Source organism: Achromobacter sp. ACM03 (assembly GCF_014851665.1).
GTDB lineage: Bacteria > Pseudomonadota > Gammaproteobacteria > Burkholderiales > Burkholderiaceae_B > Achromobacter > Achromobacter aegrifaciens.
On the sequence record NZ_JACVAD010000001.1, the window covers coordinates 1185856 to 1243276 of the forward strand.

The window sequence follows — 57421 nt, forward strand, 5'->3', positions numbered from 1 at the left end:
GCGGCCTGTTGGCGCGCGCGGAATCCCTGAAGTCCGAATCGGAAGCCGTGCGCCTGCGGATCCGCGACGGCGAACGTTCCCTGGTGGACGGCCCCTATGCCGAGGCCAAGGAAATGATAGGCGGCTTCTTCCTGCTGAACTGCGATACCCGGGAAGAGGCGCTGGCGCTGGCGGCCGAGTGTCCGGCCGCCCAGTGGGCCACGGTTGAGGTCCGCGAACTGGGTCCCTGCTTCATGTAGGCACGCGGCCCATGCTGGACCTGCGGCTGGCGCGCGCGCCAGCCGCAAGATTCAACAGTTTCCTTTCTTGGCCTGGCCCGGCGGACAGAAACCGCCACGGCCGCCGCCGTCATGAGGATCGACGATGACCGCGCCACTGGGGGTATAGACGGCACAGCCCGTCAGCAAGGAAGCCAGCAAGGCAAGACTGCACAGGATTTTCATATTGGTGTTCAAAGTTGTGGACGCTGCGAGTGTATGGAGGCGCGCTGCAACCAGGGCTGTGCCTTTGTAACGGTGTGCAGGATCAGGCCGGTCCGCCCGCTTTCCTGGTAGTTACCCTAGGTTCATCATTTTTCTGTCGATTCCGCGTCTTGCCGTTCGTCGTGCCAGTACAAGCCCCCCTCGGGCCTTGTAGTCAGAATCGAGGAGTCCCAGGAATGCGATACATGATCATCGTCCGCGCCACGCCGGACAGCGAAGCCGGCGTGATGCCCCAGGAAAGCCTGCTGGCCGCCATGGCGACCTATCACGAGGCGCTGGCCAAGGCCGGCGTGCTGCTGGACGCCAATGGCTTGCACCCCTCTTCCAAGGGCTGGCGGGTGCAGTACGACAAGGACCAGCGCACGGTGGTCGACGGCCCGTTCGCCGAGACCAAGGAGTTGATCGCCGGCTACACCATGATCCAGGTCCGCTCGCGCGAGGAGGCCATGCAATGGGCGCTGCGCTTTCCCCAGCCCTTCCCCGGCCAGTCCTGCGCCGTCGAAGTGCGGCAGGTCTTCGAACTGGACGAATTCGGCCCCAGCGAGGGAGTCGAACGCTACCGGCGGATATCCGGCAATGGCCAATGAGCGGCTGAACCACGCCCCCAAACCGGTGCATCTCTTTTGCAACATGGACAGCATGGTCGGGAAAGACTTCGAAGACGGGCTGGCCAACCTCAAGACCCTGGCAGAAAAGCGCCAGGACACACACTAAAAAGGAAGCGGGAACATCATGCACAACCAGATCTTCGTCAATCTCCCCATCGCTGACATGCAGAAATCGCAGGCTTTCTTCAAGAGCCTGGGCTTCAGCTTCAATCCGCAGTTCACCAACGACCAGGGCGCCTGCATGGTCGTGAGCGACAGCATCTACGTCATGCTGCTGGTGAAGGACTTTTTCCAGACCTTCACCGGCAAGCCGGTAGCCGATGCCACCAAGACCACCGAGGTGCTGATCGCGCTGTCCTGCGACAGCCGCGCCGAAGTGGACGAGCAGGTGAAGCGCGCCCTCGCCGCCGGCGGCACCGCTCCGCGCCAGCCCCAGGACCACGGTTTCATGTACGCGCATGGCTTCGAGGATCTGGACGGCCACGTCTGGGAGCTGGTGTACATGGCCCCCGGCGAAGTGCCCAGCGCATGACGCGGGAGACCGTGCATCGCGCCATCGAGGCGGTCTGGCGGATCGAAGCCGCCAGCGTCATCGCCGGCGTCGCGCGCCTGGTGCGCGACGTCGGACTGGCTGAAGAGCTGGCGCAGGATGCCTTGGTCGCCGCCCTGGAACGCTGGCCCGAAACCGGCGTGCCGGACAACCCGGGAGCGTGGCTGATGACTACCGCCAAGAATCGCGCGCGCGACCGCCTGCGGCTGGACGCGCTGCATACGCGCAAGCACGAGCAGATCGGACACGAGCTGGAAGCCCTGCAGGCCGACGTCGAGCCCGACTTCGTCGACGCGCTGGACGCCGCGCGCCAGGACGACATCGGCGACGACCTGCTGCGGCTGGTGTTCACCGCCTGCCATCCGCTGTTGTCCACCGAGGCGCGCGTGGCGCTCACCCTGCGCCTTTTGGGCGGGCTGACCACCGCCGAGATCGCGCGCGCTTTCCTGGCCTCGGAATCCACCATCGCGCAGCGCATCGTGCGCGCCAAGCGCAGCCTGTCCGCGGCCAACGTGCCGTTTGAAGTCCCCCGGGCCGAGGAGCGCGCGCCGCGCCTGGCGTCGGTACTGGAAGTGATCTACCTGATTTTCAATGAGGGCTATTCCGCGACGTCCGGTGATGACTGGATGCGTCCCGCGCTGTGCGACGAGGCGCTGCGCCTGGGCCGCATCCTGGCCCAGCTGGCGCCGGGCGAAAGCGAGGTCCACGGACTGGCGGCGCTGATGGAATTGCAAGCGTCGCGCCTGCATGCCCGCACCGACGCGCAGGGCCGTCCCGTCCTGCTGATGGAGCAGGACCGCAACCGCTGGGACCCCCTGCTGATCCGCCGCGGATTGGCGGCGCTGGCGCTGTCGGACAGTCTGGGAGCCCCGCGCGGCCCTTACGCCTTGCAGGCCGAACTGGCCGCCTGCCACGCCCGGGCGCGCACGCCCGAGGAAACCGACTGGCCGCGCATCGTGGCGCTGTACGACGCGTTGGCCCAGGCCGCGCCCTCGCCAGTCGTGGAGCTGAACCGCGCCGTCGCCGTCGGCATGGCATTCGGCGCCCAGGCCGGGCTGGACCTGGCCGACCATTTGGCACAGGAACCGGCGCTGGCCAACTACCACTGGCTACCCAGCGTGCGCGCGGACCTGCTGGCCAAGCTGGGGCGCAAGTCTGAGGCCCGCGCCGAGTTCGAACGCGCGGCCGGCATGACGCGCAATGCGCGCGAACGCGAACTGCTGCTGGCGCGGGCGCGCGACATGTCCGGTTCCTGAGCGCGCGGCCCAGGGGCGCTGCGGCGCGTGCCGGCATGTTTAAATCCAATCATGCGCCCCGCCAACCATGCCCTCTCCGACCTTGCCGCGCCCGTCATGCCGGGCGTGCCGCAGGCGTTCGAGCATCCCGGCGACCGCGCCGAGTTCCGGCAGGCGGCGCACCTGCCCGGCGTGGAGCTGTACCGCGCGCACATCGTCCGCTACGCCTTCGAGCCACATACCCACGAAGCCTACGGGCTGGGCGCGATCGAGTCCGGTGTCGAGCGCTTCCGCTACCGGGGGGCGGAGCATCTGGCGCCCTCGGGCTCGGTGGTGCTGATGAACCCCGACGAATTACATACCGGCCGCGCCGAAACCGAGGGCGGCTGGCGCTACCGCATGGTCTACCTGGACCCGGACGTGGTGGCCCGCGTCACCGGCGAAAGCGGCTGGTGGTTCGATACGGCGGTCGGCCATGACGCGGCCGGCGCGCAGCGCGTCACCGCGCTGCTGGACACCTTATGGCAGGCGCGCGAACCGCTGGCGTTCGACAGCGCCTTGTACGCGCTGCTGGGCGAGTTTCGCCGCCACGCGCGTGTGCCGCGCACGGCCACGGACACCGGCGCCCCGCGCTTTGCGCCCGTCATCGATTACCTGCGCGCCAACCTGGCGCGCCGCCTGACGCTGGACGAGCTCGCGGCCGTGGCCGGCCTCAGCCCTTTTCATTTCCTGCGCAGCTTCCAGGCGCAATACCACGCCACGCCGCAGCAGATGCTGATGGCGCTGCGGCTGTTCGAAGCCAAGCGCCGGCTGGCCGCGGGCGAATCGCCTGCCCAGGTGGCGCTGGCCTCGGGACTGACCGACCAGGCGCATCTGACCCGCGCCTTCTCGCGCCGCTACGGCGTCACGCCCGCGCGCTACCAAAAGCAAGTCCGCGCCTGAGTTCCGCACCGCAATCTGGTACAAGACGCGCCGCCCGCCCGCTGGCTAGACTGCCGCCATTCGTGACCTGGAGCGACGTCGTATGTGGGCTGGAACCCTTTATGCCCTGGCCGCCGGCCTGATGTGGGGGCTGGTGTTCGTGGGTCCCCTGCTGCTGCCGGAATACCCTGCCGCGCTGCAATCCGTGGCGCGCTACCTGGCGTTCGGCCTGATCGCCCTGCCGCTGGCCTGGCTGGATCGCCGCGGCCTGCGCCAGTTGCGGCGCGCCGACTGGATCGAGGCGCTGAAGCTCGCCGCCATCGGCAACCTGCTCTACTACCTGTGCCTGGCCAGCGCCATCCAGCGCGCGGGCGGGCCGCTGCCCACCATGATTATCGGTACGCTCCCCGTGGTCATCGCCATCAGCGCCAACCTGCGCAACGCTCGGCGCGACGGCCGGCTGCCCTGGAAGCGACTGGCGCCCGCGCTGGCGCTGATCGCGCTGGGCATCGCCTGCGTCAATCAGGTGGAATTGCAGGCCTTGCGCCAGGATGCCGACGCCGACATGTCGCGCTACGCCATCGGCGCGCTGCTGGCGCTGGGCGCAGTGGCGTGCTGGACCTGGTATCCGCTGCGTAACGCGGACTGGCTCCGCGCCCATCCCGACCGCAGCCCGCGCACCTGGGCCACGGCCCAGGGCGTGGCGACATTGCCGCTGGCGCTGGCGGGCTATCTTGTGCTGTGGGCCGGCATGGCCGCCACCGGCAGCGACTTTCCCATGCCGGCTGGTCCCAGGCCCGAGGTCTTCCTGGCCTTGATGGCCATCATCGGCCTGTTCGCGTCCTGGCTGGGCACCTTGTGCTGGAACGAAGCCAGCCAGCGCCTGCCCACCGCGCTGGCGGGGCAGTTGATCGTGTTCGAAACGCTGGCAGCGCTGGCCTATGCCTACATCCTGCGCGGGCAGATGCCCCAGCCGCTGACGCTGATCGGCATCGCCTGCCTGATGGTGGGCGTGCTGCGCGCGGTGCGGGTCAAGCCGGAGCCCTTGCCTGCCGCGGCATAGGCGCGCGCGCGTCCTAGTCCAGCAGCAACTCCGGCAAGCGCCGCAAATCGTCGATGACGTCCGATGCGCCCTCGTCCAGCAAGCGCTGGCGCTGGTCCGGCCCGTTATGCGAAGCGCCCACGTAGCCGATGGCGCGCATGCGCGCGGCGCGAGCGGCGCGCACGCCGGGCACGCTGTCTTCCACCACCACGCAATCCAGGATTGCGGCGCGCATCTGCCGGGCGGCAAAGAGAAACACGTCCGGCGCCGGCTTGCCGTGCGCCACCTGCGCGGTGCTGAACACATTGGGCGCGAACTGATCCCACAGGCCAACCAGCTTCAAGGCCGCCTCCAGCTTGGGCGGCGTGCTGCTGGAGGCCACGCAGACCTGCAGGCCGCGCTCGCGCAGCATGCGAACCGTCTCCAGCGCGCCCGGCAACGCGCGCAACTCCTGGCGGAAGATGGCTTCGAGCCCGTCCGCGTATTCGCGCGCAAATCCTTCGGGCAGGCTGCGGGCGTTTTCCTGTTGCAGGGTCTGCCACATGTCCGCATCGGGGATGCCTGCGAAGCGGCGCGCGGCGTCCTCGGGCGTGATGGCAATGCCATGCGCGGCCAGCGCCCGCGATTGGGCGCGCGCCGCGATGATTTCGCTATCGATCAGGACGCCGTCGCAGTCAAAGATGACCAGGCTGGGGGGAGGCGTGTGCATGGTGGCTCCATTTCAGGACAAGTTCCCATGATATGCCTGGCTCGTGACACCACCGCGCGATCCGCGCCCTCTATAACCCCGGACCTTTGAGGCGCCGCAAGCGCCACGCCAGAAACACCCCGCCCAGCCCGGCGGCCGCGACGATCAGCGATGCCACCGACCAGCCGTAGCGGTCGATCGCGCCGCCCACCGCCACCGGGCCGATCACCTGGCCCAGGCCGCTCCCCTGCATCACCAGCCCCACCGAAGCCGGTGTCAACGCCGGCCGCGGCGCCAGCAGCGGCGCCGTGCCCAGCAGCGTGGCCGGTATCAGTCCGCCCACCGCCGAGAACAGCACACACAGCAGGAAGGTGGGCATGGCCGGCAGCACCGAGCGAAAGATCAACAGCGCCACCGCGCCCATGATCAGGCTGGCGCAGGCGATCAGGGTGGAACGCCCCCAGCCGCGCGCCAGCAACACGCCCGCGCCCAGGTTGCCGACCACGTTGGCGGCGCTGGCGATGGCGCTGTACAGGCCGGCGGTCGCCAGCGGCAGGCCCAGTTGCTCGGTCAGCAGCACGGGCAGGAAGGTGAACAACGCGAAGAACATCAGACTGTAGAGCGTGAACGACAGCGCCAGCAGGCGCGGACCGGGCGCGCCCATGGTATCGACCGTGTCCTGCCGCAAGCCCCGCCACGACAGGCTGGCCCCGCCCGGGTTGGCCGGCGCCAGCGCCGCCACGCATACCATGGCCACCAGCACCGCTGCGCCGGCGCACCACCAATAGGCCTGCCAGCCGCTGAAGGCCTGCGAGGCCAGCATCGCAATCGCCATGCCCGCCGGCATGTAGCAACTCCACAGCGCGAAGGCGTAGTCGCGGGTGGACGCCGACACCATGCGTTGCAGGGCCGCGGGTCCAGCCACGGTAATCATCAGAAAGCCCAGCCCCTCCACCACCCGCGAGACCAGCAGGACGCTGTAGGCGGACGCCATCGCGCCCATCACGGAGCCCACCGCCGTCGCCGCCAGGCCCGCCAGCAGCATGCGCCGCGCGCCATAGCGGTTGATGACGCCGCCCGCGGCAATGCCGCCGACCAGGCCCAGGATCGAAAACACCGCGGCCAGCGCGCCGATGGAGGCCAGATCCAGCCCCATGTCCTTGCGCAGCAAGGGCGCTGCAATGATGACCTTGCCCACTTGCAGCGCCGCAACCACCCCTGCCCCCACGATGGCCAACACCGCCGACCAGCGCGTTCCTTCCTTGCCCATCCTTGTCTCCCTTGTTTTACGACCCAGCCAGGATGCCAGCGCAAACCGATCCCGGTAAGTGATAATCTTTTGATGGAATTGATCGATTGGATAGATCAGCCGGCAGAATGATAGACGCCCTGACCCTGGACCAGTTGCGCGTATTCGCCGCCGTGGCCGACGCCGGCAGTTTCCGCGCGGCCGCGCGCCGCCTGTCGCGCGTGCAATCGGCCGTCAGCCACGCCATTGCCAACATGGAAGCGCAGCTGGGCGTGACCCTGTTCGACCGCAGCGGCCACCGGCCCGTGATGACGCCGCAAGGCGCGGCCCTGCTGGCCAACGCCCGCGACATCCTGCTCCGCGTGGACGCCATGCGCGCCCGCGCCCAGGGCCTGGGCGAAGGCGTCGAGCTGGAACTGTCGCTGGCGGTGGACACGCTGTTTCCGATCGCCGACGTAGGCGCCGCCCTGAACGCGCTGCGCGCCGTCTATCCGTCCGTCGCCGTGCGCGTATCCGTGCTGCCCCTGGGCGGCCCGGTGGAAGCCCTGCTGACGCGCAGCCATACGCTGGCCATCGTCGCCGGCGACCATTTCCGCAATCCGCGGATCGTGATGCAGGCGCTGTCGTCCGTGCAGATGGTGGCGGTGGTGGGCGCGGGCCACGCCTTGGCGCAGCGCGTCGCAGCCGACATGCCACTGGGTCCGGCCGAACTCGCCGACCACGTGCAGATCGTGCAGACGGATCCCTCCACGCTGACCCAGGGCCGGGACTTCGCAGTGCTGTCGCCGCAGACCTGCCGCGTCAGCGGCCAGGACACCAAGCACGCCCTGATCCTGGCGGGCGTGGGCTGGGGCCGGCTGCCCTACTGGCAGGTGGAGCGCGACCTGGCCGAAGGCCGCCTGCTGCGCCTGCCGACCGACAGCCTGGGGCGCGGCAGCCAGGTGGTCAGCGAAACCTATCTGGCGCACCGCATCGACCAGCCGCTGGGACCGGCCGCCCGCGTGCTGGCGGGCGCCTTGCGCGCAGCCGTCCATCAGGGCTTGGACGACGCTGGCGCACGCGCATAGCTCACGCCCATGCCGGCGCGCACGTCGTTCTGGATGCCGTAGGGCGGAATCGGGTAGCGCAGGCCGTTGGCCGACAGCGCCTTCATGCCCTCGATTGCGATGGGCAGGTAGCGCGGCGGCAAGGCCATCAGCATTTCCTCGTCGGGCACGCCGCCGTAGCGGCGCTCGGCGTAACAGGGCAAGGACAGGCTGGGCTCGCCGGTGGCGAGCGCGCGGCCCCAGGAGTCGGCACAGGCCGTTTCGCCCACCACGCTCCAGTCAAAGCGCCGGTAGTTCTTCCATTGCAAGCCATTGATGAGGATGATCATCTGGCCCGGTGTGGCGTAGATCAGGCAGACGTCCGGCGGGTCCAGCCGGCCCGAGGCCAGCGGCGACACCACCAGCCCGCGGTACTTGCCCGCCGGCACACAGGACAGCGCCTCCTGGCGCGCCTGGGCATCTTCCTGGGTGGCGTGCCAGACGCCCACGTAATCCTCGCCGCGCTTCCAGGCCTCATCCTGCGGCCCCAGGCCGACCACGGCGCGGCATTGCGCGCCGACCAGGTCGTCGCCCGTGATTCCTACCGTCCAACCGAGCCGAGCGGCCATGCCCACGATCTGGTCGGTGGTGTGCGTGGCCTGCGGACGCCGCAGGCCCTTGACCGCGGCCATGTCGTCTTCGCGCTCGTAGAGCTTCATGCCGATGACCGTGGTCTTCAGGCGCAGCAATTTGTTCAGATCATCGACCAGCGATGCCCAGTTCAGTGTCGTCTCTTCCATGCCCGTCCCTTGGACTGTTTTGTGCGCGGACTTCGCCGCATTGCCGCAGATTGATCGCGGTCAGCAATGACTATAACGAATCGCCCGCCGGGGCCCTGATTGATCTATCGTGGATAGCGGCAAACCCGCCCGCCGCAAACGCGCAGGACACCCCCCGGCTTCCAAGGAGCCCACCATGAACCGTTTCGAACAGAAGACCGTCCTGATCACCGGCGGCACCAGCGGCATCGGCCTGGCCGCCGCCCAGGCTTTCGCCGCCGAGGGTGCCCGCGTCGTCGTCACCGGGCGCGACGCCGCGGTGCTCAAGCAGGTGCGCGCCAGCCTGGGTTCGCATGCGCTGGCGCTGCGCAACGACGCCGGCGCCCCCGGCGCCCCCGCTGCGCTGGCGGCCGAACTGCGCCAGGCCGGCATCCGTCTGGACGCCGTCTTCATCAACGCCGGCGTGGCCCGCTTTGCGCCGCTGGCCGAAGCCACCGAGGCCCTCTGGGACCAAACCTTCTCGACCAACGTCAAAGGCGCCTTTTTCCAGTTGCAGGCGCTGGACCCGCTGCTCAACCCGGGCGCGTCCATCGTGCTAAATGGTTCGATCAACGCCCGCATCGGCATGCCTGCCTCATCGATCTACGCGGCCAGCAAGGCCGCGCTGATTTCGCTGGCCAAGACCTTGTCGGCCGAGCTGCTGCCGCGTGGCATACGCGTCAACGTCATCAGTCCCGGGCCGGTCGCCACGCCGATCTATGACAAGCTGGGCCTGGATGCCGCGGCGCTGGAAAAGACCGCCGCCAGCATCCGCGCCCAGGTGCCGCTGGGGCGTTTCGGCACGCCGCAGGAAATCGCCTCCACGGTGCTGCACCTGGCCTCGCCCGAATCCGCCTTCATCGTGGGCACGGAAATCATCGCGGATGGGGGCATGAGCCAGTTGTAATCGCTGGCCAGCCGGATGGGCGCAAGCGTATCTGCCCAAACCCGCGGCTAGGCGCCGATGGAACGCAGCGCGCGCTGGCAGATGCGTTGCGTCGCCGCGGCCGGCTTGCCCCGCGACCAGCGCGCGCAGACTTCGCGCACCCAGTCCGGCTGGTCCTTGCTGGCGTCATTCAGCCAGTTCGCCACCGAGTCCTGCACGTAGATGGCCGGATCGGCCCGCAGCGGTTCCAGCAGCGGCAACGCGCGGCCGGGATCAGCCTTCAGGGCCGCAATGTGCGCGCACCATACCCCGCGTGGGCGCAGCGACTCGCTGGCAAAACGACGTACGCGTTCGGACGCGTCCGCGGTCCAGGGCCGCAGCAGTTCCACTGCGGCGTCCAGTTCCGCCGCCAATTGTGGACGCACCGCCAGCCAGGCCCATTCCCGCACGCCGAAATGCCCGTCATCGGCCAGCGGCCGGATCAGCGCCACCCGCTGCTGCAAGCTCAGGTCCGGCATTGCGCCGACCATGAAACAGGCCCAGCCCCGGACGGTATCCGAGCGGTGATCACGCAGTTGCTTGAAGGCGTCCGCGCCCAGGCCGTCCAGCAGCGTCCGCGCCGCCACGGCCATGCGCTTGGAGATGCCTGTCGCAGCCTGCGCGCGCAGAACTGCGATGGCTTCGGCGCCGACCTGGGGCGCGGCTGCCTGCATCAATTCGGCAAAGTCCACGGCCAGGCATTCGGTCAGATTGCGTGCCGGCTCGCCCGCGCTCAGCTGCGCCAGGCGTTCCGCGCCGATGTCCTTCACGCCCCTGCCCGTCGGCGCGGCGGCAGCTTTCTTGTTCATTGCGTGCTCTCCTGTCCCGCGGTCCGGCCCGCGTCGGTTCCCTGCCAGATCTTGCCCAGCAGCGTGCGCAGGCGCGCCCGGTCCGCCGGGCCCAAGCCCGCAAACAGGGAATCTATCCAGTCCGTATGCGTCTTGAACAGCTGCGCGGCCTCGGCCCGCCCCTTGGCGCTCAGCTTCACGATGATCTTGCGCCGGTCTTCCTTGCCCGCGCGGCGCGAGACGAAACCATCGCGCTCCAGGCCGTCCAGCAGGCCCGTGACCGTGGCCCGCGTGACGCCCGCGCCATCGGCCAGCTCGTGCGGCGACATGCCGTCGGCCTGCTCATGCAGCAGGAACAGCAGCACGAACTTTCCCTCCGACAACTTGCGCGGCGCCAGCCGGGCAGCGCAATCGCGGTCGATGGCGCTGGCCAGCGACAGCAGCTGAAAGCAAAGGGCTATGCCGTCGGCCGACGGCAGGCCACGCTTGGCGGCGACGTCGAGCAGCGCGCGGTGTTTGGGTTCAAGCATGTGTTGTGGGTCTTGCATGAGTAATCCAGCCCAGTGATTCTCGATGCCGAAATAATAAGGCGCCTAACCATATTTCCGCAAGACGGGCTGGTGGCTATGAAAGGCTATCATCCTGGCTACCCAAGCAGCCAGTGAATGAATCCATGCCCTTGCCTCCCCGCGTGACCCTGCGCCGCATGCAGGAAGATGACATCCCCATGCTGCTGGCCATGGAATCCGATCCCGAGGTCATGCGCTACAGCACCGGCATCAAACCGGCAGACGAGGCACGGCGGCAGGAGCTGCTGGCATGGCTGCGGGAACCGCCGACCCAACTGGGCCACTGGGCGATCACAGTAGGCGGCGTCGCAATGGGCTGGGTAAGCCTGGTCCCATTGGCTGGCACGGACAGCATCCAGCTTGCCTATCGGCTGCAGCGCGCGGCTTGGGGAAAGGGATATGCAAGCCAGGCCGCGCAGCAATTGTGCGAGTATGCCTGGCGCGAAACGGAAGTTTCCGAACTCGTCGCGGTTGTCTGGCCCGACAACCAAGCCTCCGTACGCGTCCTGGAAAAACTCGGGTTTACGTTCCGGGCGCGCGAACGCCACTACGACCGCGAGACCATCGTCTATGCACTGCCGCGTCCTGCCGCTGGATCCGACCGGTTCCCGCGGCATTGATCCCCGCCCTCCTGCGCATCCTGCAAATCTCCGCCATGAACTACCCCGTCCTTCCCGCCGCCGAATTCTCCGCCGCCCGCGTCGTGCCCGAACTGCTGGTGTCCGACATCCGCAAGAGCCTGCATTTCTGGTGCGGGCTTTGCGGGTTCTCGATAGCCTACGACCGCCCGGAAGACCGTTTCGCCTATCTGGACAAGCACGGATCCCAGGTCATGCTGGAGGAATACGGCCACGGCAGGAACTGGATCACCGGCCCGCTGGAAGCGCCCTTGGGGCGCGGGATCAATCTGCAGATCGAGGTGCCCGCGATCACGCCTATCGTCGATGCCCTGCGCGGCGCCGGCTGGCCGCTGTACATGGAGCCCGAGGAGAAGTGGTATCGCGCCGGGACCACGGAGGTGGGCGTGCAGCAGTTCCTGGTGCAGGATCCGGACGGCTATCTCATTCGCTATTCGGCGGGCCTGGGCCGGCGCGACATTCAGGCAGAGGCCTGAGGCAAGGCGGAACGGGAGGCGGCGCGACCGCCGCCCCCGCCTCTTACCGGTACAGTACCGTCGGCAGCCACATGCCAATGCCCGGGAACACGTACAGCAGGAAGATCGCCACCACCTGGATGCCCATGAACGGCATCATGCCCAGGAAGATCTGGTTCAGCGTCACGTGCGGCGGCGACACGCCCTTCAGGTAGAACGCCGACATGGCGACTGGCGGCGACAGGAAAGCCGTCTGCAGGTTCAGCGCGACCAGCAGGCCGAAGAACAGCGGGTCGATGCCGAAGGTGTTGAGCAGCGGCACGAAGATGGGCATGAAGATCACGATGATCTCGGTCCATTCCAGCGGCCAGCCGAGCAGGAAGATGATGACCTGCGCCAGCAGCAGGAACTGCAACTGCGACAGCCCCAGCGACAGCACCCATTCCTCGATGATGCGCTGTCCTCCCAGCAGCGCGAACGCCGCCGAGAAGATCGATGAACCGACGAACAACCAGCACACCATGGCGCTGGTCTTGGCGGTCAGGAACACGGATTCGCGCAGCACCGGCAGGTTCAGCCGCCGGTATGCCAGGGCCAGCAGCGCGCCGCCCATGGCGCCCATGGCGGCGGCCTCGCTGGGCGTGGCCAGGCCGAAGGCGATGGAGCCCAGCACCGCCGCGATCATCACGGCCAGCGGGAAGAACGAGGCCATGAGCATCTTGAAGATTTCCATGCGCGCCCAGGTCAGCATCGCATAGAACGCCACCAGGATGGCCGCGCATATGGCCGCGAAGATCCAGAAACCCTGGGGCGCGGCGATACTCTCGCCGGCGGATGCCGGCGCCTGCGCGGCGGCGGTGGTCTCGGACGCGGCCGCTGGCGTGGCGGCTGGCGTGCCAGGCGGCTCGGCCAGGCCTCCGGCCGCGGGCGGATCATTCGCAGGCGGTTCGGCCAACTCGTTCGAAGGCGGCTCCGCCAGCCCATCGTCTGCCGGCGGCTCGCTCAGGCCCGAATCGAATCCCCCCGACCCCAGCTGCAACTCGGCGGGGATCTCGTACACGACCGCCGGCCGCGTCGTCGCCTGGTAGACCACGCCCACCAGCAGCACCGTGACCGCCAGCGGCGCAATCGCCAGCGCCATGTTGCGCATCAGGAAGCCGAACGGCACGTCCTTGTTGCGGCGACCCTTGAACAGGGCCGCCAGCATGCCGGACACGGCGCGCGTGTAGCCGCCGGACGCCAGCGCGGCGGATTCCGGGGACAGCGGCACGCCGCGCTCTTCCTTGGGCAGGGGCGGCGCCATGTCGGGGCGCAGCTTGGCCACGATGATCACATAGACCATGTACAGCACGGCCAGCATGATGCCCGGGAACAGCGCGCCGGCATACAGCTGCACCACCGATACGCCGGTGGTCGCGCCATAGACGATCAGCATCACGGAAGGCGGCAGCAGGATGCCCAGGCAGCCGCCAGCGGTAATCGAACCCGCAGTCAGGCGCACGCTGTAGCCGGCCTTCAGCATGGCGGGCATGGCCAGCAGGCCCATCAACGTGACCACGGCGCCCACGATGCCGGTGGCGGTGGCGAAGATCGCGCAGGTCGCCAGCGTGGCCACCGCCAGCGCGCCCGGCAGGCGCGCCAGCGCCAGGTGCATGGAGCGGAACAGTTTTTCGATCAGGTTGGCGCGTTCGACCAGATAGCCCATGAACACGAACAGCGGGATCGAAATCAACGAGTCGTTGGTCATCGTGGCGTAGGTCCGCTGCACCATCAGGTCCAGCGTCTGCCCGACCGAGCGGCCCGCGTCGGAACTCTGCATGTAGTACGCCAGGAAGGTGAACAACACTCCCATGCCCATCAGTGTGAACGCCGTCGGAAAGCCCAGCATGATGGCCACCACGATGAGCGCCAGCATCAAGAGGCCGATATGCCCCGTGGTCAGATGGTCCCAGGGCGTCAGGAACGCGATCATCAGCAGCACCAGGCCGATGCACGACAGGCCGAACCACAGCGCCTTGTGGATCTTCATGAGCGCGGCTCCCCGGTGGTGACGTAGCGGTCCAGCTTGGCGATGTCCTCGTCCTTTACATGCACCATCTTCTTGAGCTTGTCGACGTCCACTTCCTCAACGTCCTCCTCGCGCGAGGGCCAGGCGCCGCGCTTCAGGCACAGCACGCAGCGCAGCACTTCCGCCACGCCCTGCACCAGCAGCACCGCGCCGGCTATCGGGATGAAGGCCTTGAAGGGATAGATGGGCGGCCCGTTGGCCATGAGCGACGAATGCTCGCGGATGGCGATGGAGTAGCCGGCGTAATACCAGCCCGCCCACACCAGCGCGATCACGCCGGGGAAGAAGAACACGATATACAGGATCAGGTCCAGCGCCGCCTGCACGCGCGGCGGCAGGAAGCCGTACAGGATGTCTCCGCGCACGTGTCCGTTCTTGGCCAGGGTATAGGCCCCCGCCATCATGAACAGGATGCCGTAATACATCATCTGCATGTCGAACGCCCAGGCGCTGGGCTGGTTCCACAGGTAGCGCGCGGCCACCTCCCAGCAGACGTGCAAGGTCAGGACTACGATCAACCAGGCAAAGGTTTGCCCGACAAAAGTGGAGATGCGGTCTATGAAACGTATGATTCGGATCATCTCGCTTCCAGGTCAAGACGCATGGCGTCCCGCCGCGCACCGGTGAATGGCGCGCGGCGCGGGATACAGGTACCGGCCCTTCAAGCCTGTTTGGTGGAGCGCGAGAAGTAGTGGTTGTAGGCCATGCGGAAGTTGACCGAGGTGTCCCCGTGCCAGCGCCCCACCCGCTCGGCGAAGGTCCGTTGCGATTCCAGCACCTTCTTGAACAAGGGGTTTTCGGCCGAGCGCTTGGCGATCATCTCGTCCCAGATCTTCAGCTGCTGCTGCAGGATGGCGTCTGGCGTCTTGTAGAACTTGACGTTGTGGTCCTTCTGCAGCTTGACGTAGTCCTGCGAATAGCGGTTCGCCGCCTTCCAGGACATGTCCGCGCTGGAGGCCTGCGCGGCATAGCTGAGGATGTGCTTCAGGTGTTCCGGCAGCGCGTCGTACTTGGCCTTGTTGAAGAGGATTTCGAACTGCTCCGCGCTTTGGTGGAAGCTCTGCAGCATGCAGATCTTGGAGACGTCCTGGAAGCCCAGGGCCAGGTCCGAGGAAGCGTTGTTGAATTCCGCCCCGTCCAGCAGCCCGCGGTCCAGCGCCGGCACGATTTCCCCGCCGGGCAACGCGTTCACGGCCGCGCCCATGGCGGTATACATGTCGATGGCCAGGCCGACTGTGCGGAACTTGAGGCCCTTGACCTCTTCCATCTTGGTGATCGGACGTTTGAACCATCCGAACGGCTGGGTCGGCATCGGCCCGTACATCAGCGACACCACGTTCACGCCCATGGCCTTCTGGATTTCGACCAGCAGCTCCTTGCCGCCGCCGTATTCGTGCCAGGCCAGCAACATGTTGGCGTCCATGCCGAAGGACGGCCCCGATCCCCACAGCGCCACCGCCGTGTTCTTGCCGTACCAGTAGGCGACCACCCCATGCCCGCCGTCCAGCGTGCCCGCGGACACCGCGTCCAGCAGGTCGAAGGCCTTGACCACGGCGCCAGCCGGCAGGATCTCGATCTTCAACTGGCCGCCGGCCATGTCATTGACCTTCTGCGCATAGTCGCGCGCGAACTCGTGGAAGATGTCGTTGGCGGGCCAGGTGCTCTGAAAGCGCAGGGAAACCGGGGCATTCTGTGCCCGGGCAACTGCCGGAAATCCGAGCGCGGCGGCCCCGGCGACAGCGGCGCCGGAGATGAACTTGCGGCGGGGCTTGGTAACGTGTTGCATGGCGTGTTGTCTCCTGAATTAGGACTACATGGACCAGCTTGTAGTTACTACTCCTGCGTGGGCGCGGGATGGTGAAGCCTGCTGCGGAATCCCGCCGGCGCGATTGCGGACGATGCGCAAAGCGTGAGCCTGATTAAACCTTTCTGACTAATCGCTGACAATCAGCTTCTCGTCAGGAATTACCCTAGAAACCAAGTACTAGTGCTTACGCACGATCTTCCCGGCCAACGCGGAGTGCCCACGCCGCCGCTCCAGTCCATCGAGTATGGCCGCGAGTCCAAACTCGAATGCCGCATCGGGTCCGGCGGCGTCGAGGGCCTGCAAAGCCGCGGTTAGCAATGGCGTCGCCAAGGACGGGGTCTGCTTCGCGCCGGCCTGCCGCTCCTGCTCATCGGCCGCGGCGGCCTGCTGTTCCAGCACGGCGCCGACCGTGAAGTAGCTGACAGTCGTCAACGCGTAGGCGGCATCGGCGGGCGCGAAGCCGTCCTTGCACAGGAACGCCAACTGCGCCTCCACGGCTTCGAATTGCGGCTCGCTCGGCCGGGTGCCGGCGTGTATGCGTGCGCCGTCACGATAGGCCAGCAATGCGCGCCGGAAACTGCGCGCATTGCCGTTGAGGAATGAACGCCAGGTGTCGCCGGGCCTGGGCATCGAATACGCGTGGCTCTCCGACAGCATCGCCTCGCCCAGGCGGTCCAGCAGTGCGCGCTTGTTCTTGAAATGCCAGTACAGCGCGGGTTGCTGGACCCCCAGGCGTTCGGCCAGCTTGCGCGTCGTCAGCCCATCGGCGCCGACCTCGTTCAGCAGGTCCAGGCCGGCCCGGATCACGACATCCACTTGCAATTTGGTCACGGCGATTCCTCGTTCATCTTGAAATTTTATCGATGATAAATTATCGTAGCGAAAAATTTATCAATGATAAATAACAGATCAAACAACATGCAGTCCATCCACCCGCCACGAGGCCTCGCATGAGAGCCGGCCACGCCCTGGTCATCCTCAGTACCGTCGCCCTGGACGCCGCAGGCATAGGCCTGGTCATGCCCGTCCTGCCCGGCCTGTTGCGCGGCCTGGTGCAATCGGAGGACATAGCGGGCCATTACGGCGCCCTGCTGGCAGCCTATGCCCTGATGCAGTTCTTGTGCGCTCCGGCGCTGGGCGCGCTGTCCGACCGCTACGGCCGGCGGCCCATCCTGCTGCTCTCGCTGGCGGGCGCCGCCATCGACTACCTGATCATGGCGTCAGCGCCAACGCTGCCGGTCCTGTACGCGGGACGGCTCGTCGCCGGCATCACCGGCGCCACGGGCGCCGTGGCGGGCGCCTGCATCGCCGATCTTGCGCGGGGCCACGAGCGCGCGCGCTACTTCGGCCTGATGAGCGCCTGCTTCGGCGTCGGCATGATTGCGGGGCCCGTCATCGGCGGCCTGCTGGGCGGCGTCTCGCCGCATACGCCGTTCCTGGCAGCCGCAATCCTGAACGGCGTCAATTTCCTGATGGGTTGTTTCCTGTTGCCCGAATCGCATGCGGGCGAACGGCGGCCGCTATCGCTAAAGGCGCTCATGCCCGCCTCTTCGTTCCTGTGGACGCGCGGCAGAACCGTAGTCATCGCACTGATGGCCGTCTTCTTCCTCATGCAGTTCGTGGGGCAGGTGCCTGCCACCTTGTGGGTCATTTACGGCGAAGACCGCTACCAGTGGGATGCCGCCACGGTCGGCGTCTCGCTCGCCGCATTCGGCGCGCTGCACGCGCTGATACAGGGACTGGCCACCGGGCCCGTCACAGCGCGGCTGGGCGAAAAACGTACGCTGTTGCTGGGCATGGGCGCCGATGCCCTGGGCTACGTCCTGTTGGCGTTTGCGTCGCGGGGATGGATGGCGTTCCCCATCATGCTCCTGCTGGCTTCGGGCGGCATCGGCATGCCCGCATTGCAAGCCATGTTGTCCGCGCAGGTGGAGCAGGAACGCCAGGGCCAGTTGCAGGGCGCGCTGGCCGCGCTGTCCAGCCTGAGCGCGATAGTCGGGCCGTTGGCCATCACGGCGCTCTATGCCGCGACGCTGAACGCGTGGAAAGGATGGGCATGGATCGCGGGCGCCGGGCTGTATTTTGCCTGCCTGCCGGTCTTGCGCCGCGGAACCTCGCAAGGCAAGGTCTGGTAGGACTGCACTGGTCCCGCGCTACTATCGGGGAACCACAATCGGCAAGGAAAGGAATGAACCAGAAGCAGCGCGCCGTCAACCGCCGCCGGATTCCACGCAAGGCCTGGGCCTTGGGCCTGATCATCGCGGGCGCCGCGGGTTTTTATGCATGGTGGCAATCACCCCTGGGTCCGGGCCTGACCGAAGGCAAGATGCGCAAGATCCTGGTCGAGGCCACGGCGCAACCGGAATATGCGCCGGTCGGCGCCTGCGTCAACGTCGTGGGCGTGCGGCCCTTGCCCACTGATGTCTACACCGCTTTCCTGGAAAGCCAGGACAGGATCGTGCAGGGGTTGATCAAGCATCAGCTGGTCACGGTCAAGCGCGTCAGCGCCAACGGCGACGGCGGGCCACCGCAAGCGGACGAGGATCCCGAGGACGCGAGCAGCCGCATGGAGCTGACGGATAAAGGCCGGCCCTACTACACGGATGGCGAGGCCCGCCTCAACTCCAAGCTGGTCTATACCGCGAAGTTCTGCGCCCCCGGCCTGCAGATCGGCAAGATCCTCACCCATACCAAGCCGCTCAAGAATCCATTCGACGACAACCCCAACCTGGTCTCGGCGGTGAAGTTCGAATGGCGGCTGGACCGCAGCACGGCGGACTGGGCGGCGGATCCCGCCTTCCGTCCGTACCTGTCCGGCTTTGCGCCGGAAGAACAGCCGGACGAATGGCAAACCGAGTACATCATGCTGGAACGGAAAGACGGCGTGTGGGAACTGGGAGACAGGCCCTACATCATCCGTTGGTGACCGCCGTATCGTCGGTCTTGGCTGAGGGGCGGCGCACCGCCCTCAGCTTGCCGCTGTCGCCACCGCCGCAGAAAAAGCAGCCGGCGCCATCCGATTCCAGCCCCGACACGCCAATGCCGGCCGGCATCTCCACGCTTTGCAGCACTTCGCCGGTCTTTTCGTCCAGCTGCCGCAGATCGCTGGCGCCATCTTCCCAGGTGCCGTGCCATAGCTGGCCGTCCACCCAGGTCACGCCGGTGACGTAGCGGTTGGATTCGATGGTGCGCAGCACGCGGCCGTCATCGGGATCCACCTGATAGATCTTGCGCTGGCGGTACTCGGCCACCCAAAGGCTGCCCTCGGCCCAGGCCATGCCCGAGGCGCCACCGCCGCCGGGCGCGGGGATGCGGCTCAGCACCCGCCCGCTCTGCGGTTCCAGCTTGACGATGGTGCCGTCGGAGATCTGATAGAGATGCTTGCCGTCAAAGGCCGTGCCCGCGTCGGCAACAATGTCGATCGAGGCTTGCGTGCTGCCGCTATCCGGGTCCATGGCAATCAGCTTTTCGCCGGCGGCAAACCAGACCTGCCGGCCGTCATAAGTCACGCCATGCACGGCCTGCACGCCGGGAAATGGGCCGTACTCGCGAATGATCTGGGCTTGCGTTCGTTTCATGTCGGTTCCTTGAACTGGAGTTCGAGCCTTCATGCTAGTCGGCGGCCAGCGCGGCCGGGAGTAACAAGGTTGTCGTGAATCCCGGTACCTGCGGCGTCATCCAGCGGCGCGCCCGGCCCTGTCCGCAAGCCTGCACCTTGTCTGCCGCCGCCAGCGCGTCCAGCGTGCGCTGCACGGTGCGCTGGCTTGCGCCCAAGGCCAGGGCCAGGGCCGAACTGGACCAGGCTTCGCCGTCGGCCAGGCAGGCCAGCACCGCTCCCTGGTCCCTGTCGCCCTCGCCGCTTGGCCGGGCCAGCAACGCAACCGGCCTGTCGGCTTCGGGCCTCAGAACGAAACCGCCGCGCGCGGCGCTGATGCCGGCCACGCCGTCCAAGGCCGCGCGCAGGCGTCCTATCTCCACCCGCAAGCGCGCGCGGTGCGTTTCATCGAAATAGGCCGTGCGGAAGGCCTGCTCAATAAGCCTTTCCCTGGGCGCGGGCTGCGGCCAGGCTTCGGCCAGGACGCGGGCCAGCGCGAACAGCACCGGCCGGCTCGCCAGCGGAATCTCGCGGCCAGCGCTGCGCACCGCGTGACGGCAACCATCCACCACCAGCGTGTCGGATGCCAGCAGCGCTTCCACTTCATCCAGCAGAATGGGCCGCTGGACGCCCTGCCCGATCAGGCGCGCGGCCGGCGTATTCAGGACCAGGGTGGCGTGTTCCACCTCGGCGATCAGCGCGGGGATGCCGGCGACGCGGGCCGCAAGCTCGGCCTGGGTCAGCGCGGCGCGCGCGCGCTCGGTGCGCAGGCGCCGCAAGGCGATACCGGCTGCGATCAGTTCGTGGATGGCGCGGGAAGCCGGGGCCAGCGAGGCCGGGTCCAGCATGGCCAGGGCGTCCTCGGCCCGATCGAGCTGGCCAAGCAGCAGTTCACGCCGCGCCTGCAGATGCCTCGCATGCGCGGCGTTGGCCGGATCGCCATGGGCTTCCAGCGCGGCGCGCGCGGCCTCCAGGGCCTTTTCCGGCCAGGCCAGATCGCGCGATACCAGGGCGATCTCGGCCTCGGCTACGACGCATCTGGAGCGGGCCAGCACATTCTTGTGATCGAAGTTCCGGGCTGCGCTGCGCAGCAAGGCGCGGGCGCGGCGGAAATCGCCCAGTTGGGCCATGGCGATGCCGCGCAAGGCCAGCGCGGGCGCGTCATCGCGCAAGGCCACGAGGTTCAGGGCGCCCAGCGGATTGCCGGCGGCCAGTGCGCGCGCTGCCGAGGTGATCAGCAAATCCATGGAAATCCCGCCACTGACGCCGCTCCCTCAGTCCGATTGCCGGAAACTAATCTACCACCTGGCGAGGATTTGCTGCGCAGTCAGGCCGGCCGGCATTTCAATCCCCGCCCCCGGTCCGGCGGGTTCAAGCGCCCTGCGCGCCTGCTGCGGGAGTTCCCCCGGCTGCAGGCGGGAAAGTCACCGTCAGCGCCACGCCCGCGCCGCGCAGGCCCTCGCCCAGCGTGATCTCGGCTCCATGCTGTTGCGCGATCTGCGCCACCAGCGACAGGCCGATGCCGCTGCCCCCCGCGGCGCTGCCTGGGGCGCGATAGAAGCGGTCGAACACGCGCGAGCGTTCCTGCGGCGCGATGCCCGGTCCGTCGTCGGCCACGCGCAGGCAGGCTCCGCCGTCGGGCGACGGTCCGCAGGAAACCACGATCTGGCCGCCGCTCTGCGTATAGCGCACGGCATTGTCCAGCAGGTTGCGCACCAACACGCCCAGCGCGTCCAGCCGCCCCCTGACGACGCAGGCCTGCACATCCAGCTGGATGCGCAGCTGCTTGCGGGTGGCGTCGGATTCCCAATCGCGCACCAGCATGGCCACCAGCGCGTCCAGTTCGACCAGCTCCGGCTCGTCGGCGCTGGCGCTGAGCGCATCCATGCGGGCCTGGTCCAGCAATTGTTCGGACAGGCGCGAGGTGCGCTGGGCGACCAGCCGCAGTTTCTCGATGGCGGCCGGGGCGTCGCCGGAACCCGCGCTGCGGGCCACCAGTTCGGCATGCGCGCTCAGCGCGGCCAGCGGGGTGCGCAGCTCGTGCGCGGCATCTTCCAGAAAGCGGCGCTCGCGGTCCATGCCACCCTTGACCCGCAGCAACAGCTGGTTGATCGAGCGGATGAAGGGACGCAGTTCGCCCGGCATGCCGGCCATGGGCAGCGGCGCCAGATCGAACGGGCCGCGCCGCGCGATGGCCACGCCGGCGCGGTCCACCTTGCGGAAGGCGCGGCCGACCACCATCCAGCTCACCACGGCCAGCAGCACGAACAGGACAGACACGATAAGCAGTCCGCGCTTCAGGCTGTACAGCGACTGCGCGCGCAATTCGCTCTGCGGCCGCGCCACCTGCACCTGCACCCGCCCCTGCGCGTCGGAGATCGCGTACACGCGCCAGTCCACGCCGTCGGCGCGCACGTCGAAATAGCCGTCCTGGAAGCCGCCGCTCAAGGGTTGCGCGGGCGACTCGGGCGAGCGCAGCAGCAGCCGGCGATCGGCCAGCGACCACAGGTGGAAACGTACCTTGTCGCCGTCGACACGGCTGGATGCGGGCGGAGTGAAACGCTCGGACGGGGCCTCGTTGCCCAGCAGGCTGACCGGCAGCGACGCCAGCATCTGGCTGGCCGCGTCGTGCAGCCATTGATCGCGCGCGCCGGTCTGCGAGCGCGTGGCTTCGTACTGCTGGAAGGCGAACACCGCGATCCATGACAGGGTCATCGTCACCAGCAGCGTCAGCGTGAGCTGCTTGCGCAGCGTCTTCATTCGCCCGCCTCGATGCGGTAGCCCAGGCCGTGGACCGTGGCGATGAGCTTGTCGCCCAGCTTGCGGCGCAACTGATGGATGTAGACGGCCACCGTGTTGCTTTCGATGGCGCCGCTGTCGCCGTAGACGGCGGCCTCCAGTTGTTCGCGGCTGACGGTGTGGCCGATGCGCTCCATGAGGGCGAGCAGCGTTCGGTATTCATGCGCGCTGAGACTGACTTCCACGCCTGCGCGGGTCACCGCCCGCCTGGCCGGCTCCAGCACCACGTCGCGGCAGCGCAGCGCCGAAACCACGGCGTTGCTGCTGCGCCGGACCACGGCGCGCAGCCGCGCCAGCAGTTCGTCCAGTTGGAATGGCTTGACGATGTAGTCATCGGCGCCGGCATCCAGGCCTTGTATCCGCTCGCTCAGCCGGTCGCGGGCGGTCAGGATCAGCACCGGCGTGGCATCGTAGCGCGCACGCAGATGCTTCAGGACCGTCAGCCCGCTGCCATCCGGCAGCCCCAGGTCCAGCAGCACGGCTTGAAAACCATGATCCACCAGGGCCAGCCGCGCCTGCGCAACGTCGCGCACCCATTGCACGTCGGCGCCGGACTGCGCCAGGCTGGTGTGCACGGCGTCGCCCAACATGGCGTCGTCTTCAACTAGCAGGACACGCAAGAAAACTCCAGAACCGTCAACCATGCCGCAGCATGCCGGCCTCGGTTTAAGAACTTATTAAGAAGCCATGCCCGCGGCTTGCGGCCAGCCCCTTGCGGAAAGCGCGGAGCGGGCGATGGACCAGAGCGGCGGATTTTAGCAAGCGCCCCCCGTCGACGCTGGCGCAGTCTGGCTACGTCCCTCTTACTGGCTATACCGTCATTAGCATATGCTTGACTGTACTTGTATATACGAGTTAAATAAATCCCGCTGACACCGCATCCCCGGAACGCGCCAAGAGCGCCACCCGCCGCACCGCACCTGGGCGCCACCCTCTCGCCTTCAAGTACGCGCCATCCGTCGGCCCCGGATCCGCCCCTACTCACGCTGCAGTCCCTCTACTTCCCTCCCTCCCAGGAGCAGTGATGCGTCATCTTCCGGCAGTTGAAGTTCGCGTTTTCAGAGGCTTTACACATAAATGCGCAGGTCCGCTGCTATTGGCACTGGCCACGGCCCTTGCTGCCGCGCCCGCGTGGTCAGCCACAACGGCCGCAGCCGCCGCGCCGGCCACTACCGCCGAAGCGCGCGCCGCGGCCCGCAAGGCGCCCCTGGCGCTGGACGGGCGCTCGCTTACCACCGCGGACGTGGTCGCCGTGGCGCGCGGCGGCCAGCCCGTGGCGCCCACCGAAACTGCGTGGCAGCGCGTGGCCCGCTCGCACGACCTGCTGCTGGAATACGGCCGCCTGGGGCAGCCCGTGTACGGCCTGAATCGTGGCGTGGGTCAGAACAAGGACCAAACCATCTTCTCCGGCGACACGCTGTCGGACGAGGCCCGCGCCTTGTCGGCGGCCTTCAACCATCGCATGCTGCTGTCGCACACCGTAGCCTATGGCGAGCCGGCGGCGACGGACACGGTACGCGCCGCCATGCTGATACGGCTGAATACCGCGCTGGCGGGCGGCACCGGCATGAGTCCGCCGCTGGTGCGCCAGTACGCCGACTTTCTCAACAAGGGCTTGACGCCGGTGGTCTTGGGCCAAGGCTCGGTCGGCCAGGCCGACATCACGATCCTGCCGCAGATCGGCCTGGCCATGATGGGTGAAGGCATGGTGGAAACCGGCGGCAAGCGCCTGCCGGCAGCCGAGGCCATACGCCAGGCAGGCCTGGCGCCGATCCAGCCCTACGCCAAGGATTCGCTGTCCTTGTTGAGTTCCAACGCCTATGGCGCGGCCCTTGCCATCCTGGCCGCGCACGACGCCAGCCGGGTGCTGGACCGCGCGGATGAGGTGGCGGCCCTGTCGCTCGAAGGCCTGAACGGCAATATTGCACCCTTGCTGCCCGCCACCCAGGGCCAGCGTCCATATCCGGCGCAGCAGCAGGTGGCCCGGCGCATCCTGTCGCTGCTCGAAGGCAGCGCGCTGTGGCAGACGGATGAACAGCGGCCGTTGCAGGATCCCCTGAGCTTCCGCACCGTGAGCCAGGTCCATGGCGCGGCCCGCGAAACGCTGCGCCAGCTGGACGCGCAGCTGCTGGTGCAGATCAACAGTTCTGATGACAACCCGACCGTGGCGCTGGATGTCTCGCCGCCACCGGGCGCCACGCCGCAGGAAACCCGCTACTACGTGACGCAGGGCAAGCTGCGCGGCGCGGTGCTGCCCAGCGCCGGCTTCGATCCCACCGCCTGGGTGGTGCCGCTGCAGTCGGTGGGCGTGGCGCTGGCCCAGGTGGCCCAGTCTTCGGCGCAACGCGTGCTGCGCATGGGCGACCCGGCCTTCACCAAGCTGCCGCGCTTTCTGTCGCCCAATGACACGACGCTGGCCTACACCACGATACAGAAGCCCGTGTCGCTCCTGGCGACCGAAATCCGGACGCTGTCGCAGCCCGTCTCGTCCGATGCGCTGGCGGTCGCCGGCAACATCGAAGACGTGGCCACCAACGGCCCGCTGGCGGCGCAGCGCGTGGGCCAGCAGGCCGCGCGCCTGCGCACGCTGCTGGGCATAGAACTGATCCATGCGGCGCAGGCCGTGGATCTGCGCACGCGCGCGGAACCGCGGCGTCCGGTGGGCAAAGGGACCGGCGAGGTGCTGGCGGCCTTCCGGCAGGAAGTGCCGTTTCTTTCGCAGGACAGAAGGCTGGCCGACGACATCGCGCGCGCCGACCGGTTTCTGAACCAGGAGCGCGGCGCGGCGCAGTAAGCGCCACGCCGCGGCCTGAACCACACAACAAGGGGAATGACCATGAAAAAGTACCTTGCGCTGTGCCTGAGCAGCGCCCTGCTGGCCGCCGCGCTGCCACTGCCTGCGGCAGCCGCCGAAGGCAAGTATCCCGCCAGGCCCGTCACCATCGTCGTGCCGTTTGGCGCGGGCGGCATCGCCGATGCGCTGCCCCGCATCGTCGGCCAGGAACTCAACAGCAAATGGGGCGTGCCGGTCATCATCGAAAACAAGGTCGGCGCCTCCGGCAACATCGGCATGGACTTTGTCGCCCGCGCCAATCCGGACGGCTATACGCTGGCCCTGGCGCCGGCGGGCAACCTGACCGTGAACCCGCTGCTCTATACCAAGCTGCCGTTCAACACCGCAAAGGACTTCGCGCCGGTGACCATGCTGGCCACCTCGCCCAATGTGCTGGTGGTCAACGACAAGGTACCGGTCAAGAGCTTCACCGAACTGGTGGCCTATGCGCGCCAGCATCCGGACAAGCTCAACTATTCCTCGCCCGGCCCCGGTAGCGGGGCCCACCTGGCGGGCGAACTGCTGAACCAGTCGGCCGGCATCGTCACGCGCCACATCCCCTACAACGCCATGGCTGCTGCAGTCAACGACGTGGTGGCGGGCAACGTGGACATGATGTTCGCCGGCGTATCCACCGTGCTGCCGCATATCCAATCCGGCAAGCTGCGCGCGCTGGCGGTGGCCGGTCCGCAACGCCTGCCGCAACTGAAGGACGTGCCCACGGTGGCCGAGAGCGGCTATCCGGGCTTTGACGTGACGTCCTGGTACGGCATCGTCGCGCCAGCCAAGGTGCCGCCCGCGATCCTCGACCAGTTGCAGGCCGACATTGCCGCCGTGCTGCAAAAGGAGTCCGTGCGCCAGAAGTTCGCCGGCCTGGGCGTGGAGCCCGCCGGCTCGAATCGCGCGGATTTCACCCAGGCGATCCAGCAGGAAACAGCAAAGTGGGCGGCCATCGTCAAGCAGGCCGGCATCCAGCCCATCCAATGAACAGAGGAGACATCATGCAATCCATAGACATCACCTATTTGAACGGCCCTGACGTGCGCGCGCTGGCGCTGACCGATGCGGAAATCCTGGCCGCGGTGCAAAGCGCGCTGGACGCCCAGGGACGCGGCAAGACCGTCATCGAACCCCGCATGCACCTGGTGCCGGAGTCTTCCGCCAAAGGGCACTTCAATGTGCTGCGCGGCTACATCGAGCCGCTGCACGTCGCGGGCGTGAAGGTGGTCAGCGACTTCGTCGACAACTACAAAGTCGGCCTGCCTTCGGAGATGGCCCTGCTCAATCTGTTCGATCCGGTCAACGGCAAGCCGTTGGCCGTGGTCGACGCGACCGCCATCACCGACATGCGCACCGGCGCCGTCACCGCGCTGGGCGCCAAGTACCTGGCGCGCAAGAACAGCAAGGTGCTGGGGCATATCGGGTCGCGCGGCACTTCCTATTGGAACGTGCGGCTGCTCGACAGCCTTTACGACTTTGACGAAATCCGCGTGCACTCGCGCCGGCCGGAAAGCCAGCAGGCCTTTGGCGAGCGCCTGTCGCGCGACCTGGGCAAACCGGTGAAGGTCGTCAATGACTGGGAATCCTGCGTGCGCGGCGCCGACATCGTGGTCGAAGCCTCGCGCCTGCCTGAACCCACGCCGCTGCTCAAGACCGAATGGATCAAGCCCGGCGCCCTGGTCATGCCCTACGGCACCATGAGCGCGGTGGAACTGAGCCTGACCGACATCATGAGCAAGGTGGTGGTCGATGACTGGGGCCAATGCCGCAAGGGGCTGCCCTATGGCGCGCTGCGCGCCCACGTCGACAGCGACCGCATCACGGAAGAAAACCTGCACGCCGAACTGGGCCAGATCGTGGCGGGCCTGAAGCCGGGTCGCGAGCGCGATGACGAAACCATCCTGTTCTGGCACCGCGGCCTGTCCACCACCGACATCGCGCTGGGCCACGCCATGCTGGAAAAGGCCCGCAATATGGGCCTGGGCCAGACCTTGAAATTTGCATAGGCGCAGCGCCATGGATCTCATCACTTCGACGCGCATGTACGACGTGGCGCCCGCGGCTCGGGCTGCCTGGCATGCGCTGCTGCAGGCCGCGCACGCCAGCGCCGGACTGGAGGTGCGCTTCGTCGAGCACGGCTGGCCCACGCCCATCGGCGAACTCTGGGAACGGCCCGGCCTGTGCGGGGTCTTCATGTGCGGCTGGCCCTACGTCAACGCGCTGCAGGCGGGCCGGGCCTTTGCGGCGGTCGCTGCGGTGGTGCCGGACTGGCCGGCCTACGAAGGCCTGCCGCGCTATCGCAGCGAATTCCTGGTGCGCGCCGACTGCGGCTGGTCCTCGCTGGCTGATGCGGCCGGCAGCCGCTATGGCTGGATGGTGCGTGACTCCCAATCGGGCTGGAATGCGCCGCGCGCGGCGCTGGCCGGGCTGGCCGCGGCTGGCGGCTCACTGTTCGCAGCGTCCAAGGGGCCTTATGGCAACCCGCGGGGCCTGCTGCGCGCGCTGGCTGACGGCGAGATCGACCTGACCGCGGCCGACAGTTGGTACCTGGATCTGCTGCGCGCGCACGATCCGGCCGCGCTGGCCGGACTGCGCACGCTGGCGTATACGCCATGGACGCCGAATCCCCTCCTGGTGTCCGGACCCGACGTGGCCCCGGCCGCCACGCAGGCCCTGTCGGATGCCCTGCTTGCCATGCACGAGAATCCGGCGCACCAGCCGCTATTGCGCGCGGCGCATGTCGCGCGCTTCGCCCGCCCGGATCCGGCCGCCTACTCTGTCCTGGGCGACATGGCGCAAGCCGCCGTGACGGCAGGCTATCCCGAGATACGCTGAAACCGGCGCAGGCCCCGCCTTTCCAGGCGGGGCGGACTGCCTCTTTCCCCTGGCACGGCGGCGCTTTAAAGAATTATTAAAACCCCGTGCCGACAATGCCCTCCTGCGACGGCTGGCCTTCCCTGGGCTGCCGGCAACACGCACATCAAGCAATGGAACATGGCGCTGATCCGTCCGGACCGCGCGGGAGATGCACTCATGAAACGCCTGCAAGGCATGGAATTGTTCGCCGAAGTGGCGAAGGCGCATAGCTTCAGCCGGGCCGCCGCGACGCTCGGCATGCCCACCTCCACGGTGTCGCGCCACGTGGCCGAACTGGAACGCTCGGTGGGCCTGCGGCTGCTCAGCCGCAACACGCGCCGCGTGGAGCTGACCGATGCCGGGCGGCTGTACTTCGAACGCTGCCGCCGCATCGTGGCCGAAGCCGAGATCGCCCACGAGGAACTGCGCGAGCAACTGGAACTTCCCAGCGGGCCGCTGCGCGTCCAACTGCCCGCGGCGTATGCGCTGGACGCCTTGATGCCCGCCCTGGTGGCATTCGGCAGCCGCTACCCGGATATCCGGCTCCAGATGAGCGTGGCCGGACCCGAGTTCGCCGAGCACCCGCCCGAGATCGGCGACGTCTCGATCCGCCTGGGCGAACTGCCCGACTCGTCGCTGGTGGCGCGCCGCCTGGGCGTGGTCCATGCCGGCCTGTACGCCTCGCCCGCCTACCTGGCCGCCCGCGGCATGCCTGTCAGCCCCGCGGACCTGGCGCGCCATGACTGCATCGGCCTGCGCGCCGGCGGCGGGCAGCCCGCGCCCTGGCCGCTACAGCGCGGCCGCGAGCAGTTGCTGGTTCCGGTGGAGCACCGCTACGGCGCCAACGACGCCTGCATGGCCAGGCAGCTTGCCGTGTTGGGCGCCGGCATCGCGGCGCTGGGCGGCGACGAAAGCGGCCGGCTGCGCTCGGGCGAGCTGGCGCGCGTGCTGCCGGCCTGGAGCCTGGGGCCGATCGAGGTCCACGCCGTGACCGAAACCCGTTTGCTGCCCGCCCGGACCCGGTACCTCATCGATTTTCTGGCGGACTACCTGGACAATCCGGCGCATGGCCTGGCGCCAGAACTCCGGATTCGCCGGGTGGCATAACCCCGTCACAATATTGCATCGGCAGATGATGCGACCCTCTTTTTCCGGGCGGCACGCCCTTGCCGCCCTTCCCCCGCCCCTGGCGCCGCCCTCCACCGTGTAAACTCCCCCCTTTTTGACTCTGGTGGTATGTTGCAGGCCCCACAGCGCACAGGTTTAAGCGGCCCGACGCTCATTCGCTTGCTGACTCGCCTGACGGATGTCGATGTTCCGCAATCCAGGCAATCGCTCTCGGACCATCTGAGCCAATGGCTCGGCTGGACGGACGCGATCGCGCTCTCCGCGGCGCTGAACACCAGCCCGCCGGTGATCGCCCCCGGCGCCCGCATGTTCAGCAGCGCCGAAGAGCGCGAGTGCGAACGCGTGCGGACCACGCTGGCCGACGCCATCGCCAGCGACACCGCGGCCACGGCCGCCAAGCGGCGCACGCCGGGACAAGCGCCCGCGCCCGCCAAGCAACTGGCGGCGCTGGCCGAGGCCGACGCCGATTACGCGAATTTTCGCCAGCGCTATCTGTCGTTGCAGCACACGATGGAAACCGCCGTGGGCAATTTGCGCAGCCGGCTGCGCGGCATGGTCGCAGCCAAGAACGGCGAAATGACGCGACTGGCGGTGGTCGACGCCATCATGGACCGCGCCCTGCTGCCCAAGGAACGCGCGCTGTTCGGCGCGATTCCGAAATTGCTGCAAGGCCATTTCGAGCGCCTGCGCGACGCGGAGGCCGCGGCCCTGGCCGAGGCTGCCGCATTGGCGCAAGCGCAAGCCCAAGGCGAGACCGAAGCCGAGGCGCAAGGCGATGCCGCGGTCGAGACGGGCGCGGCGCCCGCTCCGGCGACGGCATCGATAACGCCGGGCGCCTGGCTGGACACGTTCCGCAAAGACATGCGCAGCGTGCTGCTTGCCGAATTGGATGTTCGTTTACAACCGGTCGAAGGGCTGCTTGCCACCCTTCGCGCCAGCTAACCGGGACACTATGTCCAAATATCTGACTAATCTCGTAGTTTTCTTGGCGGGTCTGGCCGTCGTGGGCTGGATCGGCGTGGGCTATGCGGGCACCAACCCGCTGGCGCTGGCCGTGACCTTGCTGATAGCCGTCTGTTACCTGGCCGGCGCGCTGGAACTGCTGCGCTACCAGCAGGCGACATCCTCGTTGACGCGCGCGCTCTCGGGCCTGTCCGAAGCGCCCGGCAATCTGGGATCCTGGCTGGACCAGTTGCCGCCGGGCCTGCGCAACGCCGCGCGGCTGCGCATCGAAGGCGAGCGCGCGGGCCTGCCCGGACCGGCGCTGACGCCGTACCTGGTCGGCCTGCTGGTGCTGCTGGGCATGCTGGGCACTTTCCTGGGCATGGTCGTGACCCTGCGCGGCACCGGCCTGGCGCTGGAAAGCGCCACCGATCTGGCCGCCATCCGCGCCTCGCTCGCCGCGCCGGTCAAGGGCCTGGGCTTTGCCTTCGGCACCTCGATCGCCGGCGTGGCCAGCTCCGCCATGCTGGGCCTGCTGGCAGCCCTGTGCCGCCGCGAACGCGTGCGCGCCGCGCAACTGCTGGACAGCAAGGCCTCGACCACGCTGCGCGTGTACTCGCAGGGCTATCAGCGCGAGGAATCCTTCAAGCTGCTGCAACGCCAGGCTGAAGTCATGCAGCGCCAGGCGGAAGCCATGCCTACCCTGGTGGACAAGCTGCAAGCCATGATGAGCGACATGGCCCGCCAGAACCAGGCCCTGAGCGACCGCCACATGGCCAGCCAGGACGCGTTCCAGGGCAAGGCCGAGGCGGCCTATTCGCGCCTGGCCGCCGTCATGGAACAGTCCATGAAGGAAAGCGTGTCGCAAAGCGCGCGCTCGGCCGGCGCCGCCCTGCAACCCGTGGTGGAAGCGACGATGGCCAGCCTGTCGCGCGAAACCGCGTCCCTGCAGGACACCGTGACGCAAGCCGTGCAGCGCCAACTGGAAGGACTGACCTCGGGCTTCCAGGCCACCACCAGCAATGTCGCCGGCATCTGGAACCAGGCCCTGGCCGGCCAGCAGCGCGCCAGCGAGGCCCTGTCCCAGGACCTGCGCGCCTCGCTCGACCACTTCGCCCAGACCTTCGAACAGCGCTCGGCCGCCCTGCTGGACAGCGTGTCCTCGCGCCTGGAGGAATCGTCGGGCAGCATGTCGCAAGCCTGGACCCAGGCGCTGTCGCGCCAGGAGCAGGCCAGCGAAAAACTGGCGGGCGACAATCTGCAGGCCCTGACCGCGGCCGCAGCCAGCTTCGAGCAGCATTCGGCCTCGCTCTTGCGCACGCTGAACCAATCGCACACCTTGCTGCAGTCCGAGCTGGCCTCGCGCGACCAGCAGCGCCTGGCCGCCTGGACCGACACCCTGGGCGCCATGGGCGCCACGCTGCGCCAGGAATGGGAACAGTCCGGCGCGCAGGCCGCCGAACGCCAGGAAGCCATCAGCGCCACGCTGGCGCAGACCGTGCGCGACATCACCGCGCAGGCCGAAGTCCAGGCCCGGCTGCTGGAAGGCGTATCCGCCCGCATGGAAGCGGCCGCCAACGGCGTCTCGGAACAATGGGCCACCGCGCTGGCACGCCAGGAACGGGCTGGCGAAAAGCTGGCAGGCGACAACCGCGAGGCCCTGGCCGCCGCGGCCGCCACGTTCGAACAGCATTCCGCGGCCCTGCTGCAGACGCTGGACCAGTCGCACACGCAATTGCAGGCCGCGCTGGCCTCGCGCGACCAGGAACGCCTGGCCGCCTGGACCGGCACGCTCACCGCCATGGCCGCCACGCTGAGCCAGGAATGGCAGCAGGCTGGCGCCGACACCGTGGCCCGCCAACAGGCCGCCAGCGATACGCTGGCCCAGACCGCGCGCGACATCGCCGCCCAGACGCAGGCCCAGGCCGGCATGCTGGAAAGCGTATCGGCCCGCCTGGAAACGGCGGCAGGCAGCGTCACCCAGGCCTGGACCGAGGCGCAAGCCCGCCAGGAACAGGCCAACGCCAAGCTGGCCGGCGACAACCAGCAAGCGCTGGAAACCGCCGCCGCCACCTTCGAACAGCATTCCGCGGCCCTGCTGCAAACGCTGAACCAGTCGCACGCCGAATTGCAGGCCGCGCTGGCCTCACGCGACCAGGAACGCCTGGCTGCCTGGACCGGCACCCTCACCGCCATGGCCGCCAAGCTCGGCCAGGAATGGGAACAGGCCGGCACCCAGGCCGCCCTGCGCCAGCTGGAAGTCAACGACACCCTGGCCCAGACCGCGCGCGACGTTTCGGCGCAAACCCAGGCCCAGGCGGGCTTGCTGGAAAGCGTATCGACTCGCCTGGAAACGGCGGCTACCGGCGTCACCCAGGCCTGGACCGAGGCGCAGGCGCGCCAGGAGCAGGCCAACGCCAAACTGGCCGGCGACACCCAGCAAGCGCTGGAAACCGCCGCCGCCGCCTTCGAACAGCATTCCGCCGCCCTGCTGCAAACGCTGGATCAGTCGCATGCCGAATTGCAGGCCGCGCTGGCCTCTCGCGACCAGGAACGCCTGGCCGCCTGGACGGGCACGCTCACCGCCATGGCCGCCAAGCTCGGCCAGGAGTGGGAACAGGCCGGCACCCAGGCCGCCCTGCGCCAGCTGGAAGTCAACGACACCCTGGCCCAGACCGCGCGCGACATTACCGCCCAGACCCAGGCTCAGGCTGGCCTGCTGGAAAGCGTGTCGGCCCGCCTGGAAACGGCGGCCACCGGCGTCACCCAGGCCTGGACCGAGGCGCAGGCACGCCAGGAGCAAGCCAACGCCAAGCTGGCCGGCGACAACCAGCAGGCGCTGGAAACCGCCGCCGCGGCATTCGAACAACACTCCGCCGCCCTGCTGCAAACGCTGGAGCAATCGCAGACGGACCTGCAGAATGCGCTCGCCGCCGAGGAAGAAGCGCGCCTGGAAGTCTGGACCGGCAAGCTCGGCACGATCGCCGACTCGCTGCGCACCGAATGGGAACAGACCAGTTCCTACACCGCCAACCAGCAGCAGCAGATCTGCGACACGCTGGCCATCACGGCGCAGGACATCAGCGCGCAGACCCAGGCCAGCGCCAACGACACCATCGCCGAGATCGGCCGCCTGGTGCAGGCCGCCTCTGAAGCGCCGCGCGCCGCCGCCGAAGTCATCGGCGAACTGCGCCAGAAGCTCTCCGACAGCATGGAGCGCGACAACGACATGCTGGAAGAACGCAACCGCCTGCTGGAAACCCTGGGCACCCTGCTGGACGCCGTCAACCACACCGCCGCCGAGCAACGCACGGCCGTGGACGCGCTGGTATCTTCGTCGGCGGAGCTGCTGGACCGCGTCGGCACGCAGTTCACCGAACAGGCGCAGGCCGAAACCGGCAAGCTGGCCGAAGTGGCCGCACAGGTCGCCAGCGGGGCCGCCGAAGTGGCCAGCCTGGGCGAATCCTTCGGTACTGCGGTGCAGCTCTTCGGCGAGTCCAACGACAAGCTGGTGGCGCACCTGCAACGCATCGAAGCGGCGCTGGACAAGTCCATCGCGCGCGGCGACGAGCAGCTCTCCTACTACGTGGCGCAGGCCCGTGAAGTGGTGGACCTGAGCATGGTGTCGCAGAAGCAGATCATCGAGAACCTGCAGCAGCTCGCTATTCAGCGCGCGACGGCCGGAGCGGAAGCGGCATGAGCGAGGACATCGACGGCGGCGTGGAGCCCACAGTCCCGGCCTGGGCCGTCTTCGGCGACCTGATGTCGGTGCTGCTGGGCGCTTTCGTCCTGATCCTGGTGAGCGTCGTCGCCGTGCAGCTGCAGCTGTCCACCCAGCTGGAGGAAGAGGTCAAGCAGCGCCAGGTCGAAACCCAGCGCCGCGAAACGCTGGAGCAGGCGCTGGCGGGTCCGCTGGCCGCCGGCCGCGTGACCCTGATCGACGGCCGCATCGGCATCAGCGGCAGCGTCCTGTTCGCCCTGAACTCGGACCAACTGCAGCCCGAGGGCCGTGAAGTCCTGAAAAGCCTGATCGAACCCCTGTCTGCCTATCTGAAGTCGCACAACGAGATCCTGATGGTCAGCGGCTACACCGACGACCAGCAGGTGCGCGAAGGCAACCGGCGCTTCGCCGACAACTGGGACCTGTCGGCGCAGCGCGCCCTGACGGTGACGCGCGCGCTGATCGACGAGGGCGTGCCTTCGTCGGCCGTATTCGCCGCGGCCTTCGGTTCCGAACAGCCGGTGGCCTCGAACGCGGATGAGGACGGCCGGTCCAAGAACCGCCGGGTCGAAATCGCGCCCATCCCCAAGCCCTCCAGCGACGCCGGGACCTCGCATGGCCAGTGACGGCACCCGCGGCGAAATCATCGACGCCCGGGCCATGCTGGACGCCTGGCGCGAGGCTGGCGCCGACCGTGTGGCCCCGGTCCGCTTCCAGTTCATGGACGCGCTGCAACGGCGCGCAGCCGCACAGGGCGGCGAAGCCCGCAGACTGCTGGACGTCAAGCTGGCGGCGTTGATCCAGGCCTACGAGGCCGAGCTGGAAGGCGCGCCCGTGGATGCGGCCGAATATGCCCCCGCGCCGGCTTCCGCCATCCCGGAACCCGGACCGCTGGCGGCGCTGACGGCTTATATCGCCGATCCCGGCCTCGACGCGCGCGGCGCCGCCGACCTGCGCGCCACCTATCCTGAACTGCAAACGCTGGAGTACTTCCGCGGCGTCTGGTCGCGGGTCAGCGCCGACCGCCAGGTGCGGCAGTCGCAGGAGCAGGTGCACAAGAACGCCGGCCCGCTCAACTCCAATCAGCTGGTGCACCGCGCGCTGTCGCTGATGCGCGAAGTGTCGCCCGGCTATCTGCAGCAGTTCCTGTCGTACACCGACGCGCTGATGTGGATGGAGCAGGTGCACGCCGCCATCGCGCCCCCGCCCAAGGAGGCCGCGCCCCGCGCCGGCGCCAAGAAGGCGGCGCGCGGCAAGGGCCGCTAGCCCCCTCCCGATTTGCGCCCTGCCGCCCATCGGCGGTAAGATACGATCCATATACAAACCATATATGGATCATTAACTCCATGGGCATCGTCAAGATCTCCGAGCAGATGCATGAGAACCTCCGCGTCGCCAGCGGCGCGCTCAGCCGCTCCATCAATTCCCAGGCCGAACACTGGATGCGCATCGGCATGCTGTCCGAGCTCTACCCCGAACTGCGCCACGCCGACATCTGCCAATTGCTGATCCGCATCGAACAGGCCGAGGGCTTCGCCATCGCATCCTTGTCCCAAGGCTTGCCACAGCCAGCCCAGCAGGAGGCCGCGTAAATGGCGAAGAAGGTTTCCATCAAGTCCGCCGCCGACATCGAAATGGCCCGCAAGGCCGGCGCCATGGCGGCGGAAGTGCTGCACATGATTGCCGAGCACGTCCGCCCCGGCGTCACCACCGATGAGCTGGACCGCATCTGCCACGACTACATCGTCAACGTCCAGAAGGCGATACCCGCCAACGTCGGCTACCACGGCTTTCCCAAGACCATCTGCGCCTCGGCCAACCACGTAATCTGCCACGGCATTCCGTCGGCCAAGGTGTTGAAGAACGGCGACATCCTCAACATCGACGTGGCCGTGATCAAGGACGGCTGGTTCGGGGACACCAGCCGCATGTACTACGTGGGCCAGCCCAGCCCGCTGGCGCGGCGCCTGGTCAACACCACCTATGAAGCCATGCGCGCCGGCATCATGGCCGTCAAGCCCGGCGCGACGCTGGGCGATATCGGCCACGCCATTCAGACCGTGGCGCACCGCGAGCACTTCAGCATCGTGCGGGAATACTGCGGCCACGGCATCGGCCAGATCTATCACGACGATCCGCAAGTGCTGCACTACGGCCGCCCAGGCGAAGGCATGGTGCTGCAGCCCGGCATGATGTTCACCATCGAACCCATGATCAACGCCGGCAAGCCCCAGACCAAGCAACTGCCCGACGGCTGGACCGTGGTCACCAAGGACCGCTCGCTGTCGGCGCAATGGGAGCACATGGTGGTCGTGACCGAGACCGGCTACGAAGTGCTGACGCCTTGGCCGGACGGCTTCGGCGACTATCCGCCCATCCCCTGAGAAAGAGGCGAAGCGGCGCGCGCGCCTTGCCCATGGCAAGGAACGGAGTGCCGGAGGACAAGGGCACGATCATGATCGTGCCCTTGTCGTTTCCGCCGTCCGCGCCCCATGCCCGCCCTGCCCTCAGCGTTCCGCCGCCTGGCCGCCTCCAACCTGGCCGCCCAATTCTCCGAACAGATGGCGCTTGCGGCCGCCCCGCTGGTCGCGGTGCTGGCGCTGGGCGCCAGCGCTGCCGAGACGGGCTATCTGCAGACGGCCCAGACCCTGCCCTTCCTGCTGCTGTCCCTGCCCGCCGGCGTGCTGGCCGACCGGATGTCACGGCGCGCCCTGATGACCGCCGCCGAATGCGTGCGCGCCGCCAGCCTGCTGGGCCTGCTGGCGCTGCTGGCCACGGGCGGACTTAATCTGGGCTGGCTGGCCGCGCTGGGCTTCCTGGGCGCGGTGGGCACGGTCGCCTACAACGTGGCCGCGCCGGCGCTGGTGCCGCGGCTGGTCCCGCCCGCCGGACTTGCCAGCGCCAACCGCTGGCTGGAACTGGCCCGCAGTACCGCTTTTTCCGCAGGGCCAGCCGCCGGCGGCGCGCTGGTCGGGTGGATGGGCGCGCCCTCGGCGTATGTGCTGGCCACCGTGCTGTCGCTGCTGGCGGCCCTGCTGCTGGCCGGCCTGCCCCACGACACTCCCGGCCCAGCGCCGCGCCGCCGCGTGCTGGAGGAACTGCGCGAGGGCGCGGCGTTCGTCCTCACGCATCCGCTGCTGCGCCCGGTGCTGGTGACCGCCGTATTCTTCAATACCGCCTGGTTCGTGCTGCAGGCCATCTACGTGGCCTACGCCATCGAACGGCTGGGCCTGTCGGCCACGGCCGTCGGCCTGACGCTGGGCGTGTATGGCGGCGGCATGGTGGCCGGCGCCTTGCTCGCGCCCTGGCTCGCACAGCGGCTGAGCTTCGGCGGCATGATCGCCGCCGGCCCTCTGGCCGCGCTGATCGCAAGCGCCATCCTGCTCTCCACGCTGGCGTTTCCGTCCGGCGCGTGGGCGGCAGCGGGCTTCTTCCTGTTCGGTGCGGGTCCCATCCTCTGGACCATCACCACCACCACGCTGCGCCAGGCAATCACCCCCAACGCCCTGCTGGGCCGCGTGTCCGCCGTCATCCTGACCGCCACCTTCGGCGCCCGCCCGGTCGGCGCGCTGATCGGCGCCGCGCTTGCCGCCCGCGCCGGCGTCGAAGCCTGCCTGTGGGTATCGACCGCCGGCTTTGCCGTGCAATTCGTGGTGCTGTATACCTCGCCGGTGCTGCGCCTGCGCACCCAGCCCGAAGCCGGCGCCTATTGAACGCTGTTGCGCACGCAAAACCGGCAATCTGTATCTGTGCGCGCCCGCCGCCGCCCGCTAGACTGCCCCGGTCAGTCAACACGGCGACGGCAAGATGCTGAAGATCCTGGGTAAAGCCTCATCCATCAACGTGCGCAAGGTGCTCTGGGCCTGCGCCGAACTGGACCTGCCTTTCGAGCGTGAAGATTGGGGCTCCGGGTTCCAACCCACCAGCGAGCCCGCCTTCCTGGCGCTGAATCCGAACGCGATGGTGCCGGTCATCCAGGACGGCGACTTCGTGCTGTGGGAGTCCAACAGCATCATCCGCTACCTGGCCGCGCAATACGGCGGGCTGGACCTGTACCCCGCCGAACCCAGGCTGCGCGCCCGCGTCGACCAATGGATGGACTGGCAGGCCACCGACCTGAATCGTTCCTGGAGCTACGCCTTCATGGCCCTGGTGCGCGAATCTCCCACCCACCGCGACCGCGCCGCGATCGAAGCGTCCTGCCGCGAATGGGCGAGCTTCATGGCGATACTGGACCGGCGCCTGGAACAGGCCGGCGGCTACGTCGCCGGCCCCGCGTTCTCGCTGGCCGACATACCGGTCGGCCTGTCGGTGAACCGCTGGTTCAGCACGCCCTTCGACAAGCCGCGATTGCCGGCCGTCGCCGCGTACTACGACCGCCTCGCCGAACGCGCAGGCTACCGTCTGTACGGCCGCAACGGCACGGCCTGACCGCCCAAGCGGCTACTTCACCACCCCGCAAACCAGCCGGCCGCCCCCGCCGCCCAGCGGCGCCGGCGTATCGCTGTAGTTGTCGCCGCCCACGTGCACCATCACCGCGCGGCCCTTCACATCGGCCAGCTTCAGATGCGGCGCCACCACCGCCTTCGTCGCCGTGCCGTCGGCAGCGACCACGATGAACGGCAGATCGCCCTGATGCCCGTCAGTCGCCATCGGCCCCTTGTGCGCCTTGGTGCCCTTGGGATCGAAATGCCCGCCCGCCGCGCCGCCGGCCGCCATCTGGTTGTTCACCATGCCAGGCTCGCACGAACCCTTCTCATGCACATGGAAGCCGTGCTCGCCGGGCGGCAGGCCCTTCAGATGCGGCGTAAGCTGCAGCCCGCCTTTGGTGTCCTTGAGCGTGATCGTGCCAGCGCTCTTGCCCACGCCGTCCACGCTCAGGAACGACATCGACACGTCTTCCGCCAGCGCCGCGCCAGACGCGCCTGCGAACGCAAGCGCCGCGACCAGCATCGAGATTTTCTTCATGGGGTGCCTCCAAGATACGCGCCCGCAGCCCGCGGACGCCCGGTGGTGCATGGACGGCCCGTGCCGGCCATGCCGGAAAAAACAATAGCATTTGGGTCAGGCCGTCTGCCAGCAATCTTCGTTCCTGATACAAACGCAGATCTTGCAAAAAAGAGCCATCCCGCCACATTCGCGCGAGCGCGCAAAACCCCGACGACACGCCCAACGTACGTCAATTGCGGCCGCCCGGGCGGCCGCAATTGACGGGCATCGCAAGACTCGAAACCGAACCCCGCTCTAGCGGCGCATCAAATCTGTACGCACGTAGCCCGTCGGCGCGGGCGCCTGGGTGGCGAGCAACCTCGATGCGCCCGAGGGAATCTGAAGGGAAGGCCGCAGGCCTGGACGAAGATGACGACGGGGCAGTCCGGAGCGAAGGCTCCGGACCGCAATCGTGGGCGCTCGCCACCCAGGCGCCCGCGCCGACGGGCGGCCTACGAAGCGCAGAAAACAGCAGCCGAATCCTCAACAGCCATCCCATACGGCAATCGCATCACCCTCGAACCAGCAACACGACCGCGTGCAGTGCCACCCCTATCAACCCGCCCACCAAGGTGCCATTGAACCGTATGTACTGCAGATCCTTCCCCACGCTAAGTTCCAGCTCATCCACCAGATGCCGTTCATCCCAATTCTTCACCGTGCGGGAAATGTGCTCCGTGACCCCGCTACGCAAGCGCCCCGTCAACCTCCGCGCCCCGCCCAGCACGTGATTGTTGATCGCCTCCCGCAACCCCGGATCCTCCCCCAGCTTGCGCCCCAAGGCCAGCAATGCGCTCTCCAGATGCCGCGCCAGCGCCGAATCCTCCGATGACAGATCGCGCCTCAGCGCCGCATGGATATCGTCCCACAGCCCCTGCACGTACTCCTGCACCTTCGGATGATCGATCGCCCGCTGCTTCAGCGCCTCCACCTGCGCCGACAAGGCCGGATCATCCTTCAGCCGCCGGATGTAATCCTGCACCCAGGCTTCATAATCCCGCCGCACCGGATGCCCAGGCTCGGACAGCACGTCCCGCAGTTCCTCCACCAGCGCCCGCGCCAGCCGGTCCGCCAGATTGTCGGCAATTCCGTCCACCGACTTCACCACGTCCACCGCCGCAATGATGCGCGGCCATTCCTTCTTCGCGAACTTCACCAGCAAGCTCGAGGCCCGCGCCTTCACGTCCTCGTCGCCCAGATAGCCGCCCAGCCGCTCCAGCGCCGCGTCCAGCAGCTCCTGATGCCGCCCGTCGCGCGTCAACAGACCCAATACCTCGCCCGCCGTATCCGCCGCGTCCCAGCGCCGCAGGTTCTTCACCACGAACTCCTGGATCACCCCGCGCACCGCCCGGTCGTCCAGCAGGTCCAGCGTCTGCAAGGCCACATTGCGCGCCCCCTCGCTCAAGGCCCGCGCCTGCCGCGGGCGCCCCAGCCAGCGCGCCAGGCGCGCCGCGGGATCGAACACCCGCAGCTTCTCCATCAGCGTGTCCGGATCCAGGAAATGGTCGCGCACGAACACCGCCAGGTTGTCCCCGATGCGGTCCTTGTTGCTGGGAATGATGGCCGTATGCGGAATCGGCAGCCCCATCGGCCGGCGGAACAGCGCCACCACCGCGAACCAGTCGGCCAGAGCGCCCACCGTGGCGGCCTCACAGAACGCCCGCACCCAGGCCCAGGCGCCCTGCCCGCCCATGACGTGACTGGTGATGAAACCGCAGACCATCGCCACCAACAGCGCCAGCGCGGCGATCTTCATGCGCCGCAACTGCGTGCGGCGCGCTTCGGAAGCCAGCGCGGAATGCGTGGCGGCGGAACGGGGCATCTCTGTCATGGGGTCTCCGGAAACGACAGACCCAGCATAACAATTACGGCCCGCAGCGGCGTCAGCCCAGCGGCGGCAGCATGTTGAACAGCAGCACCATGATGAGCCCGACCACCGACACGATGGACTGCACCACCGAAATCGTCTTGGTCGCTTCGCCCATGGTCATGCCGAAGGACTCCTTCACCATCCAGAAGCCTGCGTGATTGGCGTAGTTGAAGAACAGCGAGCCGCAGCCGATGGCCAGCGCCAGGAGCGGCAGGTTCAGGCTGGGATCGGCGCCCGCCAGCGGCGCCAGCAAGCCCGCCGCGCCCACGATACCGACCGTGGCCGATCCGGTGGACACCGACAGCAGCATGGCGATCAGCCAGCCCAGCACCAGCGACGGCAAAGAAAACTGATGGGTCAGCTGCACGATGGCATCGCCCACCTTGGCGCTGGTCAGCACCTGCTGGAACGCGCCGCCGCCCGCGATGATGAGCATGATGCCGGCGATGGGCTTGAGGCTCTTGCCCATGGCGTCGCGCAGCTTTTCCGCGTCGCCGCCGCGCATCAGCACCAGGGTGAAGGCGGCGAACAGCACGCCCAGCAGCATCGCGACCATCGGGTCGCCCAGGAACGCCGCCACGTGCATGGCGCGCGAGTCCTTGGGCAGCAGCATTTCCGCGCCCGCGTGCACCAGCATCAGCAAGGCGGGCAGCAAGGCCGCCAGCACCCCCAGGCCTACGCTGGGCGCATTGCGGCCGGCAGCCTCCTGGCGGGTGGTGGTGAACTGTTCCAACAGCGCCTCGTCCGGACGCGTCGTCATGCGCGGCGAAATGAAAGCGCCATACAAGGGGCCGCCGAAGACCATGGCCGGCAGCGCCGCGATGAAGCCGTAGATCATGGTCGGCCCCACCGTGGTCTTGAGCGTGGCGATGGCGGTCAGCGGCCCCGGATGCGGGGGCACCATGCCGTGCATTGCCGCCAGCGCCGAGATCACCGGCACGCCCACGTACACGTAGGCCGAGCCCTTGAATCGCTGCTGGCTTTCCAGCTTGCGCGCCACGCTGAAGATCAGCGGCAGCATCACCACCAGGCCGACCTCGAAGAACATCGGTATGCCGATGACGAAGGCCACCAGGGTCATGGCCCAGGGAATCATGCGCGGCGAAGTATGGCTGAGGATGGCATTGGCCAGGCGTTCGGTCGTGCCCGAGTCGGCCAGGATCTTGCCCAGCATCGCCCCCAGCGCGATCACCACGCCCACCGCGCCCAGCGTCTTGCCGGCGCCATTGCTCAGGTTCTTGACGATGGCCACGGGCTCCATGCCGGTGGCGAACCCCACGCCGATGGAGACGATCAATAGCGCCAGCAGCGGATGCATGCGGATGCGCGAAACGATCAGCGCAACCAGCACCAGCACGCTAGCCAGCGCGGTAAGAAGCAATTGGACGTCGGAAGAGGACATGGACGGGCCTGGAAAAAATGGGCGCGGCCCTGCGGCCGCTTGCCGATAGGAACACGGATTTTATGCCCGCCAAGCTGAACGGCCAGTCAGGAAAGGCGCGCGTCCAGGGCCTGCACGCGCCTCAGCGGGCTGGCCCCGCTAGCCTGCCGCCTCCAGCAATCCCGGCCTGCCTTCGTGCGCGGCCTGGGCGCGCTCCAGGATGAATTCGATGATCATCGAGATCGCCCGCGGGTGGTGGCGATTGGGCATGTACAGCATGTACATGCCGCGCCCGAAGATGCTGAGCCGCCATTGCGGCAACGCGGCCACCAGTTCGCCGCGCGCAATGTCGTCGTGCACCACGTAGTCCGGCACCACGCCCACGCCCAGCCCCGCCAGCGTCGCGTCGCGCAGGAACGCGTAGTTGCGCGAAATCACCGTCGGCTCCAGCACCACATGCTGCCGCGGCTGGCCGCCGTAGTAGGCCGAAAGCCGCAAGGGCCGGCCGATGACCGCCGCGCTGATGATGGGCGTGCGCGACAGCTCTTCCGGATGCTGCGGCAGGCCCCGGGCGGCGGCATAGTCCCGCGAGGCGCAGGCCACGTAGCGGACCTGGCCCAGCTCGCGCGCCACCAGGTTCTGCGGCGGCTCGGACATGATGCGCACCGCGATATCGACCTCGTCGCGCAGCAGGTCATCCACGCTGTTCTCGAACAACACGTCCAGCACGATATCCGGATAGGTCCGCTTGAATTCCAGCAGCCAGGGCGTCATCACGAACTGCCCGTAGCCGCTGGGTACGCTCAGCCTGACCTTGCCCTGCGGCGTCTTGCCCAGGGTCTCGACGGATTCACGCGCCGCGGCGAGTTCGTCCTGGATGCTGCGCCCGTGGTGATACAGCTTCAGTCCGATTTCTGTCGGCTCCACATGCCTCGTTGTGCGCCGCACCAGCTGCATGCCTACCGAGCGTTCCAGCTGATTCAAGTGGTAGCTGACGTTAGCGCGCGTCATCTTCAGGCGGCGCGCGGCCTCGCTGAGGTTGCCCGCGTCCAGGATTTCCACCAGCAACGTCAGGGATTTGGTGTCCATTCCGGGCCTCCACGCCGCAGCAAGTTACCTCCACATTGTCAAATTTTTTTGACTTCAATGTCAATTATCGATGCCATTGTCAAGACTTCTTTACTGCGAAAGAATGAGGCCATAAAAGACGGGCCGTTCCTGGTCCGCCCGGCCCTAGCCCTCGCCCCCAGCGGCGCTCCGGCGGCAGGCCTCATCGGAGACACTGTCCATGACAGACAGCGCAAGCACCGGCGCGGCCAACGCGCGCCGCTATGACGACATTCTCGTCGTCACCATCGACCATCCCCCCGTCAATGCCCTGAGCGCCGCCGTGCGCGGCGATCTGGCCGCGGCCGTGCGCGACGCCCAGGCCGATCCGCAGGTCCGCGCCATCCTGCTGATGGGCGCGGGCAAGAACTTCATCGCGGGCGCCGACATCCGCGAATTCGGCAAGCCGCCGCAGCCGCCCATCCTGCCCGACGTCTGCAACCAGATCGAAGCCAGCGCCAAGCTGGTGGTTGCCGCGCTGCACGGCGCGGCGCTGGGCGGCGGACTGGAAGTGGCGCTGGCGGCGCACTACCGCGTCGCGCTCGCGGGCGCCAAGCTGGGCCTGCCCGAAGTGAACCTGGGCCTGCTGCCCGGCGCCGGCGGCACCCAGCGCGCGCCGCGCCTCATGGGCGCGCAGGCCGCGCTGGATTTGATGCTGACCGGCAAGCACCTCTCTGCCGGCGCCGCCCTGGAAGCCGGATTGGTGGACGCGCTCTCCAGCGAGACCGATCCGCTGGACGCGGGCCTGGCCTACACCCGGCAATTGCTGGCGATCGGCGCGGGTCCGCGCCGCACCCGCGACGCCGACGCGCTCGCCGACCGGACCGCCGCGCTGGCCCAGGTCGAGGCAGCGGCCGAACGCGTGGCGCGGACCACCCGTGGGCTGTACTCGCCCGGCAAGATAGTCGAAGCCGTGCGCGCCGCCATCGAGCAGCCCTTCGAGGATGGCCTGCGCACCGAACGCGCGCTGTTCCTGCAATGCCTGGACAGCCCGCAGCGGGCGGGCCTGGTGCATGCCTTCTTCGCTGAACGCGACACGGCCAAGATGCCGGGCCAGCAAGCGGCCCGGCCGCGGCGCCTGGAGCGTATCGGCATCGTCGGCGGCGGCACCATGGGCGCGGGCATCGCCGTCTCGGCGCTGGACGCCGGCTTTCCCGTGACCATGGTCGAGCAGGACGATGCCGCGCTGGAACGCGGGCGTGGCCGCGTCGCGCAGGTCTACGAGCTGCTGGTCAAGAAAGGCCGGATCAGCGCCGACGAGCGCGACGCCCGCATGGCGCGCTACACCGGCTCGACCCGCTCCGAGGCGCTGGACGACGCCGATCTCATCATCGAAGCCGTGTTCGAAGACATGGCGGTCAAGCAAGCCGTGTTCGCGCAGCTGGACCGCGTCGCCAAGCCCGGCGCGGTGCTGGCCACCAATACCTCGTACCTGGACGTCAACCTCATCGCCGCCGCCACGCGCGGGCCCGCCGACGTACTGGGCCTGCACTTCTTTTCGCCGGCCAACATCATGAAGCTGCTGGAAGTCGTGGTGGGCGAGCACACCGCGCCCGACACCGTGGCCACCGGCTTCGAACTGGCGCGGCGCCTGCGCAAGATCCCGGTGCGCGCGGGCGTGTGCGATGGCTTCATCGGCAACCGCATCCTGGCCGTGCACCGCCAGGCGGCGGACATGATGATGGAAGACGGCGCGTCGCCCTACGAGATCGACGCCGCCGTGCGCGACTTCGGTTATCCCATGGGTCCCTACCAGATGGCGGACCTGGCCGGCGGCGACATCGGCTGGGCCACACGCAAGCGCCGCGCGCCCACCCGCGACCCAGCACTGCGCTACGTGCAGATTCCCGACCGGCTGTGCGAACGGGGCTGGTTCGGCCAGAAGACGGGCCGCGGCTTCTACCTGTACCCCGACGGCGCGCGCCAAGGCGAACCAGACCCCGAAGTCCTCGCCATCATCGACGCCGAACGCGCACGCGCCGGCGTCACGCCGCGCGCCTACACGCAAGAAGACATCCAGCGCCGCTATCTGGCCGCCATGATCAACGAAGCGGCCAATGTGCTGCACCAAGGCATCGCGCAGCGCCCGTCCGACATTGACGTGGTGTTCCTGTCCGGCTACGGCTTTCCGCGCCATCGCGGCGGTCCCATGCACTACGCCGACAGCGTGGGGCTGGACCGCGTGCTGGCGGATATCCGCAGCTACGCGCAGGAAGACCCCGCCTTCTGGAAGCCTTCGCCGCTGCTGGTGCAACTGGCCGAATCCGGCCGCCCATTCGCCAGCCTGAACCAGGCTGCCTGACCCGGACTCCACACAGGAACACGCCATGCGCGAAGCCGTCATCGTCTCCACCGCCCGCACCCCCATCACCAAGGCGGGGCGCGGCGAATTCAACCTCATCGCCGGCCCCACGCTGGCCGCGCACGCCGTGCGCGCCGCCGTCGACCGGGCCGGCATGGACCCGGCCCTGATCGAAGACGCGTTCATCGGCTGCGGCTATCCGGAAGGCGCCACGGGTCGCAACATAGGCCGCCAGGCCGTGATCCGCGCCGGCCTGCCGGTCAGCGTGGGCGGCGCTACCGTCAACCGCTATTGCGCCTCCGGCCTGCAGGCCATCGCCTCGGCCGCCAGCCGCATCGTCATGGACGGCGCCCCCGCGATGATCGCCGGCGGCGTGGAACTCGTGTCGCAGATCCGCACCCGCGACGACGGCGTGAGCGGCATGGATCCGTGGATCGTGGCAAACAAGCCCGAGCTCTACCTGCCCATGATCGAAACCGCCGACATCGTCGCGGCCCGCTACAGCATCAGCCGTGAAGCCCAGGACCATTTCGCCGCGCAAAGCCAGGCGCGTACCGAAGCCGCGCAGGCCGCTGGACGGTATCTGGAAGAGATCGTTCCGGTCACCACGACCATGTCCGTCACCGACCGCGCCACCGGCGCCGTCAGCGAGCGCGAAGTGACCGTGGACCGCGACACCTGCAACCGCCCCGGCACCACCTACGACGCCCTGGCCTCGCTGGCCCCTGTGCGCGGCGCCGGCCAGTTCGTCACGGCAGGCAATGCCTCGCAGTTGTCGGACGGCGCCGCCGCCTGCGTGCTGATGGAAGCCGCTGAAGCCCAGCGCGCCGGCATCACGCCGCTGGGCGCGTTCCGCGGCCTGGCGATCGCCGGCTGCGAACCCGACGAGATGGGCATAGGCCCCGTCTACGCCGTGCCCAAGCTGCTTGCGCGCCACGGCCTCAAGGTGCAGGACATCGACCTCTGGGAACTGAACGAGGCCTTCGCCTCGCAAGCCCTGTATTGCCAGCAAAAGCTGGGCATTCCGATGGACCGCCTGAACGTGGACGGCGGCGCCATCGCCCTGGGCCACCCCTTCGGCGTCACCGGCGCCCGTCTGGCCGGCCACGTGCTGATCGAAGGCCGCCGCCGCGGCGCCCGCTATGCCGTCGTCACCATGTGCGTGGGCGGCGGCATGGGCGCGGCCGGCCTGTTTGAAATCTACTGAGGATCCCCCATGGACCTGGAATTCACCCCCGAAGAAAACGCCTTCCGCGATGAAGTGCGGGCCTTTCTCGCCAGCAAGCTGCCCGAGCGCCTGTCCGCCAAGGTCGCGCAGGGCAAGCTGCTGACGCGCGCCGACATGGTCGAGTGGCACGCCATCCTCAACCAGCAAGGCTGGCTCGCCAGCCATTGGCCGATGGAATACGGCGGCACCGGCTGGAGCGCCGTGCAGAAGTACATCTTCGAAAACGAATGCGCGCTGGCCGGCGCGCCGCGCATCGTGCCCTTTGGCCTGAGCATGCTGGGCCCGGTGCTGATCAAGTACGGCAGCGAGGCGCAGCGCCGCCACTGGCTGCCGCGCATCCTGGACGGTTCCGACTGGTGGTGCCAGGGCTATTCCGAACCCGGCGCGGGCTCGGACCTGGCCTCGGTCAAGACCACCGCCGTGCGCGACGGCGACAGCTACGTGGTCAACGGCCAGAAGACCTGGACCACGCTGGGCCAGTACGCCAACATGATCTTCTGCCTGGTGCGCACGTCACAGGAAGGCCGACGCCAGGAAGGCATCAGCTTCCTGCTGATCGACATGGCGAGCCCCGGCGTGGAAGTGCGCCCCATCATCACCCTGGACGGCGAGCACGAAGTCAATGAAGTGTTCTTCTCCGACGTGCGGGTGCCTGCGGCCAACCTGGTGGGCGAGGAGAACCGCGGCTGGACCTGCGCCAAGTACCTGCTGACCTACGAACGCACCAACATCGCCGGCGTTGGACAATCCACGGCAGCGCTGGAACGCCTGAAAACGGTAGCCGCAAGACTACGCAAGCACGGACGTCCGCTATCGGAAGACCCGGACTTCGCCGCGCGGCTGGCGCGCGTCGAGATCGAGCTGGCCAACATGCGCACCACCAACCTGCGCGTGGTCGCGGCGGTGGCCGGCGGCGGCGCGCCCGGCGCCGAAAGCTCCATGCTGAAGATCCGCGGCACCCAGATCCGCCAGGAGATCAGCGCGCTGAACCGCCGCGCCATGGGCCCCTATGCCCGCCCCTTCGTGCCCGAAGCGCTGCACGACGGCTATGACGCACCGCCCATCGGCCCCCACGGCGCCGAGAGCGCCGCCGCGCAGTACTTCAACAACCGCAAGCTGTCGATCTTCGGCGGCTCCAATGAAATCCAGAAGAACATCATCTCCAAGATGATCCTCGGACTGTAAGGGCCGGCCATGAATTTTGAACACACCGAAGACCGGCGCATGCTCTCCGACATGCTGCGCCGCTTTGTCGCCGAACAGAGCGACTTCGCCACGCGCGACCGCAATGCCCGCTCGGAGCGGGGCTACAGCCTGGAGCTGTGGCAGCGCTATGCCGAACTCGGCGCCATCGGCGCCCTGTTTGCCGAAGCAGACGGCGGACTGGGCGGGACCGGCTTCGACATTTCCGTCGTGTTCGAAGCGCTGGGCCGCGGCCTGGCCGTCGAACCGCTGCTGGACGCGCTCATGGTCGGCAGCGCCATCGCCGAAGCCGGCACGCCGGCCCAGCGCGAGGCCCTTGAAGGCCTGATCGCGGGCAGCATCACGGCCTCGCTGGCCCACGCCGAACCCGGCTCCGGCTATGAACTGGCGCACGTCGAGACCCGCGCCGAACGCACTGCAGACGGCTGGGTGCTCAACGGCGCCAAGGCCGTGGTCGCGGCGGGCGAGCACGCCGACCTGTTCCTGATCCCGGCCCGCAGCGCGGGCGGGCCGGACGACGAGGCCGGCATCAGCCTGTTCCTGGTCAGCGCCGGCACGCCCGGCCTGACGCTGCGCGGCTATGGCCTGATCGATGGCGGCCGCGCGGCCGAATTGGTGCTCGACGGAGTGCAGCTTGCGCCAGAAGCCTTGCTGGGCGAGGCCGGCGCAGGCTACCCGCTGCTGGAACGCGCCGCCGGGCGCGGCATCCTGGCGCTGTGCGCCGAAGCCGTCGGCGCCATGGACTGCGCTCGCGACGCCACTCTGGAATACCTGCGCACGCGCCGCCAGTTCGGCGCTCCCATCGGCAGCTTCCAGGCGCTGCAACACCGCATGGCCGACGTGCTGCTGGAGATCGAACAGGCGCGTTCGTCCGTGATCAACGCCGCGGCCGCGCTGGACCACCCGGACCGCGCCACCCGCGAGCGCGCGCTGTCCGCCGCCAAGTACACCATCGGCCGCATCGGCACCCTGGTGGCTGAAGAGAGCATCCAGCTGCACGGCGGCATCGGCATGACCTGGGAGCTGCCCCTGGCGCACTATGCCAAGCGCCTGGTCATGATCGACCACCAACTGGGCGACGAAGACCATCACCTGCGGCGCTACATCGCGCTGGGGCAGGCCTGAGCGGAGGACCACGCCCATGACCCAGGTCCATGCCGCCCCGCCCCTCTCGCCGCCTTTTGCGGCCCCATTCCCCGTGCGCAGCGCGGCGGACGTGCAGCGGCTGCAAGCCCGGCCGCTGACCGAGACGCTCACGGTGCAGAGCACCTACGAGATCTTCCGCAACTCGGCCGCGGCTTTCGGCGACAAGACCGCGCTGACCTTTCTGCGCAGCGCCGATCCCGGCGACACGCCGGTGCGCTGGAGCTACCGCGAACTGCTGGCCGGCATCCACCAGACCGCCAACCTGCTGCATGAACTGGGCGTGGGCCCGGGCGACGCCGTCGGCATCCTGCTGCCCGGCTGCCTGGAGTACCACCTGGCGCTCTGGGGCGGCGAGGCCGCCGGCATCGTCCAGCCCTTGAATCCCCTGCTGGCCGAGGACAAGCTCGCCTCCCTCATGACCACGGCGCGCGCCAAGGTACTGATCGCCTACGGGTCCGACGTGGAATGCGGCTCCTGGTCCAAGGCGCTGCGCCTGCGCGAACGCGTGCCCACGTTGCACACGCTGCTGCGCGTGGCCCCGTTGGACGAGCCGCCCTCGGCCCGCCCGGCGCTGCCGGATCATGCGCTGGACTTCAATGCCGCGCGCGCCGTGCAGCCGGTCGACCGCCTGGTCAGCAACCGGAAAATCCACGCCGGCGACGTGGCCGCCTATTTCCATACCGGCGGTACCACCGGCGCGCCCAAGCTCGCCATCCACACCCACGCAAACCAGGTCTTCAGCGCCTGGGCCGCGGTGCAATTGCAGAACGCCGGACCGGACGACGTGGTCATCAACGGCTATCCGCTGTTCCATGTGGCGGGCGTGTTGCCGGCATCGCTGGCCGCCCTGTCGGCGGGCGTGGAAACCGTCATCCCCACCACCCTGCTGCTGCGCAACCGCGACGTGCTGCGCAACTACTGGCGCCTGGTCGAACACCACCGCGCCACCTCGCTGCAAGGCGTGCCGACCATCCTCGCCGCGTTGGCCGAAGTGCCGCTGGCCGGCGCCGACATCTCGTCGTTGCGCTATTGCCGCACCGGCGCCGCGCCCCTGCCCGCCGAGCTGGCCGCTCGCTTCAAACGGCTGTTCGGACTGCACGTCAACGAAAGCCTGGGCATGACGGAGATGGCGGGCATCTCCACCATCTCGCCGCCAGGCTGCGAGTTTCCGGTCGGCTGCGTCGGCTTTCCGCTGCCCTACGTGCAGGTGCGCATCGTCGGCCTGGACGTGCCGGCCGGCGCGCCCGCGCGCGACCTGCCCGCCGGCAAGCCCGGCATGGTGCTGTTCAAGGCGCCCAACGTCATCCCCGGCTTTCTTGATTCCGAAGACACGGCGCGCGCTTTCACCGAGGACGGCTGGCTCATCAGCGGCGACGTCGGCTACCTGGACCCGGACGGCCGGCTACATCTGCAGGGCCGCGCCAAGGACCTGATCATCCGCAGCGGCCACAACATCGATCCCAAGACTATCGAGGACGCGCTCGCATCGCACCCGTCGGTGCAGCTCTGCGCCGCCGTCGGCGCCCCCGACGCCTATGCCGGCGAACTGCCCATCGCCTTTGTCACGCTGGCCGAAGGCGCCCAGGTCCCGGAAGCCGAACTGCTGGCCTATGCCGCCGAGCACGTGGACGAAAGCCCGGCGCGGCCCAAGCGCGTCATCGTGCTGGACAGCATGCCCATGACCAACGTGGGCAAGATCTACAAGCCCGACCTGCGCCGCCTGGCCACCGCGGTATCGGCCCAGGCCGTGGTGGCGCGCACCTTGCAGGAAGCCGGCCTGATCGACGACGGCGCGCTGTTCCGCGTACAGGCCGACGCTCAACCCGAGGTCGCAGTCCAGGCCGACGCCCGCGCGTCCGCGGCGCTAAAGGCCAGCCTGCGCGACGCGCTGGCCCGCTTACCGGTCAAGGTCGCCCTGCGCGACTGAGCAGTCCCCCTCCCACACACAACAACACCCCAGGAGACAAACCCATGACCCATAAGCCCCTGCGGCGCGCCTGCCTCGGCGCCGCGCTGCTCTCGATGGCCGGCATTGCATTGCCCTTCGCCGCCGGCGCGCAAGGCGCCTATCCGTCCAAGCCCATCACGCTGATCGTGCCCTTCCCGGCTGGCGGCTCCACCGACCGTCACATGCGTATCGTGGCGCAGGACGCCTCCAAATACCTGGGCCAGCCCGTCGTCGTGGAAAACCGGCCCGGCGCCGGCGGCACCCTGGGCCCCGCCACCATGGCCAAGACCGCCAAGCCCGACGGCTACACCATTACCCTGTACACCCTGGCCATGCTGCGCATGCCCTACATGCAGAAAAGCAGCTGGGACCCCATCAACGACTTCACCTTCATTCTCGGTTTGTCCGGCTATACCTTCGGCTTCACCGTCCGCTCCGACTCGCCGTACAAGACCTTCAACGAATACATCGAGGCGGCGCGCAAGGCGCCCGGCACCATCGACTATGGCTCCACCGGCATCGGTTCGTCGCCGCACCTGCTGATCGAGGAAGTCGCCATCAACGCCAAGGTGAAACTGAACCACGTGCCGTTCAAGGGCAACGCCGACATGCAACAGGCCCTGCTGGGCGGTCACGTCATGGCGCAAAGCGACGCCACCGGCTGGGACCAGTTCGTGGATTCCGGCAAGATGCGCCTGCTGGTAACCTTCGGCGAAAAGCGCACCACGCGCTGGCCCGACGTGCCCACCGCCCAGGAACTGGGCTACAAGGTCGTGTCCACCTCGCCCTATGGCCTGGCCGGCCCCAAGGGCATGGATCCCGCGGTGGTGAAGACGCTGCACGACGCCTTCAAGAAGGCGCTGTTCGACCCCGCCAGCATGGACGTCATGAAGCAGCTGAACCAGGAGCCCGCCTACCGCAACAGCCAGGACTACAAGGAATGGGCGCAGGCCACCTACGTCAAGGAAAAAGGCTTGATCGAGTACCTGGGCTTGATGGCGAAGTAATAATGGCGGCGCCGCCTTCAGCGCAGCGCCGCAACCTCGATTGATCTGGCGCCGCAGGCTTCTACCAGTTCAGGATCGTGGCTGGCGAACAGCACCACCCGATCCTGCGCCCAGGTCTTGAACTGTTCTGCCAGCACGCCGCGCGCCTGCGCATCCAGGCCGTTGCTGGCCCCATCCGCAATGATGACGGCCGGGTCGCCCAGGGCGGCGGCCGTCAGGTAGACCTTGCGCCGCGTGCCCGTGGACATCTGCTCGAAGCGCTTGTCCAGATGCGGCTGCAGTCCCAGCCGGAACGCCAGGTCCAGCACGCTGTCGGCCAGCGGCACGTTCTTCTCGGCCGCAACCTGCTCCAACAAACCACGCCCCGTCTGCGCGGGCAATGCCATGCAATTGTCGGGCACATAGGCCAGGCGGGACCGCGCTTGCGTCGGCGCCTGGGTCAGCGCATGTCCGTCGATCCAGACCTCTCCCGCATCCGGCGCGATCACGCCCGCAATGATGCCCAGCAGCGTGGACTTGCCGGTGCTGTCTTCTTCGCACAACGCCACGCATCCGGGCGTGAACGTATGGGTCAGCCCCTGGAAGACGAGATGGTCGCCGTAGCGTTTGCCGAGATTGTCGATTCGTAGCATGGCCGGGAGTGTACGCAGGAATGCGGCGCTCGGCCATCACCGCCTCGGCGTGGCGTCAACGCAGCAAATGTGAACGGAATTCAAATTTTTCCACGTTGACAGTGCGGAAATCCGCATTTTTGCCGTACATTACGCGGCGTAAATAAATGTTAATTTTCCGCAAAACATTTCGACTTTTGTAACGGTTGCCTCGCCCGTTCATGCTATCGGCTCGCTGAGCGACCTACCACCAAGACGCATTTAGTTTCATTTAAATCAATACAACATCCAATTTTGCCGGCCCGGCATCGGCGCCGGCATAGAAGAGATCAATGAATCACGTCTATCGAGTAGTCTTCAACGCCGCCGCTGGCGTATGGCAAGCCGTCAGTGAAATCGCCCGCGGGCCGGCAAAAAGCAGCAGCCCTGCCCGGCGCCTGCGCCGCGGCGGCGCACAGTTGGCGGGCGCGCTGGGCATTGCGCTGGTTGCCACGGGCGCGCATGCGGTTCCCGTCAACCCGCAACTGTATTGGGACGGCGGCCACTCCGTGGCGAACGGCTCGGTGGATGGCGCCGCCGGCATCTGGGACTACACCAACACCAACTGGACGTCCGCCGACGGTTCGTCGAATCAATCCTGGAACGACAGCAACGCGGTGTTCTCGGGCACCGCCGGCACGGTGGCGGTTGGCGGCCAGCACAGCATCACGGGCCTGGAGTTCAAAAGCGACGGCTACAAGCTCGTGGGCGGAGCCAATGGTCAGCTGAATGCCAGCGGCGTTGCCGTGATTCGGGTCAATCCCAACGTGACCGCAACCTTGGGCGTCGCCATAGGCGGCAACGGCACCCTGCACAAGCAAGACAGCGGCACGCTGGTACTCAACGGCAACAGCACCTATGCCGGCGGCACGATACTCGCGGCCGGCCGTCTGGAGGTCGGCAGCAATACCGCGCTGGGCAGCGGCGCCCTGACGGCGCTCAACAACACGGTGCTCGACGCCAATAACAAGGTGGCCCTCGACAACAACGTGAATCTGATGGACAGCGTGGGGATAGGCGGAAGCGCCGACCTGACGCTGAACGGCGTCGTTGACGGCCCAGGCTCGCTGATCAAGAACGGCGCCTCCAACCTTACCTTGAACGGGGTCAATACCTACCAGGGGGGGACCACGCTGAATGCCGGCACGCTGACCCTGGGTAACAACCAGGCCTTGGGGCCCGGTGGTCTGACTGTCGGCGGCAATTCGACCCTGACCGCCAACAACGCCTTCTTCGTCAATAACGCCATTGCGCTTAATGCCGGCCTGACCGTTGCCGGCGACAATGACTTGAACTTGAACGGGACTATCTCAGGCTCCGGCCAGTTAGCCAAGACCGGTAACGGCACGCTCACCCTGGCCGGCAACAACGTCAACCATAGCGGCGGCATCGCCTTGCGTGGAGGCGCTTTGGTATTCAACGGCGGTTATGCGCTTGGAAGCGGCCCGCTGCTCATCAGCGGCACGGCGGCCCTAAGCAACTCCCAGAGGGCAACTGTGACGAATGCCATCAGCGTCAATGGCGATCTGACCGTGGTGACCCCGAATCCGCTGGACTTGAACGGCGTCTTGAGCGGGAGTGGCAAGCTAACCAAGACAGGCGCGAACTATTTGTCGCTGCAGGGAAACAACACCTATACCGGCGCCCTCGAAATCAACCAGGGTACGGTCATTGCCTCGGGCGGTAACGGCCTGGGGACCCCAAGCAGCGTATACCTGGCTGCAGGCACTGCTCTGAGCGTCGCTGACCCGCTTTCTCACATCGGGCAGCTGAACGGCAGCGGCGGCGTCAATCTCAGCCTCTTCAGCCGGCTGAACATAGGCGGCGGCAACGCGAGCAGCGTATATGGCGGCTCGCTGCATGGCGGCGGATTAGTCAAGAGCGGCTCTGGCACATTGGAACTGACCGGCAACAGCAGTCTGTTCCAAACCGTTGAAGTCCAAGCGGGCACCTTGAAGGTCAATGGCTCCATACTCAGTTCCGGTGTGGCCGTCCTTGCCGGCGCCACGGTAAGCGGCAATGGCAGCATCAATAGTCAACTGAATATCAACGACTTTGGCCATCTGGCCGGAACCAGTGGCAGTACGCTGACCGCCAGCTCACTGGTCCTGGCCCAGAACTCAAACGTCGATGTGGCGCTGGGTTCCTCGTCTACCGGAAACACCCCGCTCTTCAATGTCATGGGCAACCTGACGCTGGCCGGAAAGTTGAATATTTCCGATGCTGGCAACCTCGGCGACGGTGTGTATCGCTTGTTCAATTACGGTGGCGGTCTTACCATCAACGGCATCGGCGTCGACACGAGCAGAGTGGGCGGTATCGGCGGAATGACCGTACAGACTTCCACCGCCAATCAGGTCAACCTTTTGGTCCAATCGAATTTGCCGGTGCAGGCCTGGGACGGCTCGCGCTTGGTCGCTGACGGCTCGATCGACGGTGGCAACGGCACGTGGAATGCCGCCAACAGCAATTGGACCAGTGCCGACGGCACGATTAACCAAAGCTGGCTCAACAAGTTCGCTGTGTTCATGGGCGACCCCGGCACTGTCACGGTGGAAGGCGCGCACGAAATCGGCGGCATGCAGTTCATGATCGATGGCTACCACCTCGTCGCTGGCAACAACGCGGAGCTGCGGGCCAACAACGGAACCAGGGGCCAGTTCGCCGTAAGGGTTGATCCCAACGTTACCGCGACCATCAATGTTCCTATTAGCGGGCTGAACACCCTGCGCAAGCTGGACCTCGGCACGCTGGTGCTGAACGGCGCCAACAGCCACGCCGCCACCCTGCTGGAGGGCGGCACCCTGGTACTCGGCAACGATGCCGCGTTGGGGCAGGGGCCGCTGGCCGCGTACAGCGGCACCACGCTGGACAACAACCAGGCGCTCACGCTGACCAACCAGATCTTCGCCCAAGGCCAGTTGAACCTGGGTGGCAGCAATGACTTGACCCTGAACGGCGACATCGCCGGCAACAGCGGCGGCCTGAACAAGAACGGCAGCGGCACCCTGACCCTGGGCGGCAACAACTCCTTCGGCGGCACGATGGCGCTGAACGGCGGCAAGCTGGTGCTGGCCTCCAGCAATCCGCTGGGCAACAGCACCCTGACCGCCGCCTCCGGCATGCAGCTGGACAACAGCGTGGCATTGAGCCTGAGCAACACCATCAACCTGGCTGGCGACCTGAACCTCGTCGGCAACCAGGACCTCACGTTGGGCGGCCTGGTCAACGGCCTCGGTGGCCTGACCAAGCGCGGCACGGGCAAGCTGACCTTGAACGGCGCCAACTCTTTCCAGGGCGGCGTCAACCTGACGGGCGGCAACCTGGCCGTGGGCCACGACGCAGCGCTCGGCGAGGGCACGCTGACCGTGCGCAACGCGGGAACCCTGGAAGCCAGCCGCGCGGTGACCCTGGCCAACAACGTGCAACTGAGCGCCTCCCTGGCGCTGGACGGCAGCAATGATTTCACCCTGAACGGGGTGATCAATGGTTCCACCGAGCTGGTCAAGAACGGCGCCGGCCGACTCACCCTCAATGGCGAAAACCGCCATAGCGGGGGCACCACGGTCAATGCCGGCGACTTGAGCCTGGGCAATGCCGCGGCGCTGGGCACCGGCATGCTGACCGTCACGGGCAACACGCAACTGGATACGGCGGGCCCGATGCGCCTGGGCAATACCGTCAATGTCGACTGCGCGCTCACGGTGGCGGGCAACAACAGCCTGATCCTGGATGGACAGCTCAACGGCAACGGCACGCTGCGCAAGACCGGTGCGAACGACCTCTCGCTTACCGGCAGCGCCAACACCTTCAGCGGCATGATCGATCTGCAAGGCGGCAGCCTGACCACCGCGGGCAACAACGCGCTGGGCCAGAATGCCACCGCGAACGTGGCAGCCGGCGCCAATCTGTTCATCACCAATCTGGCTCGTCTGGCCAGCCTGAACGGCAACGGCACCGTAACGGTCTCGAACGGGAACAACCTGACCATCGGCGCCAACGGGGCCAACAGCAACTTCGGCGGCCAGCTCGACGGCAAGGGTTGGTTGACCAAGAGCGGCACGGGATCGCTGGTTCTTTCCGGCAACAACACCCTTACCGGCCAGACCTCCGTCAGCGCCGGCAGCCTGTGGGTAGACGGCTCGCTCGCCAACACCAATGTGATGGTGTACAGCGGCGCTGCCCTGGGTGGAACCGGCAGCATCGCCGGCGACGTGACGCTCATGGGTGGCGCCGCCCTGAAATTGACGGACGGCTACACCCTGTCGGTTGGCGGCCTGCAACTGGGCACCAACTCGATCGTCAACGCCAGCCTCGGCGCCCCCGCCCTCGGCGGCGGCACCGCCTTGGTGGACGTGACCGGCAACCTGACCCTGGGCGGCACGCTCAATATCAGCGACGCCGGCGGCTTCGGCACAGGCGTGTACCGTCTCATGAATTATGGCGGCAGCCTGACCAACAACGGCATGAACTTCGGTTACCTGCCCGGCAATGTGCAAGCGGCCGACCTGACCTTGCAGACCGCCGTCGACAAGCAGATCAACCTGCTGGTGGCCGCACCCAACGTCACCGTGCAGTTCTGGGACGGCTCGCAAACCGTCGGCAACGGCGCGATCGAAGGCGGTAACGGCACCTGGGACGGCGCCAACGCCAACTGGACCGGCGTCGACGGCAACGGGAACCGCTCCTGGGCCGGCAAGTTCGCGGTCTTCCAGGGCGCTGCCGGGAAGGTCACCGTTGCCGGCGCGCAAAGCACGACGGGCATGCAGTTCATGACCGACGGCTATGTGCTGGAGCGCGGCTCGCTGGGTTCGCTCAACCTGGTCAACGGCGATCAGGGCTACGCCT

General features: G+C 67.7%; 51 protein-coding genes (2 of these 51 running past the window's edge). 33 read left to right on the plus strand and 18 right to left on the minus strand.

What is annotated here, in order from left to right; translation table 11 throughout:
• From IB257_RS05415 to IB257_RS05445, 7 genes are all read left to right on the plus strand, one after another.
• Positions 1–239 carry the 3' portion of a YciI family protein gene (locus IB257_RS05415; protein ID WP_119449411.1) on the plus strand. 115 nt of this gene lie to the left of the window's left edge, so the window shows 239 of its 354 coding nt (coding positions 116–354); its start codon lies off the left edge, out of view; the stop codon is at positions 237–239.
• 419 nt (positions 240–658) lie between these two features.
• Positions 659–1069, plus strand: coding sequence for a YciI family protein (locus IB257_RS05420; RefSeq protein ID WP_054456440.1), 411 nt, complete (start codon positions 659–661; stop codon positions 1067–1069).
• Entirely contained in the window at positions 1059–1196 is a 138-nt protein-coding gene (locus IB257_RS05425; RefSeq protein WP_192492168.1) for a hypothetical protein, read from the plus strand. Before IB257_RS05420 ends, IB257_RS05425 begins: the two co-directional genes overlap by 11 nt.
• Positions 1197–1214: 18 nt before the next feature.
• On the plus strand, positions 1215–1622 hold the full coding sequence (locus IB257_RS05430; RefSeq protein WP_125471701.1) for a VOC family protein: 408 nt from the start codon (positions 1215–1217) through the stop codon (positions 1620–1622).
• Positions 1619–2896, plus strand: a complete 1278-nt coding sequence (locus tag IB257_RS05435) for an RNA polymerase sigma factor (protein ID WP_175213512.1) — start codon at positions 1619–1621, stop codon at positions 2894–2896. The genes IB257_RS05430 and IB257_RS05435 overlap by 4 nt, the downstream gene beginning before the upstream one ends.
• 96 nt (positions 2897–2992) lie before the next feature.
• Positions 2993–3817 carry an AraC family transcriptional regulator gene (locus tag IB257_RS05440; protein ID WP_175162933.1) on the plus strand — a complete coding sequence of 275 codons (825 nt, stop codon included), beginning with the start codon at positions 2993–2995 and terminating at the stop codon, positions 3815–3817.
• Positions 3818–3899: 82 nt separating this feature from the next.
• Entirely contained in the window at positions 3900–4859 is a 960-nt protein-coding gene (locus IB257_RS05445) for a DMT family transporter (protein ID WP_192491967.1), read from the plus strand.
• A 13-nt stretch (positions 4860–4872) separates the two neighbouring features.
• Here the strand turns inward: IB257_RS05445 and IB257_RS05450 are convergent, their stop codons facing one another.
• Together IB257_RS05450 and IB257_RS05455 are read right to left on the minus strand one after the other, a co-directional pair.
• Positions 4873–5547, minus strand: coding sequence for an HAD family phosphatase (locus IB257_RS05450; RefSeq protein WP_119449408.1), 675 nt, complete (start codon positions 5545–5547; stop codon positions 4873–4875).
• A gap of 70 nt (positions 5548–5617) precedes the next feature.
• Entirely contained in the window at positions 5618–6796 is a 1179-nt protein-coding gene (locus IB257_RS05455) for a CynX/NimT family MFS transporter (protein WP_192491968.1), read from the minus strand.
• Between the two features lie 107 nt (positions 6797–6903).
• On the opposite strand from IB257_RS05455, the gene IB257_RS05460 reads away from it, so the two are divergent.
• Complete coding sequence (locus IB257_RS05460) at positions 6904–7842, plus strand: LysR family transcriptional regulator (protein WP_119449407.1); 939 nt, start codon at positions 6904–6906, stop codon at positions 7840–7842.
• Here the strand turns inward: IB257_RS05460 and IB257_RS05465 are convergent.
• On the minus strand, positions 7809–8600 hold the full coding sequence (locus tag IB257_RS05465; protein WP_054456433.1) for a DUF169 domain-containing protein: 792 nt from the start codon (positions 8598–8600) through the stop codon (positions 7809–7811). The genes IB257_RS05460 and IB257_RS05465 overlap by 34 nt on opposite strands.
• Before the next feature lie 175 nt (positions 8601–8775).
• Here IB257_RS05465 and IB257_RS05470 point away from each other — a divergent pair, with 175 nt between their 5' ends.
• Positions 8776–9525, plus strand: a complete 750-nt coding sequence (locus IB257_RS05470) for an SDR family oxidoreductase (protein WP_054456432.1) — start codon at positions 8776–8778, stop codon at positions 9523–9525.
• 47 nt (positions 9526–9572) lie between these two features.
• Here the strand turns inward: IB257_RS05470 and IB257_RS05475 are convergent, their stop codons facing one another.
• Complete coding sequence (locus IB257_RS05475) at positions 9573–10352, minus strand: HEAT repeat domain-containing protein (protein WP_192491969.1); 780 nt, start codon at positions 10350–10352, stop codon at positions 9573–9575.
• The gene (locus IB257_RS05480; RefSeq protein ID WP_225588743.1) at positions 10349–10879 is read right to left on the minus strand and encodes a MarR family winged helix-turn-helix transcriptional regulator; all 531 of its coding nucleotides are present in this window, start codon (positions 10877–10879) and stop codon (positions 10349–10351) included. Before IB257_RS05480 ends, IB257_RS05475 begins: the two co-directional genes overlap by 4 nt.
• Before the next feature lie 125 nt (positions 10880–11004).
• Here IB257_RS05480 and IB257_RS05485 point away from each other — a divergent pair, with 125 nt between their 5' ends.
• Positions 11005–11520, plus strand: coding sequence for a GNAT family N-acetyltransferase (locus IB257_RS05485; protein ID WP_192354405.1), 516 nt, complete (start codon positions 11005–11007; stop codon positions 11518–11520).
• A 35-nt stretch (positions 11521–11555) separates the two neighbouring features.
• Positions 11556–12014, plus strand: a complete 459-nt coding sequence (locus tag IB257_RS05490; protein WP_054456499.1) for a VOC family protein — start codon at positions 11556–11558, stop codon at positions 12012–12014.
• 43 nt (positions 12015–12057) lie between these two features.
• On the opposite strand, the gene IB257_RS05495 is transcribed toward IB257_RS05490, so the two are convergent.
• The 4 genes from IB257_RS05495 to tetR all read right to left on the minus strand — a co-directional run bounded on the left by IB257_RS05495 (position 12058) and on the right by tetR (position 16699).
• A complete protein-coding gene (locus tag IB257_RS05495) occupies positions 12058–14022 on the minus strand; it encodes a TRAP transporter large permease subunit (RefSeq protein ID WP_192491970.1) in 1965 nt (654 codons plus the stop codon).
• Complete coding sequence (locus IB257_RS05500) at positions 14019–14642, minus strand: TRAP transporter small permease subunit (RefSeq protein WP_054456427.1); 624 nt, start codon at positions 14640–14642, stop codon at positions 14019–14021. Before IB257_RS05500 ends, IB257_RS05495 begins: the two co-directional genes overlap by 4 nt.
• Before the next feature lie 80 nt (positions 14643–14722).
• Entirely contained in the window at positions 14723–15847 is a 1125-nt protein-coding gene (locus IB257_RS05505; protein WP_054456426.1) for a TRAP transporter substrate-binding protein, read from the minus strand.
• A 198-nt stretch (positions 15848–16045) separates the two neighbouring features.
• Positions 16046–16699 carry a tetracycline resistance transcriptional repressor TetR gene (gene tetR, locus IB257_RS05510; protein WP_192491971.1) on the minus strand — a complete coding sequence of 218 codons (654 nt, stop codon included), beginning with the start codon at positions 16697–16699 and terminating at the stop codon, positions 16046–16048.
• A 119-nt stretch (positions 16700–16818) separates the two neighbouring features.
• Between tetR and tet the strand changes: the two genes are divergently transcribed.
• Positions 16819–18003: a Tet(A)/Tet(B)/Tet(C) family tetracycline efflux MFS transporter gene (gene tet, locus IB257_RS05515; RefSeq protein ID WP_192491972.1), complete on the plus strand. Its 1185-nt coding sequence runs from the start codon at positions 16819–16821 to the stop codon at positions 18001–18003.
• 53 nt (positions 18004–18056) lie between these two features.
• Entirely contained in the window at positions 18057–18794 is a 738-nt protein-coding gene (locus IB257_RS05520; RefSeq protein ID WP_192491973.1) for a hypothetical protein, read from the plus strand.
• Here the strand turns inward: IB257_RS05520 and IB257_RS05525 are convergent.
• The 4 genes from IB257_RS05525 to IB257_RS05540 form a co-directional block, all read right to left on the minus strand.
• Entirely contained in the window at positions 18781–19446 is a 666-nt protein-coding gene (locus IB257_RS05525) for a glutamine cyclotransferase (RefSeq protein ID WP_192491974.1), read from the minus strand. The two genes, IB257_RS05520 and IB257_RS05525, sit on opposite strands and share 14 nt — an antisense overlap.
• Before the next feature lie 34 nt (positions 19447–19480).
• Complete coding sequence (locus tag IB257_RS05530) at positions 19481–20710, minus strand: helix-turn-helix domain-containing protein (RefSeq protein WP_192491975.1); 1230 nt, start codon at positions 20708–20710, stop codon at positions 19481–19483.
• 124 nt (positions 20711–20834) lie between these two features.
• Entirely contained in the window at positions 20835–22223 is a 1389-nt protein-coding gene (locus IB257_RS05535; RefSeq protein ID WP_119449401.1) for an ATP-binding protein, read from the minus strand.
• Positions 22220–22882, minus strand: a complete 663-nt coding sequence (locus IB257_RS05540) for a response regulator transcription factor (RefSeq protein ID WP_054456419.1) — start codon at positions 22880–22882, stop codon at positions 22220–22222. Before IB257_RS05540 ends, IB257_RS05535 begins: the two co-directional genes overlap by 4 nt.
• 404 nt (positions 22883–23286) lie before the next feature.
• Here IB257_RS05540 and hutH point away from each other — a divergent pair, with 404 nt between their 5' ends.
• The 13 genes from hutH to IB257_RS05605 all read left to right on the plus strand — a co-directional run bounded on the left by hutH (position 23287) and on the right by IB257_RS05605 (position 38173).
• Positions 23287–25056 carry a histidine ammonia-lyase gene (gene hutH / locus IB257_RS05545; protein ID WP_192491976.1) on the plus strand — a complete coding sequence of 590 codons (1770 nt, stop codon included), beginning with the start codon at positions 23287–23289 and terminating at the stop codon, positions 25054–25056.
• Positions 25057–25098: 42 nt separating this feature from the next.
• Positions 25099–26082 (plus strand): tripartite tricarboxylate transporter substrate binding protein, encoded by a 984-nt coding sequence (locus IB257_RS05550; RefSeq protein WP_119449434.1) that lies wholly within the window; start codon positions 25099–25101, stop codon positions 26080–26082.
• A 14-nt stretch (positions 26083–26096) separates the two neighbouring features.
• Complete coding sequence (locus tag IB257_RS05555; RefSeq protein ID WP_054456417.1) at positions 26097–27101, plus strand: ornithine cyclodeaminase family protein; 1005 nt, start codon at positions 26097–26099, stop codon at positions 27099–27101.
• A gap of 10 nt (positions 27102–27111) precedes the next feature.
• Complete coding sequence (locus IB257_RS05560; RefSeq protein WP_175181284.1) at positions 27112–27930, plus strand: phosphate/phosphite/phosphonate ABC transporter substrate-binding protein; 819 nt, start codon at positions 27112–27114, stop codon at positions 27928–27930.
• A gap of 198 nt (positions 27931–28128) precedes the next feature.
• Complete coding sequence (locus IB257_RS05565) at positions 28129–29058, plus strand: LysR family transcriptional regulator (RefSeq protein ID WP_175162916.1); 930 nt, start codon at positions 28129–28131, stop codon at positions 29056–29058.
• Between the two features lie 129 nt (positions 29059–29187).
• A complete protein-coding gene (locus IB257_RS05570; RefSeq protein ID WP_054456415.1) occupies positions 29188–30021 on the plus strand; it encodes a DUF3348 domain-containing protein in 834 nt (277 codons plus the stop codon).
• 10 nt (positions 30022–30031) lie between these two features.
• Entirely contained in the window at positions 30032–33721 is a 3690-nt protein-coding gene (locus tag IB257_RS05575) for a DUF802 domain-containing protein (RefSeq protein ID WP_192491977.1), read from the plus strand.
• The gene (locus tag IB257_RS05580; protein WP_054456414.1) at positions 33718–34368 is read left to right on the plus strand and encodes an OmpA family protein; all 651 of its coding nucleotides are present in this window, start codon (positions 33718–33720) and stop codon (positions 34366–34368) included. The genes IB257_RS05575 and IB257_RS05580 overlap by 4 nt, the downstream gene beginning before the upstream one ends.
• On the plus strand, positions 34358–35008 hold the full coding sequence (locus IB257_RS05585) for a DUF2894 domain-containing protein (protein WP_192491978.1): 651 nt from the start codon (positions 34358–34360) through the stop codon (positions 35006–35008). The genes IB257_RS05580 and IB257_RS05585 overlap by 11 nt, the downstream gene beginning before the upstream one ends.
• 80 nt (positions 35009–35088) lie before the next feature.
• Positions 35089–35334: a ParD-like family protein gene (locus IB257_RS05590; RefSeq protein ID WP_054456412.1), complete on the plus strand. Its 246-nt coding sequence runs from the start codon at positions 35089–35091 to the stop codon at positions 35332–35334.
• Entirely contained in the window at positions 35335–36126 is a 792-nt protein-coding gene (gene map / locus IB257_RS05595; RefSeq protein ID WP_054456411.1) for a type I methionyl aminopeptidase, read from the plus strand.
• A gap of 108 nt (positions 36127–36234) precedes the next feature.
• Positions 36235–37455 carry an MFS transporter gene (locus IB257_RS05600; RefSeq protein WP_175181289.1) on the plus strand — a complete coding sequence of 407 codons (1221 nt, stop codon included), beginning with the start codon at positions 36235–36237 and terminating at the stop codon, positions 37453–37455.
• A 94-nt stretch (positions 37456–37549) separates the two neighbouring features.
• Entirely contained in the window at positions 37550–38173 is a 624-nt protein-coding gene (locus IB257_RS05605) for a glutathione S-transferase family protein (protein WP_192491979.1), read from the plus strand.
• Between the two features lie 12 nt (positions 38174–38185).
• Here IB257_RS05605 and sodC read toward each other — a convergent pair whose 3' ends face one another.
• From sodC to IB257_RS05625, 4 genes are all read right to left on the minus strand, one after another.
• A complete protein-coding gene (gene sodC / locus IB257_RS05610; RefSeq protein ID WP_054456408.1) occupies positions 38186–38710 on the minus strand; it encodes a superoxide dismutase family protein in 525 nt (174 codons plus the stop codon).
• Between the two features lie 532 nt (positions 38711–39242).
• Positions 39243–40562, minus strand: coding sequence for a DUF445 domain-containing protein (locus IB257_RS05615; RefSeq protein WP_082401160.1), 1320 nt, complete (start codon positions 40560–40562; stop codon positions 39243–39245).
• A 52-nt stretch (positions 40563–40614) separates the two neighbouring features.
• Complete coding sequence (locus IB257_RS05620; RefSeq protein ID WP_192491980.1) at positions 40615–42003, minus strand: GntP family permease; 1389 nt, start codon at positions 42001–42003, stop codon at positions 40615–40617.
• 138 nt (positions 42004–42141) lie between these two features.
• On the minus strand, positions 42142–43071 hold the full coding sequence (locus IB257_RS05625) for a LysR family transcriptional regulator (protein ID WP_054456406.1): 930 nt from the start codon (positions 43069–43071) through the stop codon (positions 42142–42144).
• A 199-nt stretch (positions 43072–43270) separates the two neighbouring features.
• On the opposite strand from IB257_RS05625, the gene IB257_RS05630 reads away from it, so the two are divergent.
• From IB257_RS05630 to IB257_RS05655, 6 genes are read left to right on the plus strand one after another with little or no spacing between them, the layout of a single operon-like run.
• The gene (locus IB257_RS05630; protein ID WP_192491981.1) at positions 43271–45391 is read left to right on the plus strand and encodes a 3-hydroxyacyl-CoA dehydrogenase NAD-binding domain-containing protein; all 2121 of its coding nucleotides are present in this window, start codon (positions 43271–43273) and stop codon (positions 45389–45391) included.
• Between the two features lie 25 nt (positions 45392–45416).
• Positions 45417–46598 carry an acetyl-CoA C-acyltransferase gene (locus IB257_RS05635; RefSeq protein WP_192491982.1) on the plus strand — a complete coding sequence of 394 codons (1182 nt, stop codon included), beginning with the start codon at positions 45417–45419 and terminating at the stop codon, positions 46596–46598.
• Positions 46599–46607: 9 nt separating this feature from the next.
• Positions 46608–47804 carry an acyl-CoA dehydrogenase family protein gene (locus IB257_RS05640; RefSeq protein WP_192491983.1) on the plus strand — a complete coding sequence of 399 codons (1197 nt, stop codon included), beginning with the start codon at positions 46608–46610 and terminating at the stop codon, positions 47802–47804.
• Positions 47805–47813: 9 nt separating this feature from the next.
• Complete coding sequence (locus IB257_RS05645; protein ID WP_175213533.1) at positions 47814–48947, plus strand: acyl-CoA dehydrogenase family protein; 1134 nt, start codon at positions 47814–47816, stop codon at positions 48945–48947.
• Positions 48948–48963: 16 nt separating this feature from the next.
• Positions 48964–50895, plus strand: a complete 1932-nt coding sequence (locus IB257_RS05650) for an acyl-CoA synthetase (protein ID WP_192491984.1) — start codon at positions 48964–48966, stop codon at positions 50893–50895.
• Positions 50896–50939: 44 nt separating this feature from the next.
• Positions 50940–51923 carry a tripartite tricarboxylate transporter substrate binding protein gene (locus IB257_RS05655; protein ID WP_192491985.1) on the plus strand — a complete coding sequence of 328 codons (984 nt, stop codon included), beginning with the start codon at positions 50940–50942 and terminating at the stop codon, positions 51921–51923.
• A 17-nt stretch (positions 51924–51940) separates the two neighbouring features.
• Here IB257_RS05655 and IB257_RS05660 read toward each other — a convergent pair whose 3' ends face one another.
• Positions 51941–52555, minus strand: a complete 615-nt coding sequence (locus IB257_RS05660; RefSeq protein ID WP_192491986.1) for an ATP-binding cassette domain-containing protein — start codon at positions 52553–52555, stop codon at positions 51941–51943.
• Positions 52556–52866: 311 nt separating this feature from the next.
• On the opposite strand from IB257_RS05660, the gene IB257_RS05665 reads away from it, so the two are divergent.
• Positions 52867–57421, plus strand: the 5' portion of a protein-coding gene (locus IB257_RS05665) for an autotransporter-associated beta strand repeat-containing protein (protein WP_192491987.1). 2993 nt of this gene lie beyond the right edge of the window; the window shows 4555 of its 7548 coding nt (coding positions 1–4555); it begins with the start codon at positions 52867–52869; its stop codon lies beyond the right edge, outside the window.

What these genes read in the sequence shown, in the direction of transcription:
- IB257_RS05420 (WP_054456440.1), top strand. Translation starts at nt 659, where the DNA reads ATGCGATACATGATCATCGTCCGCGCCACGCCGGACAGCGAAGCCGGC.
- IB257_RS05425 (WP_192492168.1), top strand. Translation starts at nt 1,059, where the DNA reads ATGGCCAATGAGCGGCTGAACCACGCCCCCAAACCGGTGCATCTCTTT.
- IB257_RS05430 (WP_125471701.1), top strand. Translation starts at nt 1,215, where the DNA reads ATGCACAACCAGATCTTCGTCAATCTCCCCATCGCTGACATGCAGAAA.
- IB257_RS05435 (WP_175213512.1), top strand. Translation starts at nt 1,619, where the DNA reads ATGACGCGGGAGACCGTGCATCGCGCCATCGAGGCGGTCTGGCGGATC.
- IB257_RS05440 (WP_175162933.1), top strand. Translation starts at nt 2,993, where the DNA reads ATGCCGGGCGTGCCGCAGGCGTTCGAGCATCCCGGCGACCGCGCCGAG.
- IB257_RS05445 (WP_192491967.1), top strand. Translation starts at nt 3,900, where the DNA reads ATGTGGGCTGGAACCCTTTATGCCCTGGCCGCCGGCCTGATGTGGGGG.
- IB257_RS05450 (WP_119449408.1), bottom strand. Translation starts at nt 5,547, where the DNA reads ATGCACACGCCTCCCCCCAGCCTGGTCATCTTTGACTGCGACGGCGTC.
- IB257_RS05455 (WP_192491968.1), bottom strand. Translation starts at nt 6,796, where the DNA reads ATGGGCAAGGAAGGAACGCGCTGGTCGGCGGTGTTGGCCATCGTGGGG.
- IB257_RS05460 (WP_119449407.1), top strand. Translation starts at nt 6,904, where the DNA reads ATGATAGACGCCCTGACCCTGGACCAGTTGCGCGTATTCGCCGCCGTG.
- IB257_RS05465 (WP_054456433.1), bottom strand. Translation starts at nt 8,600, where the DNA reads ATGGAAGAGACGACACTGAACTGGGCATCGCTGGTCGATGATCTGAAC.
- IB257_RS05470 (WP_054456432.1), top strand. Translation starts at nt 8,776, where the DNA reads ATGAACCGTTTCGAACAGAAGACCGTCCTGATCACCGGCGGCACCAGC.
- IB257_RS05475 (WP_192491969.1), bottom strand. Translation starts at nt 10,352, where the DNA reads ATGAACAAGAAAGCTGCCGCCGCGCCGACGGGCAGGGGCGTGAAGGAC.
- IB257_RS05480 (WP_225588743.1), bottom strand. Translation starts at nt 10,879, where the DNA reads ATGCAAGACCCACAACACATGCTTGAACCCAAACACCGCGCGCTGCTC.
- IB257_RS05485 (WP_192354405.1), top strand. Translation starts at nt 11,005, where the DNA reads ATGCCCTTGCCTCCCCGCGTGACCCTGCGCCGCATGCAGGAAGATGAC.
- IB257_RS05490 (WP_054456499.1), top strand. Translation starts at nt 11,556, where the DNA reads ATGAACTACCCCGTCCTTCCCGCCGCCGAATTCTCCGCCGCCCGCGTC.
- IB257_RS05495 (WP_192491970.1), bottom strand. Translation starts at nt 14,022, where the DNA reads ATGAAGATCCACAAGGCGCTGTGGTTCGGCCTGTCGTGCATCGGCCTG.
- IB257_RS05500 (WP_054456427.1), bottom strand. Translation starts at nt 14,642, where the DNA reads ATGATCCGAATCATACGTTTCATAGACCGCATCTCCACTTTTGTCGGG.
- IB257_RS05505 (WP_054456426.1), bottom strand. Translation starts at nt 15,847, where the DNA reads ATGCAACACGTTACCAAGCCCCGCCGCAAGTTCATCTCCGGCGCCGCT.
- tet (WP_192491972.1), top strand. Translation starts at nt 16,819, where the DNA reads ATGAGAGCCGGCCACGCCCTGGTCATCCTCAGTACCGTCGCCCTGGAC.
- IB257_RS05520 (WP_192491973.1), top strand. Translation starts at nt 18,057, where the DNA reads ATGAACCAGAAGCAGCGCGCCGTCAACCGCCGCCGGATTCCACGCAAG.
- IB257_RS05525 (WP_192491974.1), bottom strand. Translation starts at nt 19,446, where the DNA reads ATGAAACGAACGCAAGCCCAGATCATTCGCGAGTACGGCCCATTTCCC.
- IB257_RS05530 (WP_192491975.1), bottom strand. Translation starts at nt 20,710, where the DNA reads ATGGATTTGCTGATCACCTCGGCAGCGCGCGCACTGGCCGCCGGCAAT.
- IB257_RS05535 (WP_119449401.1), bottom strand. Translation starts at nt 22,223, where the DNA reads ATGAAGACGCTGCGCAAGCAGCTCACGCTGACGCTGCTGGTGACGATG.
- hutH (WP_192491976.1), top strand. Translation starts at nt 23,287, where the DNA reads ATGCGTCATCTTCCGGCAGTTGAAGTTCGCGTTTTCAGAGGCTTTACA.
- IB257_RS05550 (WP_119449434.1), top strand. Translation starts at nt 25,099, where the DNA reads ATGAAAAAGTACCTTGCGCTGTGCCTGAGCAGCGCCCTGCTGGCCGCC.
- IB257_RS05555 (WP_054456417.1), top strand. Translation starts at nt 26,097, where the DNA reads ATGCAATCCATAGACATCACCTATTTGAACGGCCCTGACGTGCGCGCG.
- IB257_RS05560 (WP_175181284.1), top strand. Translation starts at nt 27,112, where the DNA reads ATGGATCTCATCACTTCGACGCGCATGTACGACGTGGCGCCCGCGGCT.
- IB257_RS05565 (WP_175162916.1), top strand. Translation starts at nt 28,129, where the DNA reads ATGAAACGCCTGCAAGGCATGGAATTGTTCGCCGAAGTGGCGAAGGCG.
- IB257_RS05570 (WP_054456415.1), top strand. Translation starts at nt 29,188, where the DNA reads ATGTTGCAGGCCCCACAGCGCACAGGTTTAAGCGGCCCGACGCTCATT.
- IB257_RS05575 (WP_192491977.1), top strand. Translation starts at nt 30,032, where the DNA reads ATGTCCAAATATCTGACTAATCTCGTAGTTTTCTTGGCGGGTCTGGCC.
- IB257_RS05580 (WP_054456414.1), top strand. Translation starts at nt 33,718, where the DNA reads ATGAGCGAGGACATCGACGGCGGCGTGGAGCCCACAGTCCCGGCCTGG.
- IB257_RS05585 (WP_192491978.1), top strand. Translation starts at nt 34,358, where the DNA reads ATGGCCAGTGACGGCACCCGCGGCGAAATCATCGACGCCCGGGCCATG.
- IB257_RS05590 (WP_054456412.1), top strand. Translation starts at nt 35,089, where the DNA reads ATGGGCATCGTCAAGATCTCCGAGCAGATGCATGAGAACCTCCGCGTC.
- map (WP_054456411.1), top strand. Translation starts at nt 35,335, where the DNA reads ATGGCGAAGAAGGTTTCCATCAAGTCCGCCGCCGACATCGAAATGGCC.
- IB257_RS05600 (WP_175181289.1), top strand. Translation starts at nt 36,235, where the DNA reads ATGCCCGCCCTGCCCTCAGCGTTCCGCCGCCTGGCCGCCTCCAACCTG.
- IB257_RS05605 (WP_192491979.1), top strand. Translation starts at nt 37,550, where the DNA reads ATGCTGAAGATCCTGGGTAAAGCCTCATCCATCAACGTGCGCAAGGTG.
- sodC (WP_054456408.1), bottom strand. Translation starts at nt 38,710, where the DNA reads ATGAAGAAAATCTCGATGCTGGTCGCGGCGCTTGCGTTCGCAGGCGCG.
- IB257_RS05615 (WP_082401160.1), bottom strand. Translation starts at nt 40,562, where the DNA reads ATGACAGAGATGCCCCGTTCCGCCGCCACGCATTCCGCGCTGGCTTCC.
- IB257_RS05620 (WP_192491980.1), bottom strand. Translation starts at nt 42,003, where the DNA reads ATGTCCTCTTCCGACGTCCAATTGCTTCTTACCGCGCTGGCTAGCGTG.
- IB257_RS05625 (WP_054456406.1), bottom strand. Translation starts at nt 43,071, where the DNA reads ATGGACACCAAATCCCTGACGTTGCTGGTGGAAATCCTGGACGCGGGC.
- IB257_RS05630 (WP_192491981.1), top strand. Translation starts at nt 43,271, where the DNA reads ATGACAGACAGCGCAAGCACCGGCGCGGCCAACGCGCGCCGCTATGAC.
- IB257_RS05635 (WP_192491982.1), top strand. Translation starts at nt 45,417, where the DNA reads ATGCGCGAAGCCGTCATCGTCTCCACCGCCCGCACCCCCATCACCAAG.
- IB257_RS05640 (WP_192491983.1), top strand. Translation starts at nt 46,608, where the DNA reads ATGGACCTGGAATTCACCCCCGAAGAAAACGCCTTCCGCGATGAAGTG.
- IB257_RS05645 (WP_175213533.1), top strand. Translation starts at nt 47,814, where the DNA reads ATGAATTTTGAACACACCGAAGACCGGCGCATGCTCTCCGACATGCTG.
- IB257_RS05650 (WP_192491984.1), top strand. Translation starts at nt 48,964, where the DNA reads ATGACCCAGGTCCATGCCGCCCCGCCCCTCTCGCCGCCTTTTGCGGCC.
- IB257_RS05655 (WP_192491985.1), top strand. Translation starts at nt 50,940, where the DNA reads ATGACCCATAAGCCCCTGCGGCGCGCCTGCCTCGGCGCCGCGCTGCTC.
- IB257_RS05660 (WP_192491986.1), bottom strand. Translation starts at nt 52,555, where the DNA reads ATGCTACGAATCGACAATCTCGGCAAACGCTACGGCGACCATCTCGTC.